Annotated in this window: 30 protein-coding genes and 4 pseudogenes; 23 read left to right on the forward strand and 11 right to left on the reverse strand. The window is 53.5% G+C overall.

All coding sequences use genetic code 11. The features are described from left to right. Positions 1-337, forward strand: a 337-nt coding sequence (locus tag G485_RS29080) for a transposase (RefSeq protein ID WP_205620148.1), incomplete at its 5' end; no start/stop codon positions are given. A gap of 153 nt (positions 338-490) precedes the next feature. On the opposite strand, the pseudogene G485_RS29930 reads toward G485_RS29080, so the two are convergent. The 3 genes and pseudogenes from G485_RS29930 to G485_RS0112745 all read right to left on the reverse strand — a co-directional run. Then, a pseudogene (locus G485_RS29930) lies at positions 491-577 on the reverse strand (transposase); the annotation flags it as partial. Positions 578-639: 62 nt separating this feature from the next. Next, positions 640-1,155: pseudogene (locus tag G485_RS31630) on the reverse strand (transposase family protein); the annotation flags it as partial. Positions 1,156-1,157: 2 nt separating this feature from the next. Next, positions 1,158-1,586 carry a cell wall hydrolase gene (locus G485_RS0112745; RefSeq protein WP_027092882.1) on the reverse strand — a complete coding sequence of 143 codons (429 nt, stop codon included), beginning with the start codon at positions 1,584-1,586 and terminating at the stop codon, positions 1,158-1,160. Between the two features lie 369 nt (positions 1,587-1,955). On the opposite strand from G485_RS0112745, the gene G485_RS0112750 reads away from it, so the two are divergent. The 5 genes and pseudogenes from G485_RS0112750 (at position 1,956) to G485_RS28410 (ending at position 8,668) form a co-directional block, all read left to right on the forward strand. Beyond that, positions 1,956-3,113: an L-dopachrome tautomerase-related protein gene (locus G485_RS0112750; protein WP_156922321.1), complete on the forward strand. Its 1,158-nt coding sequence runs from the start codon at positions 1,956-1,958 to the stop codon at positions 3,111-3,113. Positions 3,114-3,503: 390 nt separating this feature from the next. Next, entirely contained in the window at positions 3,504-4,031 is a 528-nt protein-coding gene (locus G485_RS0112755) for a type 1 glutamine amidotransferase domain-containing protein (protein ID WP_027092884.1), read from the forward strand. Between the two features lie 295 nt (positions 4,032-4,326). Then, positions 4,327-4,623 (forward strand): annotated as a pseudogene (locus tag G485_RS31635) (NAD(P)-dependent oxidoreductase); the annotation flags it as partial. Positions 4,624-4,961: 338 nt separating this feature from the next. Continuing rightward, positions 4,962-7,130, forward strand: a complete 2,169-nt coding sequence (locus tag G485_RS26315) for an alkaline phosphatase PhoX (RefSeq protein WP_084423286.1) — start codon at positions 4,962-4,964, stop codon at positions 7,128-7,130. 104 nt (positions 7,131-7,234) lie between these two features. After that, positions 7,235-8,668, forward strand: coding sequence for a multicopper oxidase family protein (locus tag G485_RS28410; RefSeq protein WP_051318241.1), 1,434 nt, complete (start codon positions 7,235-7,237; stop codon positions 8,666-8,668). A gap of 411 nt (positions 8,669-9,079) precedes the next feature. On the opposite strand, the gene G485_RS0112775 is transcribed toward G485_RS28410, so the two are convergent. From G485_RS0112775 to G485_RS0112790, 4 genes are all read right to left on the reverse strand, one after another. Then, entirely contained in the window at positions 9,080-10,441 is a 1,362-nt protein-coding gene (locus tag G485_RS0112775; protein ID WP_027092886.1) for a GntT/GntP/DsdX family permease, read from the reverse strand. Between the two features lie 51 nt (positions 10,442-10,492). Then, on the reverse strand, positions 10,493-11,254 hold the full coding sequence (locus G485_RS0112780) for an SDR family oxidoreductase (RefSeq protein ID WP_027092887.1): 762 nt from the start codon (positions 11,252-11,254) through the stop codon (positions 10,493-10,495). A 29-nt stretch (positions 11,255-11,283) separates the two neighbouring features. Beyond that, positions 11,284-12,309, reverse strand: a complete 1,026-nt coding sequence (locus G485_RS0112785) for a zinc-dependent alcohol dehydrogenase (RefSeq protein ID WP_240489139.1) — start codon at positions 12,307-12,309, stop codon at positions 11,284-11,286. 117 nt (positions 12,310-12,426) lie between these two features. Further along, a complete protein-coding gene (locus G485_RS0112790) occupies positions 12,427-13,104 on the reverse strand; it encodes a GntR family transcriptional regulator (RefSeq protein WP_027092889.1) in 678 nt (225 codons plus the stop codon). 738 nt (positions 13,105-13,842) lie between these two features. Here G485_RS0112790 and adh point away from each other — a divergent pair. Then, the gene (gene adh / locus G485_RS26325) at positions 13,843-15,324 is read left to right on the forward strand and encodes an aldehyde dehydrogenase (RefSeq protein WP_051318242.1); all 1,482 of its coding nucleotides are present in this window, start codon (positions 13,843-13,845) and stop codon (positions 15,322-15,324) included. A gap of 16 nt (positions 15,325-15,340) precedes the next feature. On the opposite strand, the gene istB is transcribed toward adh, so the two are convergent. Both istB and istA read right to left on the reverse strand, forming a co-directional pair. Then, entirely contained in the window at positions 15,341-16,093 is a 753-nt protein-coding gene (istB, locus tag G485_RS0112805; RefSeq protein ID WP_027092891.1) for an IS21-like element helper ATPase IstB, read from the reverse strand. A gap of 2 nt (positions 16,094-16,095) precedes the next feature. Beyond that, positions 16,096-17,649 (reverse strand): IS21 family transposase, encoded by a 1,554-nt coding sequence (gene istA, locus G485_RS0112810; protein ID WP_035156031.1) that lies wholly within the window; start codon positions 17,647-17,649, stop codon positions 16,096-16,098. Between the two features lie 111 nt (positions 17,650-17,760). Between istA and G485_RS31495 the strand changes: the two are divergent. Next, positions 17,761-17,844: pseudogene (locus G485_RS31495) on the forward strand (aldehyde dehydrogenase family protein); the annotation flags it as partial. 12 nt (positions 17,845-17,856) lie between these two features. Then, a complete protein-coding gene (locus G485_RS0112815; protein WP_027092893.1) occupies positions 17,857-18,240 on the forward strand; it encodes a DUF779 domain-containing protein in 384 nt (127 codons plus the stop codon). 416 nt (positions 18,241-18,656) lie between these two features. Here G485_RS0112815 and G485_RS31500 read toward each other — a convergent pair whose 3' ends face one another. Then, positions 18,657-19,157, reverse strand: coding sequence for a DUF2085 domain-containing protein (locus tag G485_RS31500; RefSeq protein ID WP_084423287.1), 501 nt, complete (start codon positions 19,155-19,157; stop codon positions 18,657-18,659). A 461-nt stretch (positions 19,158-19,618) separates the two neighbouring features. Further along, positions 19,619-20,434 (reverse strand): AraC family transcriptional regulator, encoded by an 816-nt coding sequence (locus G485_RS0112820; protein WP_027092894.1) that lies wholly within the window; start codon positions 20,432-20,434, stop codon positions 19,619-19,621. 118 nt (positions 20,435-20,552) lie between these two features. Between G485_RS0112820 and G485_RS0112825 the strand changes: the two genes are divergently transcribed. The 14 genes from G485_RS0112825 (at position 20,553) to G485_RS0112890 (ending at position 42,281) form a co-directional block, all read left to right on the forward strand. Then, a complete protein-coding gene (locus tag G485_RS0112825; RefSeq protein ID WP_027092895.1) occupies positions 20,553-22,799 on the forward strand; it encodes an FAD-dependent oxidoreductase in 2,247 nt (748 codons plus the stop codon). Positions 22,800-23,056: 257 nt separating this feature from the next. Continuing rightward, a complete protein-coding gene (locus G485_RS0112830; RefSeq protein WP_084423288.1) occupies positions 23,057-24,025 on the forward strand; it encodes an ABC transporter permease in 969 nt (322 codons plus the stop codon). Between the two features lie 31 nt (positions 24,026-24,056). Next, the gene (locus tag G485_RS0112835; protein WP_240489140.1) at positions 24,057-24,899 is read left to right on the forward strand and encodes a carbohydrate ABC transporter permease; all 843 of its coding nucleotides are present in this window, start codon (positions 24,057-24,059) and stop codon (positions 24,897-24,899) included. A gap of 71 nt (positions 24,900-24,970) precedes the next feature. Further along, positions 24,971-26,584, forward strand: a complete 1,614-nt coding sequence (locus G485_RS0112840) for an extracellular solute-binding protein (RefSeq protein ID WP_027092898.1) — start codon at positions 24,971-24,973, stop codon at positions 26,582-26,584. Positions 26,585-26,614: 30 nt separating this feature from the next. Beyond that, positions 26,615-28,966: a helix-turn-helix domain-containing protein gene (locus G485_RS0112845; RefSeq protein ID WP_027092899.1), complete on the forward strand. Its 2,352-nt coding sequence runs from the start codon at positions 26,615-26,617 to the stop codon at positions 28,964-28,966. A 29-nt stretch (positions 28,967-28,995) separates the two neighbouring features. Continuing rightward, complete coding sequence (locus G485_RS26330) at positions 28,996-31,953, forward strand: sugar-binding protein (protein ID WP_051318243.1); 2,958 nt, start codon at positions 28,996-28,998, stop codon at positions 31,951-31,953. Positions 31,954-32,151: 198 nt separating this feature from the next. Next, complete coding sequence (locus G485_RS0112855) at positions 32,152-33,840, forward strand: hypothetical protein (RefSeq protein WP_027092900.1); 1,689 nt, start codon at positions 32,152-32,154, stop codon at positions 33,838-33,840. Between the two features lie 16 nt (positions 33,841-33,856). After that, positions 33,857-34,957 carry a glycoside hydrolase family 88/105 protein gene (locus G485_RS0112860; RefSeq protein ID WP_084423289.1) on the forward strand — a complete coding sequence of 367 codons (1,101 nt, stop codon included), beginning with the start codon at positions 33,857-33,859 and terminating at the stop codon, positions 34,955-34,957. Between the two features lie 135 nt (positions 34,958-35,092). Then, entirely contained in the window at positions 35,093-35,314 is a 222-nt protein-coding gene (locus G485_RS0112865; RefSeq protein WP_027092902.1) for a hypothetical protein, read from the forward strand. Positions 35,315-35,518: 204 nt separating this feature from the next. Continuing rightward, positions 35,519-37,273: a sensor histidine kinase gene (locus G485_RS0112870; protein WP_027092903.1), complete on the forward strand. Its 1,755-nt coding sequence runs from the start codon at positions 35,519-35,521 to the stop codon at positions 37,271-37,273. Between the two features lie 2 nt (positions 37,274-37,275). Beyond that, positions 37,276-38,892 carry a response regulator gene (locus G485_RS0112875; RefSeq protein ID WP_027092904.1) on the forward strand — a complete coding sequence of 539 codons (1,617 nt, stop codon included), beginning with the start codon at positions 37,276-37,278 and terminating at the stop codon, positions 38,890-38,892. 107 nt (positions 38,893-38,999) lie between these two features. After that, positions 39,000-40,436: an ABC transporter substrate-binding protein gene (locus tag G485_RS0112880; protein WP_027092905.1), complete on the forward strand. Its 1,437-nt coding sequence runs from the start codon at positions 39,000-39,002 to the stop codon at positions 40,434-40,436. 113 nt (positions 40,437-40,549) lie between these two features. After that, positions 40,550-41,383, forward strand: coding sequence for a carbohydrate ABC transporter permease (locus G485_RS0112885; protein WP_084423292.1), 834 nt, complete (start codon positions 40,550-40,552; stop codon positions 41,381-41,383). Positions 41,384-41,498: 115 nt separating this feature from the next. Then, positions 41,499-42,281, forward strand: a complete 783-nt coding sequence (locus G485_RS0112890) for a carbohydrate ABC transporter permease (protein ID WP_051318245.1) — start codon at positions 41,499-41,501, stop codon at positions 42,279-42,281. The last annotated feature ends 173 nt before the right edge of the window (positions 42,282-42,454 follow it).

Genomic DNA, 42,454 nt, shown 5'->3' on the forward strand with positions numbered 1-42,454 from the left:
AGCCAGACAAATTCAGTTGAATGGTTCCTATCGTCATTTGCAAAAGTTGCGCGCTCGTTGTGAGCATGTGTTTGCCGAAAGCAAAGTCGTACATGGCTTGGATCGAGCTCGGAGCCGTGGGTTGGACTGCATGCAGGAACAGGCGATACTTACGGCAACGGTTCAGAATCTGAAAAAACTATGCCGGTTTAAGAAAAAACGACCTCAAACCGGTATTTCGGCATGCGAAAAACCGAAATCCGTGATAACGGAGGTAGTGTCAGGCCTGCTAGTTCCAGCGCTCGCTGGGTTGTTCTTCTCATTTTGCACGCCGGTTAGACGGCAAGAACTGACTTAATTCACCGGACTTCTAAACCAACGAATTTTGTGGTAAACTGCATTACTGACAGCTCCTTTTGCTTTGTAGCTCTGAAATGGTGGGTTTCCTACTTTCCATTTTAACCTACGATTCGAAGCAAATACGGAGCTGTCTTACGTTCATCATAACTTACTTCCCGAGCGTTCCCGAGTACTGACGGGCAACGCCAACTGACCCGCTTCCCTTTTTCGGAATGCCCGTGTCATCGAAGATGAGATAGCCTAGCTCATGTCCAATACGCTGCAGAAACAACTCCAGTCGCTTGGAATTGACCGATTGTTTTGATTGTGATTTTGAATCAGTTTCGTCAACGCCCGATTGGCCTCTTCCAGCGTACGCACACATAACCGCAGTTCAAAGACCAGCCGTTCTTGCAAGGTGCCCCACAGTCGTTCAATGCGTCCTTTGGCTTGGGGAGTCAAGGCTTTGATGTGAGTGATCCCGAGTTCGGCCATCGCTTTGCCGAAATGCGACAACGGCTTTGGTTCTCCAACCCATTCCTGCTCCAATGTCCAGGTTTCTTTGGGCGAACGGAAGATGGTGTGGCGGTCGCTGTAAAGACCGAGGGGCAGCCGTATTGCTCAATAGTCTGCTGCATGACAGAGAAATGCCTTCCCGTTTTTCCGTCGGGTAAAAGACGGTGCCACCGACGGTCCCGGTGGCGTCATCGAGCGCGCCATGCAGCGTGAGTTCAAGGCGTAAGGGCTGGCGTCGATCTGCCACAGGATTCCCGCTTGCGGCTTGCGACAGCGGGTTTGATGAATGTTGCTCCGCCGCCGCTGTTGGGCTTGCTTCAAGATTAAAATGTATTATAAACGTTTTCGCAAGTTTCCGGTGTTGGTTGATAAAAGCAATGAAGCTTATATCGTCCTGCGAGAGGCTGATCGTACCACGTCGGAGGACAGTCGCCTTCCGGCCGAAAATACCACAAACTGAATTTTGCGGGCCAGTGCCTTTCTCCGTTAATGCACCTGCGTGCCAGGCGTTTTTCCTGTTCCCTCGCACTTTGATAAAAATAACCATGTAAAACGGCTTCAAAAGCATGCGGCTGAAATATCATTTGTGGAATGGTGCGTATTCCTATAAAATCAAGACAATTCGCTCTTACCCGGTTAATGCCCACATTGCCGACGAGCAGCATACCATACTCTCCTTCACCCTCCGCCTCGGCCCGAAGCAGCCTGGCCAAAAGTGCAACATCGCTTTCTCTGGCTTTCACAACAGCCATCATCTTCACCTCTTCCATGTGTTATAACCATAAAGTATGGTGAATAGGAACATTGGGTGCCTGCCCATGGATGTCAATCTTTATCCACAGTTTATGCAACGATCTTCAAGCTGAATAATCCAAATATACAATGGGAATCTTACCTAATTGATAACACCTGTGGGACAAAACCAGGGTGCAATAAATTACAGGGGGTTCGAATACATCGTGAGATTTCGTGCCAAAACGCCATTTCTGATGCTGTTTGCGATGCTTTGCGCGTACATCGGCAATCCATACGCCGCGACCGCTCATCCCGTCAATCAGCAGGCTTCAGGTGCACTTCAATGGGAAAATCAGGGAACCTTCGTTCAAAAAAAGGAACAATCCATGCCTACCCAAATAGGTCGATATCAAATGGTGTACCATTGGAACCGTTTGGACTGGAATTTTCCGGACGCAAAGATGAAGCAGCAATTTGAGGCCAATCAATATTGGAAAAAGGCTATGCCTGCCGGGGTCAAGGTCGATCAACAAGGCAACTATTACGTTTCGGTTCCCCGTTGGGCCCAGGGCATTCCCGCCACCATGAATCGGATTGTCATCAGAAACGGAAAACCGCTGTTGGAAGCTTTTCCAAGCTGGGAATGGAACCAGGCGGGAAACCCTAAATTTCTCCAATCCGTCCTGGGATATGAAATCGACGAACGGAACCGGATGTGGCTGCTGGACCAGGGAAAAATCGCTTACTCTCCCTCTCCGGAAGGCTCGCAGAAGCTGGTAATATGGGATTTGAACACCAATAAATTGATCGACTCGATTCCCATTCCGAACGAGATCGCATCCTATCGAACTTCCTTTTTAAATGACCTGGTTGTGGACAATAAACACGGTTTTGTCTATATCACCGATTCCGGAAATGGCGAGGGTTGGACAGGCCGCGTGGTCGGCGGAATCATTGTCTACAATATGAAGACGAAAACCTTCAGACGCGTGCTCGACCGTCATGACAGCACGCAGGATTTTCCCGGGTTTGTTTTCTCCATTATGGGAAAACCGGTGTTTAAGGACAGGCCTCTCAAAATAGGCGCCGATGGCATTGCCTTGTCCGCAGACCGCTCAACCTTGTACTACTGCCCGGTGACCGGCCGTAATTTATATGCGATCGATACGGCGCTGCTAAGAAATTTTAATACGCCGTTGGAAAAGATTAATGGCGCCGTTCAGGCGATCGGCAGCAAGGGGACAAACACCGACGGGATGCACGCGGACAATAAAGGAAATGTTTTCTACACCATGTTGGAAGGGCAGGGAGTCGGCATCTATAGTCCTGTGAGCAATCAATTCCGCCGTTTCGTGGCGGACGACCGGATGTTGTGGGTAGACGGGGTGGCATTCGATCAAAAGGGGTACATTATTTTTAACAACAATCGGCTTCACGAGATGTTTGCACCCGAGGACGAAATCAATTGGGACTATCCGTACAACATGGTCATTTGGAAAGCCTTTGTCGGGAAAGACGTCAAATCGTATCTTTACGCGAATTAGGCCCCGAAAAAGAGGGTGAACCCTTAACTTCATTAAGGAGAAATTTTCTTGACCACTTATCACCGCGGTTATGCTGCAGACGGATACGCCCGGGTGAAAGGTGTCGGGGCATTTATTACAACCTTCGGTGTCGGCGAAACGCGGTCATTCTGGCGGACTTGAAGACGCTCCGATGGCAAAGCATCGGCTACGCGACTCCAGCCGCATTCGCTTCTGTTGCGGCGGCGATGCTTTTACTGCGGACGAGGCGATCAACCGGGCACTGACACAGAATTCGAATAAACTGTGCATAACTTGAAATGATGGTAAGCGATCCGGAATCCTCTTGTTTGCGGGAACCTCAATAAGGGCAACATAACGATATCCATTCAAACAAGGAGTGAAACAGCTATGAAGAAAGTTGCTTTTCTGCTGGCCAACGACTTTGAAGATTCGGAAATGCAAAAACCTTACGATGCAATCAAAGCGGCCGGCCACCAAACGGTCATTATCGGGCTGAAAAAAGGTGAAAAACTGACAGGCAAGAACAAGCAGGCAACGTATACGACCGATGCTTCCATTGACGAAGTGAAGGCGGACCAGTTTGACGCGGTCGTCATTCCGGGCGGATCGTCACCGGAAAATCTGCGTCTCAACAAGCAGATCTTAAAGTTCGTCAAAGACATGGACAGTCAGGGCAAACTGATTTCGGCGATTTGTCACGGGCCTCAGATCCTGATCAGCGCGGGTCTTGCCAAAGGCAAGACCCTGACGTGTTACCCCCCGCTGAAGGATGATCTGATCAATGCGGGCGCCAACTACGTCGATCAGGAAGTGGTCGTCGACCGCAACTACGTTTCGTCGCGGATGCCGGCCGACGAACCGGCGTTCATCCGCGAAACGTTGAACAAACTGCTTACGCCCGTCCCTCAGTCTTGACGCTAACCGCCAAGTATTTGCAAAAGCCCCGGATTGCCGGGGCTTTTGCATGAAAAAAGATTTTCGGATTCGATCCGAAAAGGAAAACCGCGCAAACGCCGCGTTTATCATGCGCCAAAGGCGGAAGATTGTGGTCGAAGCACTGCGGACTTCCTTCAGGCAAAGAGACTTTCGTTGATTTCCTAAAGCGCGGGAGAGCTCGGCGGCGCTTGTTTACTATCCAAACAACCAGTCGGTGTTTACGACCTTGGGCTGTCTTTATGAGAGTGTTCTCCTGGCCCCATGGAATAGACCTACGGTCGCCGAGGTGTTAGCCGCCAACGAACTGGCAATTCTCAGCCTTACAAACTACGACGCGATGAACGCCATTCTCCAATCGGCTTCGGGGAGCTTGAACGGCAAGGTTCTCGTCAACCTTAGTTCGGATACCCCGGAGAAAGTCCATGAGGCCGCGAAGTGGCCGACCGACCGCGGAGCGCGTCTTCTTACCGGAGGGGGGCAGGTTCCTCCTTCCGGTATCGGCAGACCCGAGTCTTCCACCTATGATACGGGTTTGCCGGACATCGTCTTGGACTCTTCAGGCGAGGCACTGACCAAGGCCGTGTCGGCGACAGCTTCACGAGCCTGATTGAGGTCTTCAGAAGCCGATAAATACGAACAAGACTGGAAGGCAAGCGGCCTGCCGGTCTTGTTCCATCGCCGGAATCCGCTGGCAGAACTTCGGGTTCACATAAGCGGATTTCGCTTCCCATTTATGCCCCTTCCCCTCGAATGCACTTCAAGACCGTATTTTCACATCCAATTTATTCCTATCCCCCGTTTAACTCCGATTTTACAAGAATATGAATACAGCGTTAACGTTCGAAAAACAAACCAGTACTATGATGAATTTGTCTTTATTACCGTTCATTAGAAGGGGTAGGGATTTGGATGACACGCAAACGGATCAAAACTTGGGCAGCTCCGGTGCTCGGACTGGCGCTCGCGCTTCCCGCAGCAATGCCGGCACAGGCGGCCCCCGCTCATGCCACTGTAAAATCGATCGAATTCGTCGGCATGTCTGCTCCGGTGAACGCCCAGCAGATGGCGCAAGTCTACACCGGCGCTTCTGTCAAGGTCACGTACAGCGACAACACCGTCAAGACTTTTCCGCTCACGTACAAGCAGCTGTTCAAATCGACCGACTCGGTCGGCGGCACGATCGCCGGCGTATCCGTCGACGCCAAGGGCAACCCGATCATGGACACGAGCGTTCCGAACAGCCCCGTGCCGTTCGTCTCCGATTCGCCGGACTCCAACAGCCTGTTCCAGGTGCCGGGCATGAGCCCGACGTCGCTGGGCGGCAATCCGTTGTCGCTCGTTACGCATTACGAATATATTACCTCTAACAACGCAGGCAAGTCCGCCTACGGACTCGTGCCGGCGAGCATGAGTCTGACGAAGATCGACCAGAACAAGACCACGGGCGAACTGACTCCCGTAGAACTCCAGAAGATCGACTTCTCCGGGGTGGACGGACTGTGGATTCCTTGCAACGGCTCGCTGACTCCGTGGAACACGCACCTCGGCAGCGAAGAATACGAAGCGGACGCTAGGGCTTATGAAGCAGATCCGACGCAAACGTACGTAGGTCCGTTCGTTCAAAGCTATTATCAAGATACGACGAAGAAAGGCAACCCCTACGATTACAACTACATCGTTGAAGTATCGGTGGACAAGAACAACAAGGCCAGCGTAGCGAAGCATTACAGCCTGGGCCGCTTCTCCCACGAGCTGGCGAAGGTCGCTCCGGACGCCAAGACCGTCTACTTCGGCGACGATGGCGGCAATACGATGCTGTTCATGTATGTAGCCGACAAGGCGCAGGATCTGTCGTCCGGTACGCTGTATGCGGCGAAGTGGATTCAGACGAGTGCGGAGAACGGCGGTTCGGCGAACCTGCAGTGGATCAAGCTCGGCCACGCTACGGACAGCGAAGTGCGCAGCGAGATCGACAAAGGCTTGAAGTTCAGCGACATCTTCGAGAAGTCGGAGAAGCCGGCCGAAGGCTTCACGGCAATCAAGACGTATCCCAGCGGCAACGTCGAATATTTGAAGCTGAAGCCCGGCATGGAGAAGGCGGCCGCATTCCTGGAGTCCCGCCGCTACGCCGCGATGCTCGGCGCGACTTCGGAGTTCAACAAGATGGAAGGCGTTACGGTGAACGCCAAGGACAAGAAAGCGTACATCGCGATGTCCTACGTCGAGAAAGCGATGCTCAAGGACGACAAGGGCACCGATCCGGTCGACGACATTCAGGTGAACAAAATTTCCGCCGGCGTGACGTACGAACTGGCGCTTGTCGGCGGCCAGAAGGATAAGGCCGGAGAAGCGATCGCGAGCGACTATGTGCCGCAGACGATGAAGGGACTTGTGTGGGGCGAAGACCTGTCCACGCCGGACGCCAAAGGCAATAAGGCTGCGGACGACAAGGTTGCGAACCCGGACAACCTAAGTTACTCCGAGCAGTTGCGCACCCTGTTCATCGGCGAGGACAGCGGTCTTCACGCCAACAACTACGTGTGGGCATACAACATCGACACGCATAAGCTCTCCCGGATTCTGAGCACGCCGTCCGGCGCGGAAGCGACGGGCCTGCAGGTGGTCGACGATCTCAACGGCTTCAGCTACGTCATGAGCAACTTGCAGCATCCGGGCGACGAGATGATCGTTCCGGACCCACTCAAGACCGAAGTGCTGAACAACATTAACTTGAACTTTAACAACCGCAAATCGGGTGTCGTCGGCTACATCTCCGGCATTCCGAGCCAAGAGCAGCTTGCGGCCGACGCTCCGGTAACCGTCGGCGGACAGATGTCCGCCGACGCATCGGTGATCTCGCTGCGTACGACGGCGGAAGCCAGCGGAGCTAAAGTCGATTGGCACGGGAAAAACAAAGAAGTGGTCGTCACCCGGGGCTCGCACACGCTCACCCTGCGCGTCGGCGAGCAGACCGCCACGATCGACGGAACCGGCGTCAGCCTTCCGGTCGCCACTCGCTTCGAGAAGGGCAAAGTGATGTTCTCGGCCAGCGTCTGGAATCAATTCGTGCAACTGTAAGACCGTAGGGATCCCGAAGCGGGTCCCCTTTAGAAACCCATTGAACGCAGCCGAGAGGCCGCCCGGTTCGCCGGGCGGTCTCTCTTCAAGGAGAGGATTGAAGGATGAACGGCAAGAGTCGGAGGAAATGGAAGGTGGCGCTGTTCGGCGCGCTGCTCGCCTCTGCGACGGCAGAATTGGTACACGCACAGGCGATGACGATGGATGCTTCCGGCGATGCCGGCGAGGCGGGTGAAGACGCGGGACTGCAGGTAACGGTGGACGGCCGGCTGCTGCCGAACCCGGGGATCGAGAGCAGCGATCTGAGCGAGCTGCGCGTCCAGGTCCGCGATGTCGCCGAAGCATTGAACCTGCCGGTCAAGTGGGACGCCCGGCATCACGCGGTCATCGTCGGGGACGGCCTCTACCCGTCCATGGACAGCATGTACGACGATGCCATGGGAACCGCCGTCGTCTGGAACGGGAAGCTGCTGCCCGCCGATGTGGATCCGATGACGATGAACCGGGCCGTGACAGTCGTCGCGAACTCCCTGGCGAAGGCAGTCGATCTGTCGTACCGCTTCGACGCCGGCCTTCACCGCATCGAGTTCCTGACCGCCGAAGCGAAAGAGCAGTTCGCGGCGGAGCGCACGCAAGTGGAGAATGTGCTGAACGGCAAGGGCATGACGCCGACGATCGCGGCAGACGGGACGAAGGAATTCACGCTGACCGCCGAGTTGCACAATTGGGCGCCGGTGGAGGGCGTGATGACCACCGCCTGGACGTTCAACGGCCAAGTTCCGGGGCCTACGATCCGGGTGAAGGAAGGCGATCGTGTGCGCATCCACTTCGTTAACAAGCTGCCGGAGCCGGCGACCATCCATTGGCACGGCATCTTGGTTCCGAACGTGATGGACGGGGTTCCGGGACTTACGCAGCAAGCGGTTCAGCCCGGCGGTACGTTCGACTACGAATTTACAGCCAGCCACGCGGGGACGTTCATGTATCATTCGCATTATGACGATATGACGCAGGTGGGCAACGGCATGTACGGCGCCTTTATCATCGATCCCGCGGCGCCTCTCGTCCCGGCGTCGGATTCGGGCGACCTAACGGCCCAGACCGCCTACGATCACGACTACACGATGCTGCTCTCGGGCTTCCATGTGAACACGACGGCGGAGGAAGAGGAAGATTACTTCACGATGAACGGGGTCAGCTACCCGGATACGCCGCCGATGAACGTCAAGAAGGGCGAGACAGTCCGGATTCGGCTCATCAACATCGATACGATGGAAGTGCATACGATGCATCTGCACGGCATGGACTTCCAGTCGATCGCGCGCAACGGCAGTCCGCTTCGGTCGGTGGAGACGATGAACACCGTGCTCATCGGGCCCGGGGAGACGGCGGATATCGCCTTGCGGGCGGATGCCGTCGGCCAGTGGATGTTCCATTGCCATATTCTCGACCACACGATGAACGGCGGCGATATGAACATGGGCGGCCCGATGGGCGAGATGGGCGGTCTCATTACGATTCTGAATGTGACGGAGTAAGGCGGTCTCGCAAGCGTAGGGATGGGCATCCGCAAAGGTGCCCTTTTTATTGGGGACGGTCTTCGCGAAAATTAAACATCCAGCCCCGCTAAAGGGCCGGATGTCCAATTCAGGCTGATTCTTCCTCGTGTCCCGCTTTGTCTCTGATCTACTTCTCGAGGCTTGCTTCGCGGCGCTCGTTCTTCTCTTCGATCCGTTCCCGTTCCGTGCTGCCAGGTCGCCCGGTTCTACACCCGCCTGCCGGAGGACCGCTTCCCCCGCATGATCCGTCGCTCCTTACATCGCGAGTCCGGATTGGGATCGGGGGTTCCAATTCGGATTGAAAGTGCTGATCGACGGATTCACAGCCAGGCTGCAATGGGGAAAATGAGAACGGCAGCCCGTGGGGTTCCTCGGGCTGCCGGAATGCGGTTACAAGACGAAGCTTAAGCCAAGCGTGAGGACGAAGGCCGAGAGGGACAGGATGGTCTCCAGCACCGTCCATGACCTCAGGGTCTGAGGGACGGACATGTTCAGGAACTCCTTCACCAGCCAGAAGCCCGCATCGTTCACGTGAGACAGGATAAGCGAGCCCGCGCCTGTCGCCAGGACGACCAGCTCAACGTTGGCTCCCGGCGTCTGGGCGAGCACCGGGGTGACAATGCCTGCGGCCGTCGTCATCGCAACGCTGGACGAGCCGGTGGCAACGCGAATGAGAGCGGCGACCAGGAATGCGAACACGACGAGATTCAAGTTGGCGTTCGTGGCGATCGAAGCGATGGCCTTGCCGACGCCGCTGTCGATCAGTACGCCTTTGAAGGCGCCTCCGCCGCCGATAATGAGGATGATTGAGGCGGTCGGTGCAAGGCATTCCATCGTGAAGCGGGAGACCGCCTCTTTGCTGAAACCCCTTGCAAAACCGAGCGAGAAGAAAGCGAAGACGGCTGCGATGAGCAAGGCGATAATTTCGTTGCCGATAAATTTGCAGAACAAAGTGAAGCCGTTCGTCCCTTCCGGGTTGACGATGCTTGCGGCAGAGCCGATGAGCATGAGTATGACAGGCATCAGAATCGTCAGGATGGTGATGCCGAATCCGGGAAGCTTCTTGACGTCCTTGGTGGCGAATTGCTCGACCAGATCGGCGGGCGGCTCTACCTGAATGCGCTTACTAATGAACTTGGCGAAAACGGGCCCTGCGAGAATGGCGCTTGGAATCCCGACCAGCAAGGAGTACAGAATCGTCTTCCCGATATCCGCATGATACGCTTCGATGGCGATCATCGGCGCCGGATGGGGAGGGATCAGACCGTGCGCGACCGACAGTCCGGTGACAAGCGGGATGCCGATGGCGAGCATCGGTTTATTCGTTTTCCGAACGAGCGTGTACAGGATCGGAATGAGCAGGATGACGCCGACTTCGAAGAAGACCGGAATCCCGATAATGATGGCGACGAACAGGATCGAGAAGGCAATGCGCTTCTCGCCGAATTTGTCAATGATCGTGTTGGCGATCTGCTCGGCTCCTCCCGATTCGGCCATCATCTTGCCGAGCATCGTGCCGAGTCCGATGACGATGGCGATCGTTCCGAGCGTGCCGCCGAAGCCGTTCTGAACGGACTTGACGACGTCGTTGGGCTTCATTCCGACAATCAAGCCCAGGAAGACGGACGTCAGCAGCAGGACGACGAACGGATTCCACTTGAATTTGGCGATAAAAACGATGAGCAGCACGATGGCGACGAGCGCCCAGATTAACAGTGTGACATTGTGGCTAAGCCCGAATAGGGTTGTCATTGCTACACCCACCCTTTATTTTTGGTTGTTTAAATTTGCCCTTTGAACCGCTTAGCGGCCGAGCCAGCCGCCGTCCACCGCCAGCAAGTGACCGTGAATATAGTTCGACGCGTCCGAAGCCAGGAAGACGACGGTGCCTTTGAAGTCTTCCGGGTTGCCCCAGCGGCCGGCCGGAATCCGGTCGAGGATCTGCTTGCTGCGGACCGGGTCTTCCATCAAGGCCGTGTTCATATCCGTGGCGATGTAGCCCGGTACGATGGCGTTCACGTTCACACGATGCCGGGCCCACTCGTTGGATAACGCTTTCGTCAGCTGCGCTACGCCACCCTTGGCCGCGGCATAGGCGGGAACCGTGATCCCCCCTTGGTAGGAGAGCAGCGAAGCGGTATTGATGATCTTGCCCCGGCCCCTCGGTACCATGAAGCGCCCCGCTTGCTGGCACAGGACCCATACGGTTTTCAAATTCACTTGAATGACTTCGTCCCAGTCGTCTTCGGGAAAATCGACGGAAGGGGAGCGGCGCTGAATGCCCGCGTTGTTCACCAGAATGTCGATGGCCCCGAACCGGGAGACGACGGTCGGAACCGCGGCCTTGACCTGCTCCATGTCGTTCATGTCGCAAGGAATGACGGCGCACTTTCTCCCTAGCTTTTCGATCTGCTTCTTGACCTCCGTCTGCGCGGCCGAGCGCTGGAGAAGGGCGACATCCGCCCCGGCTTCGGCCAGCGCCAGCGCCATTTCGCGGCCGATCCCGCGAGTGGCGCCCGATATGGCGGCGATTTTGCCTTCCAGGCTAAAAGATTGTAAAACCATGAATCGTCTACCTCCTGTTGGATTAAGAATTAAGGATGGAACAAAACCTTCAGCGACGCTTCCGGATTGTGCATCAATTCGAAACCTTCGGCGATCTTCTCCAGCGGAAGCTCATGCGAGATCAGGCTGGAGACATCCAGGCTGCCGCTCTCCATCATCCGGATCGCTTTGGCGAAGTCGCCCGAGGAGTAGCATCGGGTCGTCGTCAGCGAAATTTCGCGGAAATGCATGGCTGCCAAGTCGACGGCGGGCGCTTGCTTGTAGACGCTGACCACGACGATTTGCCCTTGAATTTTGATCGTCTCGATCATCTGCTTCGCCGTGATCTGGTTGCCTGCGACTTCGAATACCACGTCCGCACCGACGCCGCCGGTAAGCCGAAGCACTTCTTCGGTGACGTTCACGGTCTTGGCGTCCAGCACGGTGAAGCCGAACTGCGCCGCTTTCCCCAACCGATAAGGGCTGATGTCCGAGATGATGATCCGCCCGGCACCCGCTTGCTTCGCCACCATGCCGATGAGCAACCCGATCGGACCGGCACCTAGAATGACGACATCGTCCCCGACTTTCAGATTGGAACGGCGAACGGTGTGAACGGCTACGGCGACCGGCTCCGTCAAGGCGGCGTGAGCGTCCGACAAGGCGTCCGGAACGCGGTGCAGCCGGTGCAGCGGAACGGCGACGTATTCGGCGAAGCCTCCGTGCTTGTCGATTCCGATCAGCTTCAACGTCCGGCATACGTGATATTCGCCGGCGCGGCAGGCCTCGCATTCGCCGCAGCTCAACGTCGGCTCGACGACGACCCGGTCGCCGGCCGAGAAGGATTCCGAGCGGTCGTTAATCTCCTCGATCACCCCGCTGAATTCGTGGCCCATGGCCAGAGGCGCTTTGGCTCGCGGATGTTTGCCCGCGTAGATCATCATGTCTGTGCCGCATATGCCGGCGAACGACACTTTAATGAGCGCTTCTCCCGGCTGCGGGGCCGGTTTGTCAATTCGGTCCATCTTCACCTGTTCGGCTTCGAGATATAAGCCTGCACGCATCATAGTTGTCATACCCTTTTCCCCCTAATAAGTGTTGTTTGATGGATTCATGTTGACTTGTCGACAACATAGATGAAAAAAAGACGCCTTCCGCTTCGCCTTCAGCGGGCCCGCTCATAGGGGCAGCGCTTATTGCGGTTTAAGGCTGGATTGGACGGTTTGGCGGGTATCGTCGAAATGCTCCCGAATGACCTTCTCGATATAGTCCCGGTCTTTGCTCTCCAGAGCGGCGATCAATAAACGGTGCTTCTCGATCAGCTGCGGAACTTCATGCTTGCGATGGGCGAAGCGCTGTTCCGTAGCGACCAGCAGCGCCGTCAGGACGAGGCTGCGGATGCTGTTCCACAGATGGAGAATCCGGGTATGGTCCGCTTCCGCAATGATCGTCTCGTGAAAGACCAGGTCTTGATAAGCGAATTCGACGGCGTCGTTGTGCTTATCGGCCATCGCCATCTTGTCGACGATTTTATGAAGCGTCTCCGTCAGACGGGCATTGTCCGACTCGGCCAGACATTGCAAAGTGTAATTCTCGATCAGAAAGCGGATGTCGTACAGCTCCTTGAAGTCCTTGGCCGTGAGGCCCAGCACGAAGGCTCCCTTCCGGTCCAACCGAATGAGGCCCTCCTGCGACAACGCTTTCATTCCGTCCCTGACGGGCGCCCTGCTTGTACCGAATTCCGCCGCCAGTTGATTCTCGGACAGGGTCGATCCGGGTTTGATCTGGCCGCGGATAATGCGAAGTCTGATCTCGGAAGCGATCTTCTCCCCGAGAGAGTCGTCCCGCAACCACGAGGAGGGAAAATCCATTAAACTCAAATCCTTCCTGTGTTGTCGACATGTCAGCAAATTATGGGTTTACTATAACTCATCTTTCCCTATTTGTAAACGGTTTTATGAATGGAAATCTGGCCGCATCGATCTTACGTGAACGTCATGTAGTGAACCCCGTTGTCAAGACACTTTTTTCGAAAAGTTAAGCTACAGTACCTCCCTCTATTTTGGAATTTTTGCAGCTTGAAGTTGACCGGCGGTATCGACGTCGTTTCAATCATCCGAAGCGCATGCTTCATTCGCTTGGGGCCCTTGCCTAGGATGACGAACATATCGCGCACAATGGCAGATCCTTGTGGCTCGTCGAACGCTTCGATTTCTTCTACGAACGCGTTGTCTTTGAGCCTCGATATGAAGTGGATGCCCCGTTCGCAGAAGTCGTCGTACTTGCCGTATCGAATTAGGGATCCTGTTTACTGAAAAGGTTGACACCAAAGCAACTTTACAACAAGCCTTGGAAGAATATCAATAAACTCGAGCTTCGGCAGTAAAGGTTGTCATCGACGAATTGGCTTCGGCAGCAAATTTAGTCAGGAATCGGATGCTGTAAATATCGTACCCGCAGTCATAAGGGGCCGCCTCAGAAGCCGAATGATGGCTTTTTGAGACGGCTCCTTCTGTCCATGTTCCTGGCATGAAAGCCGGTCCGGGGCCATATTTATGGAACTGACAAAGACTACTGGCACTATTTTAAGAAACGAAGGAGGCATTCTCATGGTGTACGCGTCACCAGGTCAACCGGGATCGAAAGTCGTATTTAAACACCGGTATGAGAACTATATTGGAGGAAGGTGGGTTCCGCCGATTGACGGGGAATATTTCGAAAACGCTTCCCCGGTGAACAACAGGGTGTTCTGCGAAATTCCCCGTTCCAATGCGAAAGACATCGAGTTTGCGCTTGATGCCGCGCATGAAGCCAAAGATGCCTGGGGCCGCACGTCTCCGGCCGAGCGCGCCAATATTTTGAACAAGATCGCCGACCGCATTGAAGCCAATCTGGAATTGCTGGCCGTCGCCGAGACGTGGGAGAACGGCAAGCCGATCCGCGAGACGCTGAACGCCGATCTGCCGCTCGCGATTGACCATTTCCGCTATTTCGCCGGGGCGGTGCGGGCGCAAGAAGGATCGCTCAGCATTATAGACGAGGATACGGTTGCGTACCATTTCCATGAGCCGCTCGGCGTTGTGGGACAAATTATCCCGTGGAATTTTCCGCTCTTGATGGCTACCTGGAAGCTGGCGCCGGCGCTCGCCGCCGGAAACTGCGTCGTTTTGAAGCCGGCGGAGCAGACGCCGTCCACCATTCTGGTGTTAATGGAGCTGATCGAAGACTTGCTGCCGCCCGGCGTGGTCAACATCGTGAACGGATTCGGGCTCGAGGCCGGCAAGCCGCTCGCTTCCAACAGCCGGATCGCGAAGATTGCCTTTACCGGCGAGACGACCACGGGCCGCTTGATCATGCAGTATGCTTCGCAAAATTTGATCCCGGTGACCCTGGAACTGGGCGGCAAATCGCCGAACCTGTTCTTTGAAGATGTGCTTCGCGAAGATGACGCTTTCCTGGACAAAGCGATTGAGGGCTTCGTGTTGTTCGCGCTGAACCAGGGCGAAGTGTGTACGTGTCCGTCCCGGGCGCTCATCCAGGAATCGATTTACGATGAGTTCATCGAACGTGCGCTGAAACGCGTTGCCGCTATTAAACAAGGCAATCCGCTTGACCCGTCGACGATGATCGGCGCGCAAGTGTCGACCGAACAGATGGAAAAAATCCTTAGCTACATCGACATCGGCAAGCAGGAAGGCGCGCAAGTGCTGGCTGGCGGAGCCAAAGCCGAACTGGGCGGCGATCTCTCCGAAGGGTATTACATTCAACCGACGGTACTTCTCGGCAACAACAAAATGCGCGTCTTTCAGGAAGAAATTTTTGGTCCGGTCGTAGCTGTCACCACGTTCAAGACACAGGAAGAAGCGCTGGCCATTGCGAACGATACGCTCTATGGTCTTGGAGCCGGCGTGTGGACGCGCGATACGAATACAGCTTATCGTGTAGGTCGGCAAATCCAGGCCGGACGCGTCTGGACGAACTGTTATCACGCCTATCCTGCGCATGCTGCGTTTGGCGGCTACAAAATGTCCGGCGTCGGACGCGAAAATCATAAATGTAACCGTCAAGCCCTTTTGAACAATTATTGCTAAGTAATATTGAACAGTTTTAGCTTGCGAAAATAGTCTGCCGGTACTTCAGACGATAGCTGTCGCCACTTAATTGGATGACCTCGCTCTTATGCAAGATCCGATCCAGGATCGCAGTGGTGATCGCCTGATCTCCCAACAGTTCACCCCAATCCTCCGGCCCTTTGTTTGAGGTGAGGATGATTGAAGTTTGACCGTACAGCTTATTCACAAACTGAAAAAACAAATTTGCTTCATTCCGGTCCATGGCCATGAACATCAAGTCATCCAATATGACCAGATCAGAGTTATGAATACGCCGGAGCTTATGCTGGGACGATCGGGAAATCTCTTGTGTCTTCAGTAAGTGAATTAAGCCATCCATCGGCACGAAGCTCACTTTGCAGCCGTTATGTAATGCCTCTACGCCCAATCCGATGGCGATGTGCGTTTTCCCTACCCCGGGAGGCCCGAGCAAGATGAGATTGTAATTCTGCTCAAGCCATAGAAGTTCCCGTAGTTGCTGAAATTGGCGTTTGCTTATGGATGGTTGTTCTTCCAAACGAAACTCATCCAGCGTCTTCACTTCAGGGAAGGACGCCCATTTATAACGTCTGGCGAGTTGCTTTTCTTCTCGTCGGACTAATTCATAACGGAGCAGCCGTTGCAAAAACTCACTGCATGTCCATTGGTGTTCTTCAGCCTCCATTAAGCTTTCATCAATGATCTGGGCCGCTTCCGTGAGGTTGAGTGTTTTTAAGCTTTGTTTCAGGTGTGTTATGGTCTCGTTCATGTTTAGCCTCCTCTCAAAATGCGCCGGTAGATCTCCACATCACGAATTTGAGGCTTGGCTTTCCATTTGGCCGGATCCACTCCGCTCAGCTGTGTAACATGGCTTCGATCCGATGACGTTTTTTCGCAAGAATTTGAGAAGTGGTTCACGGCATCAGCAAAATCCACGGCTCTGTATAATCGGTTGGCCACACAGTAACGGAGAGCCTGATCCACGGATTCTTGAAATGCCTGATCCAGCGTTTTTTGAATGAGTTGGAGCTGATCACGGGTATACCGCGGATGCAGCCGGCGAATCTCTTCCAGATAAGATGAAGCCAGATCAGGATCAGGAAACTGTCTCCTCACACTTTCAAAGTAAGCAGCAATGCCCTTCTGGCGATCTCGCCGGTGATTCGTGTTCTGGATGAGCTGGCCCCGCCTCTGTGAGCGTTCATGTTCAGCGATGATTTCACCGGTATCCACATCGTGGATTTGAAGCGTGGACTCATTGACCCGGATCCCAACTTCTTTCGAGGTGCCATCATACGTCCCGAGGGGAACGGAATACCGACTCCCTTCATACCAAATGGTGTTGTCCTTCCGCACAGTCCTTGTTATACTCGTACTAGGAGTTTGCATTTTTTCTGGGACCGGGCGAAGATGTTGCTTCTCAAGGGCGAACACTTCGGCTGGTATTTTTTTGGTCGTATGATGGATCAGCGCATTCCCTGTCCGGTCTAACCAAGCCAAGCAGTCCTCATTCAACTTATCCACGCTGATGAAGATCCGATGGCGTGCAAAATTTCGTTTGACGTATTTCACGACATTTTCGATGCGACCTTTGCTCTCGGGGTCTTGTTTTCGGCACATGTGGACATGAAAGCCTCGATGACGCACATAGACCGCAAATTCGTGGGTCAGGATTAGATTCCCGTAATTTTCACTGACGAGCAGCAGATGATCCTGATCATAAACGATTTCTTTCGTCATTCCGCCATAATATGCAAAAGCTAATTCATGAGCATCGATCACATCCTTCGTTACAAATGGCCGATCTTGCCAATGAACGAATTTCTGCCTGGAATGGGAGAGAACGAACGTCATGAACCAGCACTTGACTAGATTCCCTTGAAGGTTCTTCATTTTCGTCTCCCCGAAGTCCACCTGCATTTGTTCACCCATTGGAGGATCGGGAATGGCTTCATACTGCCTTTGCTGTACCCTCTTTGGGATCCCGTACATCTTCCGCATCATCCGGACATAGCTTCTCACGGTACTTTCCCCAACTTCAATGTCTGGATGGTGCTCTTTTAGCCAATCCCATATTTGAGCGGCAGAGAGGTCGGGGTACTCCCTCAACCACTGAATGATTCGCTGCTCATAGGGGTCTAATTTCTTTTTCCTGGTCTCCATACCTTCCATGAATTGTTTGAATTCATCTGGATTCATGCTCAAGTACTTATACACCGTGTTCCTCGAAACATTTAGTTTTCTAGCAATTTGTGAGATCCTTAATCCTTTCTCTTTCATCTGATGAATGGAGAAAAACATATGCCACCTTTCTAAGCGCTTCATACTCTTCCTCACCCATGATGATTATTCTAAGATGAATGATAGTTAGGGGAGGAAGGAGCGTAAAGTGTTCATTATTATCTAGCGATTTCTGATGTCTATATTCTAGCGGTTACACATAAAATGATGCTGGCCCATTATCAGCAAACGAAAAACTTGCTGGTCAGCTACAGTCAGAACGCGCTTGGCTTCTTCTAAGGTGCGGGGAGCATGAGCACGCGAGAGAAGGATCCTGCCGTGCCCAGGGTGGTGGCGACCGACGCCGCGCTGGAGCTCATCCTCACAGTGCGAGCGAAGCATGGCCCGGTCATGTTCCATCAATCCGGGGGCTGTTGCGACGGCAGTTCGCCGATGTGTTATCCGCTCGGCGAATTTCTGGTGGGAGACAGCGACGTACTGATGGGTGAGATTGGCGGTGCGCCGTTTTATATGAGCAAGGCGCAATACGAGTACTGGAAATATACCCAGCTTATTATTGATGTTGTGCCCGGCAGAGGCGGAATGTTCTCGCTCGAGGGGCCCGAGGGTAAACGGTTTCTGACCCGTTCGCGAGTGTTCACGCAGGAGGAGATGCAAGCGCTCGGACTGATGTAGCAGCCCAACGCCCGGCATTCGGGGAATGAGCTGCAATATCTGAGCGGGCAGCAGCCAACGGAGATCGAATAGATTTATTTTCGCCTCCACTATGAACAAAGCCAGCCGAATGAGGCTGGCTTTGTTGCATGAAAGGAGGGGTCGAACCCTGTTCCAAGGAGGTCAGAGGGTTCGATTGCGCGCAGGTTGCGGAGCAGATCGAGCACGCAATCCCCGATTTTACCGCTGTCGCAACAAGAATACGTCATGCAGGCTTTAGAATTCATACGCAGCTGCCAAAGCCGGGAATTGTGACCATTGATGCATGACATGATCGTTAACCCGGATCTTATTGCCGGACAATTGAATCCGCGTAATCCCATGAATTAAGGACAGCAAAGCCGTCCTCAACGGAACGGCTTTGTGGAATGCGGTCATTAGTTTGTCTGTCTTTGGGCTTGATATTCGTCAATAAAGGTCTCATAAGGAAGCAAATAATCATCGATGGAGCCCTTCTTAGCAAGTAGGGAGAGCAATGTTCCTGCTATAAACACAATGCATTGATACATACTATAAAGAAGGAAGTGAGAATCCCAAATATAAATATGCTTGAAGACGATCGCAAGCCAAACTCCGAATAGTCCTCCAGTAAGCAACCGGATTAACGTTGTCGATTCACGCCATCGCAAGGTTTGTGTGAGCCAATCCAGTGTAGCTGGTAATGGGAGAAGACATGCAAGCCAAAAAGGCTCTTTAAATGGAAAATAGATGCTTATGAATAAATAAACAAACATCATGCTGTATTGACCTGTACAGCGTGTGCATAAAACTATCTTTTTTTTAAAGATAGTTATTTGAAGAGTTCGATTCAATTGGCAATATGGATGATGCGAGAATATGATAAACCAAATGCTCGGAACGAGTTGCTTATCTGCCATATTCGTTTAGTACTGCAAAGGTCGAGGGGCAGACAGGCGAGTAGTACCGCAAATGGGGCATCTTTTTGATTTGAACGGATAATAAAGCAAGTAGAAGAGACCACACAAGAAAATGAAAACAAGCCAGTTGAATTTTTTAGTTGGTTCCACGTTACGGTTGCATAGCTCACAGTACCTGATATCAGCCATAACTTAATTCCCCTTCTAGTAAAGTTTATAAAATACATTCGAAATATAACTCCAAAATCCTCCTATAAACGACACGTTCTCATTATTTTTTTAGGTAATTCATACTGGGTAGATAGCCAAATGAACTAGTCCACTTTTTATTATTGATAGGGACAATAATCTATGAAATTGCATACATATAGGAGTTTTTTACCAAGACATGTCGAATCGTTTCATCGTTTCACAGACACTTAAACGGACTATCTATCCGCTGGCGAATCCATCCCGAAGGATCAAACCCGATGTGTCTTACGATAGCGGGAAGGGCTGACGTGATACGTCTCGGAGAAAACTCTGCTCAGGTAAAAGCCGTTGTCAAATCCGCACTGGCTTGCGATCTCCTCCAAGGTCTGGTCGGTGCCCGTCAGCAAGCTAAGGGCTTTTCTCAATCTGATGGATTTCAGATAGTCCGAAGGCTTGATTTGAAAAGCCTGCCGAAATCGGCGGGTGAATTGAACCGGACTCAGCCCGCAATCGGAGGCGATCTGCCGTAGGGAAAGCTTGGTGAAGGCCAAGTCGTAAATGCGTCTGGCGGCTTCGTTCATCATTCGATCATCGCCAATCAGCAGAGTAGCGTCATCCGTCAGCCGGCTGCGTTCGCTGCACAATTGAAACCACAAATCCTGCAGCAGATGGGAGCGCCATGCGAAGCTGTGCGGCGAGACATTCTCGGCCGCTCTGCGCATACAGGCATACGTATTGGACAGACGTTTGACGTCGTTGAAGACCAATGCCCCCCAGGGAATATCGGTTTCGGGCGATCCGTCGTGATCCGGCCCCGTGTGTATAAAGGCAAACTGAACAAAGTGAAACGAGAGGGGGGACAGGGTTTCGCGAATAAAAGGGGTTCCCGGCGGACACAGGATCAGCTGACCGAATTGGCCGATGCCTTCTTGTTCACCGATCCGATAGTGAAAGCTTCCTTCTTCCACGCCGAAGGCCACCCATTGATCGTAAAGATCTTCGGCCAGAAGAAATTGCTCCTTGCGCGTCCAGACATGATGATGAATCAATTGCGGACGATAGTGCCACAGCACCTCTTCCTCCATGGCCACGCCTCTCCCTCTGAATGAAATAAAATATATGTATTATGATAATTCGCTGCATGTAAAAAGAAAAGAAGAAGGTATACGATGAAATTATCTGCATATAAAAGGTGGGAGAGGCATGAAGTACGAAGAGGTGCTGACGGATATCACCGTCATCGGCGGAGGTCTTGCCGGCGTTTGCGCGGCGGTCGCCGCCGCGAGGCAGGGGCGCACGGTCGCTCTGATCAACAATCGGCCCGTCCTCGGGGGCAATTCCAGCAGCGAGGTTCGGGTATGGGTGTGCGGCGCAACCGGCCATGGCGTTAATCGCTATGCCAGAGAGACCGGGATTATGGGGGAAATGTTCCTGGAGAATCAGTACCGCAATAAAGAAGGCAATCCTTATTTGTGGGACCTGATCGTGCTTGAGACGGTGAAGGCCGAACCGAACATCCGGCTGTTCCTCAATACCGATGTTCATGAAGTAGAGGCCTATGGAGATGAGGAGGAGCGGAAGATCCGTTCGGTGACCGGATGGATGATGGGGTCCGAGCGGAAGATCCGCTTCGAGAGCACGATGTTTATCGACTGCACAGGCGACGGGTTGATCGGCTTTCTGGCCGGGGCCAAGTACAGGCTGGGCCGTGAGGCCCGGCATGAATTCGGGGAAGCGTGGGCCCCCGAAGAAGCGGACAACATCACGCTGGGAAGCACGATCCTGTTCTATACCAAGGACGCCGGGCACCCCGTCCGATATGTTCCCCCGAGCTTCGCCAAAGATATTACGCAGACGTCCATTCCCGTGAAGCGGGTGATCCGCAGCGGGGATTCCGGGTGCCATTACTGGTGGATCGAATGGGGCGGGGAATTGGACACGGTCCATGAGAATGAACGGATTCGGGATGAGCTCTGGTCGGTCATTTACGGCATATGGGATTTCATCAAAAATTCGGGACGGTTCGACGCCGACAACATGACGCTGGAATGGGTGGGGGCGCTGCCGGGCAAGCGGGAATATCGCCGGTTCATCGGAGATTATGTGTTGAACCAGAACGACCTCGTCGCTCAGAAGCCGTTTCACGATCGAATCGCCTTCGGCGGCTGGTCCATCGATCTGCATCCGCCGCAAGGGATGTACGCAACGGAGAGCGGATCCAAGCATTATCATATGGACGGCATTTACCATATCCCGTTCCGCTCCCTGTATTCCGTCAATGTGAGCAATCTGTTGTTCGCGGGACGCGATATCAGTGCGACCCATGTCGCCTTCGGCACTACACGGGTGATGGCGACGTGCGCCGTCATGGGGGAAGCGGCCGGGACCGGTGCGGCATTGGCCGTTGACAAAGCGGTAACTCCCCGGGTCATTGCGGCCGAATATATGGAGGAGCTCCAGCAGCTCCTGCTGAAGCAGGATGCGTCCATCATCGGCATAGCTAACGCGGATTCCGCGGATCTGGCCAGACAAGCTCACGTTACGGCTTCGAGCGCGATGAGGGTTTTATCCGTAGAGCAATCCGATCGGGTCTATCGCTTGGAGCGCGATGCCGGACTGCTGTTCCCCGTCGATCCGAAGCTGGAGCGGTTGGAGCTCTTGGTGGACGCGGATGAAGCGACGACGCTGCAGGTTGAACTGTGGGATACGGGGAGAAAAGAAAATTACGTTCCGGCGAATCGGCTTGCGGCGGTCACGCAGCGCGTGCCGCAAGGAAGCCGCCAATGGATAAGCTTGCCGCTGCCATGGGCCCCGGCGGAAGCACAGAATGCATTCGTGATTGTTCGCGCCAATTCGCACGTATCGCTTCACCTCTCCGCCCGGCCGGTCACCGGCGTGCTTTCGTTTCAATATGCGCCGCCGGCCGCAGGCAATCGGGATTTTTCCTCGCTTAAAGAGGACCAGCCGGTCATCGCCTGGAGCATGAAAGGACTTGAACGGCAAACGTTCTGTTTTCGGATTTCGCCCGAAACGGAAGCGTTCTCTCCCGATAAAGCGGTTGACGGGTACGCAAGGCCGTATGGCGGGCCGCATCTATGGGTATCGGAACCGTTAAGGCCGGACGGCGAGGAATGGATTCAATTGGCGTGGGAGGCCGAGCCGTTCATACGGGAAGTTCATATCACGTTCAATGACGACGTGAATGAGGATCTCATCAATCTGCACCATCATTTCACCCCGTTCGAGGTGATTCCGGAGCTGGTGAAGCAATACCGATTGGAAGCTCATGTAGGCGGCGAATGGCAAGTGCTTGTGCATCATCGGAACAATCGCAGACGCAAACAGATTCACCGGTTGGACCGGCCGGTTGCGGCCGACCGTCTGCGATTGGTGGTGGAGGAAACGAATGGAAGCCGTTGCGTGGAAGTGATTGAACTGCGCGTTTATTAATATCGACGGATGGATTCACTTGAGAGGGGTATGCCTAGCATACCCCTCTCGCCTGTTGTACGCCCAAAAGGAGGCGGAAAACAAAAAAATCATCCGATCACAAAAAAAGCGTGGCGCCTTTTCCGAACAAGGGAGTGGCCTCGCAAAAAGTGCGGATTTGCTTGCGGAACCGCATCTGCTATTTTCGATTCACCGGCACATTAGCGGCATGATCATGCAGCGCAGAATGGGCACAGAACACGGAAAGGAGAACGTTCATGGAATCTTCAGCCGGGCATCGCGCCAGCATTCCGATCGGAGCGGCAGGGCTGGACGCCCAGAAGCCGCTGTGGCGCAGGCGTTGGAGCAGGGATAAATATTTGTACCTGATGCTGGTTCCCGTCGCGATTTATTTCATCTTGTTCAAGTACGCGCCGCTGTTCGGCGAAGTGATGGCCTTCAAAAATTATCGGTTGTCCGAGGGGATTTGGGGAAGTCCCTGGGTCGGATTGGAGCAATTCCGGAAGCTGTTCACCAGTCCCGATTTCGTTCAAATTCTCAGAAATACGCTCCTGTTGAACCTGTACAATCTGTTGTTTGCGTTTCCCGTTCCGATCGTTCTGGCGCTGATGCTGAACGAGCTTCGTTCGGAAGTATACAAGCGAGTTTTGCAAAATCTCTTGTATATTCCGCACTTTATGTCTTGGATCGTGCTTGGCAGCATCGTTATCGCGGTTCTGTCTCCCAGCACGGGCATCGTGAATGCGGTCCTGAAATTTTTCGGAGTGGAGCCTATCTATTTTATGGCCAGTACGTTCTGGTGGCCGATCTCCTTTGTCGGATCGAGCATCTGGCGGGATGCGGGATTCGGAACGATTCTGTACTTGGCCGCGATGGCGTCCGTGAATCCGCAGTTGTACGAAGCCGCAGCGATCGACGGAGCGAGCAGATGGCGGCAAATCTGGCATGTGACGCTCCCAGGCATTCGCAGCACGATCGCCATTTTGCTTGTTCTGCAGATGGGCCATATGATGGATGTCGGTTTCGAACAAGTGTATACGCTGCAAAATTCGGCTGTCGGCAGCGTGTCCGAAGTTATCAGCACGTATGTCTATAAACGGGGGATCGTCGGGCTGCAATACAGCTACACGACAGCGCTCGGCTTGTTTCAATCGGTCGTATCCCTGATCTTGGTCGTGGCGGTCAACCGATTCATACGGGCGATGGGGGAACGGGGGTTATGGTGAGATGATGCAGGCATCCGGATGGTTCCGTTGGTTGAACACTTTTTTGTTGGGATGTTTCGCGTGCGCCGCGTTGTTTCCGTTCATTAACATCTTGGCGGTGTCCTTCAGCAGCAGCCGCGCCATCAATGCGGGGGAAGTGTCGCTATGGCCGATCGAATTCAATCTGGACGCCTACCGCAATTTGATTGCGGACGGGCAACTGCTGGTGGCAATGAGAAATTCGCTGGTAATCACCTTGGTCGGCACGGCCTTCAACATGCTGTTTACCGTGCTGGCCGCGTATCCGTTGTCGAAGCGGCGGCTTCAAGGAAGAAATGTCATGCTGATGGGTATTTTGTTTACGATGCTGTTCGGCGGCGGGCTCATTCCGAACTTTCTGCTGATCAGTTCGCTCGGTCTGGTCAATTCGTACTGGGGGCTTTGGCTGCCGGCGCTTATCAGCGCTTACAACATGTTTGTCATGAAATCGTTCTTCGAGGGGCTGCCGGAAGAGCTGGAGGAATCCGCAGCCATCGACGGCGCCAAGGATTGGATGATCCTGTGGAGAATCATTCTGCCGATCTCCATGCCCGTCATTGCGGCTTTGACCCTCTTCTACGCCGTGGGATGGTGGAACAATTATTTTAATGTTCTGATCTACATCAAAAGCACCGACAAGCTGTCCCTTACGGTCAAGCTGTACCAAATGCTGCAGAACGTAAGCTCGGAGCTGCTCCGGACGACGAATGGGGAAGGCGCCTTGCAAACGACGATCACACCGGAAGGGATTCGTGCCGCATCGATCGTGATCGCAGTTTTGCCGATTCTGTGCGTGTATCCGTTCTTGCAGAAGCATTTTGTCAAAGGAGTCCTGATGGGCTCGGTGAAGGGTTGATGTCATAAGAGCCTCGCGGCCTTGTGATAGATTGCCAGATGATTTAAGGTAAAAAAATGAGGAGGAGTCAAATGAACAGGAATTTCAAAAAATGGACAGCTGCGCTTGTGCCTTTGAGTCTGTCCGCAGCCCTATTGTTCTCCGGGTGCTCAAAAGGAAGCACGTCGGCTAACGGCGGCGCGGCTACGGACAGCGGAAGCCCTGCAGCGACGGCAGCCGGCAGCCAGGACAAGTACGACAGCTTGCCCAAAGATGTAAGCATTTCCATGTTCGACCGGGGGCAAGTGTCGAGCGATGAGGGAACGTACGAGGATAACCGTTGGGTGAAGTGGATTCGCGAGCAGTCCGGCATCAATCTAACCGTTGTGCCCGTGCCGCGCAACCAGGCGCAGGATAAGCTGAACGTGCTGATCGCATCCAATCAGGCTCCCGACTTGATCTGGGAATACGACCGCAATTACATCGGAAACCTGGTGTCGCAGGGCGTTATTCAGCCGTTGGACGACTACATCGATAAATACAGCACGACTTACAAAAAATACCTGCAGGAAAACCCGGATTTGAAGCCGTATATTACATTCGACGGCAAGATCTATGCAATGACGACACGCCGGACCATCAGCAGCATCGCCAATCATGGCATCTGGATCCGGCAGGACTGGCTCGACAAGCTGAAGCTGAAGACGCCGACGACCATCGAGGAATTAATCGCGGTCGCCCAGGCGTTCAAGGACGGGGATCCGGACGGCAACGGGAAAGCGGATACCGTGCCCATTGTCGGCTATACGACGAACGATGTGTATGCCGCGCTGTTCGGCACCGACTATTACGATTGGTATCTGCAAGACGGCCAAATGAAATTCGGCCCCACGCTGGACAACTTCGGCGATGCGCTGGCTGCCGAGAAAACGATCTATGAGCAGGGATTGGCCGACAAAGAATATTTTACGGACAACGACAATTCCCGCGCAAAGCAGCTTTGGACCACGGGCAAGGCCGGCATCCTGCTCGGCCAATGGGGAAATATGACGACCAGCCTGAACCGGGATTTGCTGACGAACGATCCGAATGCGAAGCCCGTACCGCTTGAGCCGGTAGCGACGAAATACGGGAAGTTCGGCCTGTATCAGGAAACTCCCGCTTACATTTATGTAACCTTCAACAAAGATATGAAGAATCCGAAAGCCGCCATGGAATATTTGGACTGGTTGATGGATAAAGGCTGGTTTACGCTGACCAACGGCCAGGAGGGTGTTCATTATAAACTGGTGAACGGCGTGCCGCAGCAACTGGATGCGGATAAATTCGCGAAAGAAGTGAAATACGCGAACGAATACGCGGTGCTCAAACCGGCGGAGGAAAAACCGGAAGACCTGATTGTCAAAGCGGCGCAGGATCCGCTGTCCCAGCAGTTGGCAAAGCTGGAGGCCGATTCGCTTCAAATCGCTTTGAAAAACAAATTCCGGCGCGATATTCCGTATCAGCCGAACATTACCGAGATTAACGAACTGAAGTCGTCGTTCCTGAAGACCGTTCTTGATATCCGTGCGAAGACCGTTACCCGCAAGGATTATACGGCGGAAGAAGCTCTCGCGGATATCCGCAAAGAATGGAAGCGCTTAGGCGGCGACCAAGCCGAACAATTGGCGCAGGAATGGTACGAGAAGAATAAGGCGAATTTCTAACGAAACGGACAACGAGCGGGGGAACAGAGCATGGGCATCTTGCGGAATCAATCGACAAAAAAAACCGTGATCGTGCTGTTATTGCTCCTGTTCCTCGTCGTTTCCATGATCTCCTTTTTATCGTATCGAGTGGCGACCAACCGGCTGAAATACGAGTCGACGAGCACCCATATGGCGCTGCTCAGTCAGATCGACAACAAGATGGAGCTCGTTCTTCAGGAGATCAACAAAGAGTCGATCGATATTCTCGGGAACGAGGATGTCAAGAGGTTTTTCGATGATAATTTGAACGACCAGGAGAGCCTCGACAATACCTACCGGCTCAACAATTACTTCGCCCGCTTCGTCAACGCCGGCGAATACGTGTATTCCGTCGATTTGTATTCGTACGTCCGGAAGCGGCTCTTCTCGGGAAGCCCGTTGAACGACGGGCATATCACGGAGGATGATGATTGGATCCGTCCGTTCGAGAAGTTTGACGGTTATTCGAGTTGGCTGCCGACACGGAAGCTGTTGCTCAACGAATCGAATTTTCCGATCTACCGGAACGTTGTGACCCTCGTCCGCTCCTATCCGCTTATTCATTCGCCGGGTTACCGGCGCGGGGCGGTGGCGATCAACATCAAGGAAGATGCGCTTTATCGTTTGCTGACGGATGCCAATAATCGAAGCCTGGGCAGTCTCTATCTCCTGGATCCGAACGGACATGTCGTATCGAGCGCGGATAAAAAGTTGGTCGGACAGGATATGCATCAATCGGACATTATGGCGAAGGTTCTGCAAGGCGAGCGTGAAGGGCATTTTCAAGCGACGTTCGAGCATGTGCCGAGTTCGGTGTTTTATGTGACATCGGCTTATACCGGCTGGAAAATCGTCAATATCGTGCCCGACGTCCAATTGGACCAGCCGCTCATCACGGTCAGGAACGCCTTGATGGTCATTGCCGTGATTCTGTTTGCAGTAGCCGGCCTCATGACCGTATTGGTCGGCCGGTGGACGTTCAAACCGCTGAATCGGTTGATCGCCAACCTGTCCAAGAAGATGAAAGCCCATCCTCTGTATGCCTTATCCGACTGGGATACGGGCAACGAGTTTACCAATTTCGAGAACATGGTGCAGCATATTTTGTCGGACAGCGAAAGGCTGCAGATGCAGATCAAGGTAAGCAAACCGATCATGAAATGGCGGCTTCTGATGGAGCTCTTAACCGATTATCACGCAAATAACCGGTCTGTCTCGCAGTATATGGAGATGGTCGGCGTGCAGCTGTATCGGAACCGTTTTATCGTCATGAGCGTGGAGTTCGACCGAAAATCGGAAATCGCGTCAAGCCGGGATTTGCATCTTTACGCTTACGCCTTATGCAACGTCGCGGAAGAACTGATCAATGCGGAAAGCAAAGGTGCGGCCATCGAATGGGAGGACGGCCAATGCGCCATTATTCTCAGTTTCGAAGACGATGATTCCGGAGAGCATTCGCTGTACGCCATGGCCGTAGCCGATATGCTGAAAAATTACATTCAGGGGCATTTCAAAAAGACGGTGACGATCGGAATCGGCCCGGAGGTTTATCGGATGGAGGACATTCATCTGTCCCACAAGCAATCGATGGAAGCGCTGAAGTATAAGCTGGTCATGGGACCCAACGCGATTATTACCGCCGACGATATTCCCGATTACAGCGCGGAAGAGTTTCATCGTTTGTTCGCGTTTACCGACAACATGATCGACTCCATCAAAGTTCTCGATGAAGAGAAGCTGCGCCAGCAGGTGCGGGAATGGTTCGATTCGCTGGCCTCCTCCAATGTGCGGCCCGATATCATCAAGCAGCTTGTCGTGCAGCTGCTTATGAAAGCGGCTGTTGTGGCAAGCGACATCGGGGTGCCGCGAGAGGACCTGGCCCCCGCGCAGAAAGTCAATGAAACGCTGGAGCAATATGAAAGCCTGGAGCAGATCGCGGATTTTGTCACCGGTATCTTGGCCGATTTTATCGATCGAATCCGAACTCGGCGACACAATCGGGAGAAAAACGAAGCGATCGAAAAAATCCTGCGCTATATCCAGAAAAATTACATGAGCCATGAAATGTCCCTGAGTTATCTATCATCCCAATTTCATATCAGCGTCTCCCACCTGAGCAAAATGTTTAAAGACTACACCGGCGGCAACTTTATCGATTACCTGATGGAGATCCGGATCGGCAAAGCCAAAGAGATGCTTGCCCGCGGCAACGGGAAAATCCGCGACATTGCCGAATCGGTAGGATACAACAACGTCAACAGCTTCACCCGCATCTTTAAAAAGATAACCGGCCTGACCCCGAGCGAATATCGGGAGCGGGAATGGGACAAAGAGGAAGAGAGAGAGGACCGCGCACTGTAAATCCTTAGACGGATAAGGGAGGAAAAATAATGTTCTCCAATAAACCGGTCGTACGTCTGATGGTCTGGCTGCTCGTCCTGCTGCTGTCGCTTCCTTCTTTTTCAGGGGTGGTGAAAGCGGATACAAGCGAAGGGCTTGTCGATGATCTGGATAATTTCAATTCCATCTACAGTCATACCGCAAATCTCGTACTGGACTCGTCCAACGCTCAGAATATGGGGGGCGATCTGAAGCGAATCACCCGCAACAGCACGGACACGGGATCATTGGTCTATAAAACGGATTATGACATCACCTCGTTCACCGTTCCCGCTTATTTCTGGACCGGCACTCCGGTGATCGATGTCCGGTTTTACGGATCCGCGGACGGCGTCGATTATACGCCGGTGACGCCGAAGATTTATACGTCGGGCCCGTCGGTGGCAAGCTGGCAGATGTATGTCTATGAGGCCTTCGGTCTGCCGGCGGGAACGCGGTATTTGAAAATACAGCTGTTAGGCGATGTGAAGTATTGGACCCCGCAAATATCCAAGGTCATCCTCAATCTCAACACGGCGTCTGTGGAACCCAACCCTCCGTCGGAAACGGTCATTGACGGATCGCAAACGCTTGTCTTGTCCACCGCTACGCCGGGAGCAGCCATCTATTACAAGAGAAATACGGATACCGCGTATCAATTGTACCAAGCGCCAATCATCCTTACTACGGGTGTGGCGATCGACACGTACGCGCAGAAAGAAGGTCTTTCTCCCAGCTTTGTCCAAACGCTCTACTACCCTTCCAAGTCCGATTGGCAGATCGACCGGTACGGTCAGGTCATCAAAGCGGATTTTCCCGAGAAAGTGACGGATGACGCGCAGCTGACGCAAGATGCGGCGGATGATCAGAGCTACTATGACAGCTTGCAGGTTCCAAGCGATCGTGACGCATACGGGGGCCTGAAGGACAGCGCTCAGCCGTACGGATTGACCGCTACCGGCTTCTTTAGCATACAGCAAACCAACAACGGCCGGACGGTCATGGTTACGCCGGACGGAAATGTCTTCTACAGTCTCGGCGTGAACGGGATTACGACCAATGAGACTTATGTCCAAACCAGCGGAAGGAAGAATCAGTTCGAATGGATTCCGCCGCAGAGCGGGGAGTTTGCCTCGGCTTTCCGCGCGAGCAGTACGGATTTCTCTTACTATATTGCGAACCGTATCCGGAAATTCGGCGCCCCGTACGATGACGGGCAGTTTGTCAAGCAAGGCATGGATCGGATTCAAAAGTGGGGCTTCAATACGGTCGGGTCCTGGTCCGGCAACTACGCCGCCGAATACGGCATGCCGCATGTGAACATGCTGCCGACCTCGAGCATGGATTGGGCCCAGGTGGACGGCATGCATTACTTCGATATTTTCGCGGACGGAGCCGAGCAGAAGATCGACGAAGCGTTCGCCGCGAAATTGCCGGCCAATCGTGACGATCCCACGCTTATCGGTTATTTTATAGACAACGAAATTCAATACCAGAACATATTGACGGTCATTCCGCAAGCGAAAGCGAGCAAGGTCGCGTCCAAGCGCAAGCTGGTCGATCTGCTGAGCGAATGGTATAACGGAGACATCTCCGCGTTCAACAGCGCTTGGGGAACGTCGTTCGCGAGCTTCGACGAGATGTATGAGGCCGCATTGCCCGTGAAAACGCAGCAGGCGCAAGACGATCTTTACTCGTTCGTCAGCGTGTATGCGGATACGCTGTACGGCACGATCGCAACGATTTTCCGCAAATACGATCCGAATCATCTGCTGCTGGGCGACCGCTGGTTGAAAAATACGGTTCAGAACGCCAGAATTCGCGATATTCTCTCGGAGGCCGCGGGCAAATACCTCGATGTCATCAGCTATAACTATTATTCGAAAAATCTGAGCGTCAGCCAGCTGCAGGCTATTCACGACAAATCCGGCGGAAAGCCGATTATGATTACCGAGTTCAACTACGGCACGGCGGAGCAGGGACTGAATTCCGGCGTAATCCCGGTGGAGACGCAGGACGAGCGGCAGCTTCGCTACCGGAATTACGTGGAACTGGCCGCTTCGCTCGGATACGTGGTCGGCACGCATTGGTTCAATTACGTCGATCAGCCGGCCGCCGGACGCTGGTGGGAAGGAACGACCGGAGAACGGTACAACACCGGGCTGATCAATGTGGCCGACCGTCCTTATAAGCAGTTCCTGCAAGGCGTAAAACAGAGCAACGACGAGATATACGACGTCCTTCTCGGCAATCGCGAGCCCTTCCAATACGACTTCGGAGAAGTCGAGCGTCCGGCCAACCGCACTATCGATATCGCCTATACGTCCAGTCCGATGCTGATCGACGGCATTCGCGACGAAGGATACGATTCTTCGCATCAAGTGCGGCTAAAATATGGAGACCTGGTGGTCGGAACCGGCGGTTCCGACATGCAAGCCGGCTATGATTTCGCTTGGGATCAGTCGAATCTGTACGTGTTCGCCGATGTGACGGATCCTACGCCCATGAAAAATCCGTTTCGCGACAGCAATGTGTGGAAGGGAGACGGGGTCGAGCTGTTCGTCGGGCCGGATCAGCTTGATGTCCGCCAGGGTCTGCTCGTCTCCGACCGGCAGTTGATCCTAAGCGCGGGAGCGGATGACGGGTCCTATTATTGGCGGTGGTTCAATACTTCCCAGCAATCTCCCATTTCTATGGTTGTTCGCAAGCATGACGACGGCGGCGGCTATTCACTGGAAGCAAGCATTCCGTGGGAAGCCTTGAGCCTGACGCCTGAGGAAGGGAAAAGCCTGCTGTTCGACTTCGGCTTCGACGACAGCGAGGACGGCGTAAGGCGGATCCGGCAGTGGCTGTGGAACGGGATGGACGGCAATGCCAGCAATCGCGGATACTGGGGGACGGCGACGCTGACGGGCGGTCCGGATAGGTTCATTCCGCCACAAGACCCCCTCGCCCGCGCCTTGGAATAACTTCCCGCCCCGGCTCGATTTCGAGCCGGGATTTTTATGGTGGCTTCGCCGCAAAAATGGTGTGCGATCGCAAAAGATAAAGGCTGCTAGAGAATAAAAAAGGCGCAAGGGAACAAAAAGAAGCGGTTTTAACCTGCATCGGGCGGTGATAGTTTATCTGTATCTTAACGTAAAATGCATCGAAGGGAGACTGCGGATTTGAACCGGATGAGCGATTCGGACATGCTGCTGCAAGCCGTACAGGCTATGGACGGCATGTATAACCGTGAGATTCGCATGCTGGCAACGCCTTTCAAGAGTCCGGGATACCATACGACGCTCCGACAGGTCGAGACCGTGCACCCCACCCGCGAAACCGTCCAATATGCGCTGGCACTGCTCGATACGGAGCTTCCGGAGTACGAGCGAAGAGCGTTCGACATCCTGGAGACGATCGTTTCCTTGCAGGACACGAATCCGGATCAAGCTACGTTCGGCATCTGGCCGTGGTTCTACGAGGAGCCGCTGTCGCGGATGTCGCCGCCGGATTGGAATTGGGCGGATTTCATCGGGAAGAATCTGGTCCTGGCTGCGCTTAGGCACGGCCGCCGGTTCCCGGAAGCGCTGCGGCAGTCGGTCCGACAATCGGTATTCTGCGCTTGCGACGCCATTATGAAGCGGAATGTCGGGCCTCATTATACGAATATTGCCGTCATGGGGGCGTTCGTCACGCTCCTCGCAGGCGAACTGTACGGACGGCGCGATTACGAGCGATACGGCCTGAACAGGCTGAACGGCATTGTCGAATTCACGAGAAAATTGGGTTCGTTCCAGGAATACAACAGTCCGACTTATACGATTGTCGCCGTATTGGAGCTGTCCAAATTAAAGACCGAAACCAGGAACGAACAAGCCAAGGCATGGTGCGACGAACTGCTCGATAGGGCATGGAAAATGATCGCGGATCATTTCCATGCGGGAACGAAGCAGTGGGTCGGTCCGCACAGCCGCAGCTACAGCACGATGCTGTCCGATCGAACCAAAGCCTTTTTGCAGGTGGCCACCGACGGGCAATTGCTTTATTTTCCGTGGGATCGGCTGCCGTATGAGGGAGAATGGTTCAAAAGCGGCGTCCGATGCCCGTCTTCCTACCTCCGCTGCTTTACCGGACGGATGGAAAAGTCGCTCACCCAGTGTTATTTCCGTGATGAATCAGGCGAAGAGAAGAAATGGGCGACCACGTTCATGACCTCCGATTACGCGCTGGGCACCTTCAGCAGAGAAATCATGTGGAATCAAGCGACTTGTCTGCTGGCTTATGTCCGCAACGGCGGCGGGACGACCTATATGCGCCTTCGCGCGCTGCATGACGGCTATGATTTCTGTTCGGCTGTTTTTACCGCTGCGCAGTACAGGGAGCAGGTTCTGTTCGGCGTTTCTTTTCTGACGAACGGGGGAGATACGCATCCCGCGCTGGATCGAATCGACGGAACGGTGGAAGCGTCCGATATCCGCTTGCGGCTTGAAATCGGGGGCAATCTGAACAACGTGAACGCCGTATCGGCCGGGGACCGGGCCGCATTTGCGCTGGACGGGCTGAACGTACAGGTCGCCACTTTGTTCGCCGCATTTGACGACGGGACGGATAGAGAGCGATGGGAATGGGAGATCGGGAGGAAGGATGAGGTTTGTTTTGCCGATCTGGTCATTTATTCCGGCGACAAGAAAACGATCGATTTCCGTTCCATGCGCGAAGCCGTCTTCCTGTTCTCGATGGCATTGGGAGAGAAGGCCTCGCGGTTCGAGGCGGTGGTCGAGCACGATTCGGAGCGGGTCAGGGCAACGGGGGATTTGGGGGAAAGGCCGCCATTGACCCTGATCTTGCCGAGAAAGCCGCAGACTTTATAAGAGAAGGAGAAACCGCATGGCGAACGACCTGATGGAACGCAGCCGATTGGCTGAAACGGCCGATCGTGTGTATCGGCGAATGACGGATATGCCTACCAAGGATTGGGGGATGAATCTGGAGGAATGGGATTGGGTGCCCGGAGTCGGGTTAATCTCGATCCTCGCGTATACCGAGCTGGGGGAGAAGTCCTCCGCGATTGATGATTTGCGCGGATGGATCGATCGCAACAAACATAAGGCCGGAGAGTCGAAAACGATCAATGCCATGGCGCCGTATGCCGTCTTTCCGGAGCTTTATCGTCGCACCGGCGATGCGTGGTACCTGGAGACCGCGAGAAGGATCGGCGATTGGATGGTGAAGGAGGCGCCGCGCACGCGCGAAATGGCGTTCGAGCACACGGTTACGGAAGATGTGCTGTTTCCGGAGCAGGTATGGGCGGATACGGTGTTCATGGCCGTGCTCTTTCTAGCGAGGCTTGCGAGGCTTACGGGTGACAGGAGATACGCCGAGGAAGCGGCGTTTCAACTGCGCATCCATCTGCAATTGCTGCAGGATCCGGATACCGGACTGCTGTTCCATGGCTGGAACTGCGGCAGCGGGGATCATATGTCGTCCGCCTATTGGACGCGGGCCAACGCATGGGTCGTACTGGCCGCACCATGGATCGCCGGAGAAATTGCCGGGATGATGGAAATTCCCGGCGACATCGTTCATCGTTATCAACGGCTGGCGGAAGCATTGCGCGGGTATCAGGGAGAGAACGGCCTGTGGCCGACGGTTGCGGATCATCCTCATTTTTATCCGGAGACATCGGGCAGCGCCGGAATTGCGGCCGGGTGGTTCGCCGGCAACGCAATCGGCTGGCTGGACGATTCCTATCTCGATGCCGCGCAAAAAACGCTGAACGGCGTGCTGGCGCAGGTCGCGCCCGACGGAACGGTAACCGGCGTGTCCGGCGGTACGCCCGTCATGCCGAGCATTGCGGCTTACAACGAGATTCCGTGCTATCCGACACTATACGGGCAAGGTTTGACGCTGATTCTGCTGTCGTATGCTTGGGCTCGTGCCGGCCAGTCGGAGAGAGGGGAGACGGGAGTCAAAAACAAGATGCAATGAGATACAATTGGCCAGCGGAAGATAGCTTCTTTAACAATTAAAGTCGACCACATAAGGTCGGCTTATTTTTATGGAGCTTTATCCCGATTCATTCCTAGCACCCAAAGAACGAGTGGTACAGACTGCAAGAAGTGGTTGCGGTTCGTCTCCCGTGATCTGCGCATCATCGCCGAACTCGCCGAGACGACGGGCGGCCTGACGCAACTGCCGCGTCGCATGTACAAGGAGCTGCTGGTCATTCAAGAGCTCTATCGCCAGCAGCAAGCGATGTACGACAAGCGAACGCATAGCGTACCCGATCGGATTGTCAGTAAAGAAAGATCGTTTTTAAAGAAATGGAAAATTAGGAAACTATAATATTCCAATTGCGAAGACACCAAGCAAGGTGTCTTTTTTGCTGTACCTATACGCTTATTTGCTGTGGTTAATCTTTAGCCATTTAAACCGATTAGCGGATAAAGGAGGATGACGAGAAACGTCGAATTGTTCTGCAGGATGAAGCGGATTGCCGTTTCGAGGTCAGTTGTTGCAACGGATGAAGGATGAAGGCGAGGCGCATGCATGCTAAAGTTCACCTACCGGCCTACGTTTCGGATGCGAATCCGCATCGCTTTGATCGTGCTGATCACGGTGGCCATCTCCATTACGGGAGCGGGATCGTATTGGATCGCCGCCGATATCGTGGAGAGAAACGCGGTGTCGTCCAATCAGATCAGCATTCATAAGTCGAAGCAGATGCTGGACAACAATTTGAGGCAAATCACGGTATCCGTCATGACCCTGATGATCAGCGACGCCTTCAAAAATTTGATGAAAGATGTCTCCATGCACGACGATTCAAGATATGCCGCGCACTTGTCGTCGCTGCAGCCCTTGTTCGCGCAGATCAAGCTTAGCGAGCCGATGACGCAAGCGATTCTCGTCTCTACGCCGATCGGGGAATTTTACAACACCGGGTATGTTCGGAATGCATCCGTGCCGTTTATCGGTTCGGACATTCATCGAAGATTGAAATCCGAGAAGGGTTTGCTGTGGACCATCGGACATCAGGACCCGTTCTTCGCCAATCATGAACGGGTGATCTCGCTTGCGATGGAACCGATCACGGATTTTCTGGTGAAGGATGTCTACATCTTGGTCAATATTAGCGAGGAGAGCATGAAGGAATCGTTAAATACGAATTTGACCGAGGACGGGGAAGAACTGTTGCTGCTGACGGCGGACGGTCAAGAAGTGCTTCGTTCGGATGGCGGGATATGGGGAGCGCTCCGGAACGAAGACGGATTCTGGTCGCAGTTGAACGGGGAGGAAGCCCACTTTCAATATACGCTCGACGAGGACGACTATATCGTAAATACCGCTAAGCTCGAGAATCGATTCGGCTGGTTCGTAACGAGCATCCAGAAGAAATCGGAGCTGTTCAAACAGATGGATCGCATTCAATGGATCGTGATTGGAGTAGCGGCGGTGTGTATCTTTATCGCGTCGATCCTCTCTAAGATGCTCATGGTTTTTCTCATGAAACCGATTAACAAATTAACGACGCTCATGCATAAAGTTGAGGCTAACGATTTGTCCGTCCGGTTTGAAAGCGAGCATGCGGATGAGTTCAGCCGTGTGGGCATCAGGTTCAATATGATGCTGGAAGAGATCAATAATCTCATCGCAACGATTAAAGAAGCCGAGCGAGAGAAACGAACGGCGGAGGTCAAAGCGCTGCAAGCTCATATTTCCCCTCATTTTCTATACAACACGTTAAATACGATTTACTTCAAATGCGAATTGGGGCACAACGAGGATGTCGGCGAGATGGTGTTGGCGCTGTCCCGAATGTTCCAATTGGGTTTGAACGACGGGAATGCCATTACGACGCTGGAGAAAGAAATCTCCCATGTGAAGCAATATATGACGATTCAGCAGCGCTGTTACGTCGGAAAGTTTGAATATGAGATCGAGGTGGCGGACGAATCGTTATACCGGCAACCGGTCTTGAAGGTCTTGCTGCAGCCGCTTGTGGAGAACTCTATCTTGCATGGCTTCAAGAACATTCGCCAAGGAGGCCTCATCCGCATCAGCATCTCCCAATCGGAGCAGGACATGCATCTAACCGTAACGGATAACGGCCAGGGGATGGATGCGCAACGGGTCATGGACACCGTCGTCCGTTATCCGCCGGGCGGCAGGAGCAGCTATGCGCTTTACAACATTCACGACAGATTACGGCTTTACTACGGCGATCAAGCCGAGATGACGATCACGAGCGAACCGAATGTCCGAACGACGGTCTCGCTGCGTATTCCGTTACAGGGGGCGTAGAGATGGAACAATTGACGACACTTTGCGTGATTGATGACATCGCCAGCGTGGTTGAAGGGATCGCGGCCATGACCCAGTGGCACGATCATGGCATTCGGGTGGTAGGAACCGCGTTGGATGGCGAGGAAGGTCTGAGCATGATCCGGCAGCTGCGGCCCGACATCGTGCTGACCGATATTCGCATGCCGAACATGGATGGAATCGAGATGCTTACCCAGTTGAAGCAAGAAGGTCTGACGCCCAAAGTCATCTTCTTCAGCGGATATACGGACTTTAACTATGCACAGCAAGCCGTACGACTGGGGGCGTTCGATTACTTGACGAAGCCGCATTCGATTAAGCAGATCGTGGAAATTGTGGTGAAAGCGAAGGAGAGGGTGCTCGCCGAGCGGCAGGAAGAGGCGGCGCTATCGGAGATCAGACGGAAGGTTCGGGAGAGCATGCCGATTCTGCGGCAGGAGTTTTTGAACCTGCTGCTGCATCACCCTACGGACCTCGCCAATGTTCAGAGAAGATGGGAATTTCTGCAGATCGATTTGCCGCAAAATGATTTGGCGGTGCTGGTGATCGAAATTGACCAATTCGCCAAGCAAAGTCACTCGCTGCAGATGGAAGAGGTGGAGCTGGTACGCTTCTCGCTCCAGAATATCGTGGAGGAGACGGTGGCGGCCCGCACGCAAGGTGTTGTATTCCGCGAAACGATGAGCCGGTTCGTCGCGGTCTGCCATGCTCCTGCGGCTGTTGATGTGGGAGGGCTGGCGGAGGCGATCTGTAATCATGTCGCCCAATATACGAAGTTCACCGTGTCGATCGGACAAGGAAGAACGGCGAATGATGTGACCAAACTGCCCAACGCGTACCAAGAGGCGAGCAAAGCCTTGTCTTATCAATTCTATACCGGCGGCAATACCGTGTTAAGCTATGAGGATGTGGCCGGCAGGGGCGGATTATTGCCGCGTTATTCCAAGGGGCTCGAGCAGGAGCTCGGGATGTCTCTGCTTTCCGGGAACAGCGCGAGAGCCGTTCAAGCGTTGGAAGCCATTTTCGAAGAGCTGTCATCTTGCGTTCCCTTGCCCGAGCCGGCCTATTTGATCAGTGTTTATAACGAAATCACGTCTTTCATCCTGCGCATTCTGCTGGAGAACGTGCCCTATGAGGAATTGCGGAATTTGGAAAATGCCTCTCTGTTTACGGGATGGGGGGCGACCGTTTCTTTAAACGCACTGCAGCAGCAGATGTTGGACATCTGCAAGCAAGGCTGCAAGCTGATCGAGAATCGCCGCCAATCGGAAACAGAGCGCGCGATCAATGAGGCCGTCCGATACATCCGCAGCGCCCTGCACACGGATCTGACGCTTCAGGATTGCGCGCGGCATGTCCATCTGAGCCCCAACTATTTCGCGAATTTGTTCAAGAAGGTGATGGGAGTTACCTTTGTCCAATTTCTGACGCAAGAGCGATTGGAGGCGGCGAAACGAATGCTGCTCGAAGGCAGGCAGGTGCAGGAAATATCCGGGGATGTCGGCTATGAGGATCGCCGGTATTTTAGCCAATTGTTTAAGAAGTACACCGGCATGACGCCATCCGAATTTAAATCGCAGTATGCGAAAGAACGGTAAATAATCCCCCTGTTGATTAGGATTGTCACTCTCTCCCCGGTTCATCTTTTCCCTACAATAACCTTGTAGCCGCTACAAATGCGTACATTCAATAGGGAGGATTGCAAATGAAGAGATCGATGGCGGTGTTATGGCTGTCTGCGCTTCTGATCTTCGTACTTTCAGCATGCTCTTCGGACAAGTCCAACGAGCAGAAAAATGAAAGCGGTTCCTCGCCCGTTTCGTCAGAAAAACAAAAGGAGAATGGCCAGGACAAGTCGGCAGCGTCATCAGGCAAAAAGACGAAGCTGACATACTGGACGTTCGACCGCCATGACGTGGAGTTCATTCAGGAGACCGTAGATCGGTATAACGCAACCAATCAGGACAATATTCAGGTAGAAGTGAAATCGATGGCGGAGAACTACGCCCAATCGGTCGATATCGCGTTCGCGAGCGAACAGTCTCCGGACATTCTTCGCCCGAACCAGGATACGATGATTCCTTTTATGAAGAAAAACTATTTGGAGCCGCTGGACCCTTATCTAACGGATGAGATGAAGCAGAAATTCGGACCGACATTCCAAGACCAAGTCAATCGGTTTGACGGCAAGATCTACAGTTTGCCTAATTTCGGTTATACGCTGAGGCTTGTATACAATCAGGAATTGTTCGAAAAAGCGGGCATCGAAAAACCGCCGACATCGCTGGCCGAGCTTGTTGCGGACGCCAAGAAAATAACGGATGTGGGCAAAGCCAACGGACAATACGGATTCGCCTTGAATTTCAAGAGCCCGAAGAGCGCGCTGGACCGTTCCGCCCGGGAAATCTTGCAATTAAGCGGTTACGACGGCTTCGGTTTTGACGAACGTATGGGAAAATTTGACTTCACCCCCTATAAAGCGGTCATTGAGGCGTTCAAACAAATGAAAGACGACGGAAGCATGCTTCCCGGTGTGGAATCGCTGGATATCGATCCGCTGCGCGCGCAATTCGCCGAAGGGAAAATCGGGATGTATCTGTCTTACTCCGCTGAGCCCGGCGTCTACAGCAGCCAATTCCCGGCGAAGATCAAATGGGCGGCAGCGCTCGCGCCAACGATTACGGGTGAAATTAAAGGCGCATCGGGATTTGCGAACTCCGGTCAATGGCTGGCCATATCCAGCCAATCAAAGCACAAAGACGAAGCCTGGAAATTTCTGAGCTATATGTACAGTGACGAGACGCTTCAAGCGTACCATGAGAAAGGATTGGGGTTGTCGGCTGTTCCGGCTATCGCCGCCAAAGCGAAAAGCCCGGAATTGAACGGCGTAGAAGGATTCCTGATCTCTAAATACGACGCCCTCTGGCCGCTTCCGCCTGCCGTCACAGTCGAAGGATTGAATTATGGCGACGCCTTCTTGAAATACATTTTGAGCGGGGGCAACCTGGATGAGATTGTGAACGATCTGAACAATCGGTACAACAGCGCGCTGGAGAAGGCGATTGCGTCCGGCGAAGTCAAGGTAACGCCGGATCCGGACTTTGATCCGATGAAATTGCAGGGTACGATGCTGGCGAAGTAATACGGAGAAGGGGCTGTTCAACGGCCCCGTCTTTTTTAAGCGGGGTGAGGATATTGGGCAAGCGGAAATTTCTCGAACCTTATGCGTTCGCATTTCCCAGTTTTATTCTGACGATGGTCCTCGGAATTTATCCGATCCTCTGGGCCATCCATTACATGTTCTATGATTATAAAGGATACGGCGAGAAGCTGTTTGTCGGCTTGGCGAATTTCGGGCGATTGTGGCGCGACGATCTATTCTGGAATGCAGTCGGGAATACGCTGATCTACGCCGGCGGGAAAATCGCGATTACGATCCCGCTTTCCCTCGTGCTTGCCGTCATCTTGAATCGAAAGATTCCAGGACGCAACCTGCTTCGCGCCATTTACTTCATGCCGACTGTCATCAGCACAGCGGTGATCTCCGTCGTATTTTTTATCATTTTCAATTCGTATAATGGCTTGTTGAATCAGTTCCTGCAGAAGTTCGGCCTCCTCTCTGGCAGCGTGGAATGGCTAGGGCCAAAGTACGCCATGTTGACGGTCATTATCGTGGCGATCTGGGGAGCCATCGGAAATTATATGTTGTTATTCCTGGCGGGCTTGCAAAGCATTCCGGAGGATTTGTACGAGAGCGCCTCGATCGACGGAGCGAATGCGGCGCAAAAATTCTGGTACGTGACGGTGCCGCTGCTCGGTCCGGTTATGCAAATGATTATTCTGCTTGCCATTACGGTCTCGCTCAAAGGCTATGAAAGCATCATGGTATTGACGGAAGGCGGTCCGATCGGCAAGACGGATGTTATGTTTCTCTATGTCTATAAGCTGTTGTTCCCGGTATCGACAGGGTCGGTATTCATTCAGGAGATCGGCTATGGCAGTGCTGTAGGCTTTGCGACGGCGATCATCGTGGGGCTCATTACGTGCTTCTATTTTGTGATATCCAGGAGAATGAACAAGATTTACTAGGCGGTGAAAACGGATGCAAAGCTCGGTTGCTTTACGAGAAGATCAAAGGCTTGCTTTCAAACGCAAATTCTATCGTTCGCTGGCCGGCTTCGTTCTTTGGTGTTTCCTGCTGGCCATGGCGGTGTTTACGCTGTTCCCGGTTGTGATGACGGTTCTCGGCTCGTTCAAGAGCAATATGGAACTGGCTTCCGGAGCGACATTGCTGCCTCGTCAGTGGCATTTTACGAACTATGCGGAGGCTTGGAAACAAGCGAATTTCTCCGTGTATACATGGAACAGCTTGTTTGTCAGCGCCGCTTCGACTGTAGGGACCTTGCTGGTCGCTTCCATGGCAGGGTACGCGGTGGATAGAAGAAGCTTCGCGGGAAAGCGGCTGTTGGTGTTCATCCAGGCTTCGACCATGTTCATATCCATCGGCGCTGTCGTCTTGCGTCCGCAATTCGAGCTGATGGTGAAGCTGAACCTGCATACATCGCTGTGGGGTGTCGTGCTGATCTTGATAAGCGCGCATGCCTCCACATTTTTTATCCTGCTGGGCTTCTTCAAAGCCATTCCGCGCGATCTCGATGAAGCGGCCACGATCGACGGCTGCAGCTTCGCGGGCATCTATTGGCGAATCGTACTCCCGCTCTTAACGCCGGGACTCGGCGTCGGCGCTTTGTTTGCCTTCCGGGCGGCTTGGAATGAATATATTTTACCGCTTGTGTTTACGATGAACAATCCGGCACAGCAAACGCTGACCGTCGGGTTGGCCAACCTGCGTTACACGAACAGCGCGGCCATGCAAACGCAACTGATGATGGCCGGTGCCTGTCTGTCGATGCTCCCGCTTCTCATCGTGTATTTGTTCGCCAACAAGACGTTTATGCAGGTTACAGCGGGCTCGGTTAAGGGGTGAGGCGCATCGAATGCGGCGTCGGCTCAGGCGAGGACTGTTGCGATCATCTGGAAGGACACCTATACGGTGTCTTTTTTGACATTATAGAATTTATAAATTTTGGGGTGGGAGCATGTCTTCCGCCTGATTTCTGTTTTTGGTAAGGTTAGGATATGGAGACGAACATTTTGAAA

The sequence above is a fragment of the Cohnella thermotolerans DSM 17683 genome (assembly GCF_000429825.1).
GTDB classification, from domain to species: Bacteria; Bacillota; Bacilli; order Paenibacillales; family Paenibacillaceae; genus Cohnella; species Cohnella thermotolerans.

What these genes read in the sequence shown, in the direction of transcription:
- G485_RS0112745 (WP_027092882.1), bottom strand. Translation starts at nt 1,586, where the DNA reads ATGGCTGTTGTGAAAGCCAGAGAAAGCGATGTTGCACTTTTGGCCAGG.
- G485_RS0112750 (WP_156922321.1), top strand. Translation starts at nt 1,956, where the DNA reads ATGCCTACCCAAATAGGTCGATATCAAATGGTGTACCATTGGAACCGT.
- G485_RS0112755 (WP_027092884.1), top strand. Translation starts at nt 3,504, where the DNA reads ATGAAGAAAGTTGCTTTTCTGCTGGCCAACGACTTTGAAGATTCGGAA.
- G485_RS26315 (WP_084423286.1), top strand. Translation starts at nt 4,962, where the DNA reads ATGACACGCAAACGGATCAAAACTTGGGCAGCTCCGGTGCTCGGACTG.
- G485_RS28410 (WP_051318241.1), top strand. Translation starts at nt 7,235, where the DNA reads ATGAACGGCAAGAGTCGGAGGAAATGGAAGGTGGCGCTGTTCGGCGCG.
- G485_RS0112775 (WP_027092886.1), bottom strand. Translation starts at nt 10,441, where the DNA reads ATGACAACCCTATTCGGGCTTAGCCACAATGTCACACTGTTAATCTGG.
- G485_RS0112780 (WP_027092887.1), bottom strand. Translation starts at nt 11,254, where the DNA reads ATGGTTTTACAATCTTTTAGCCTGGAAGGCAAAATCGCCGCCATATCG.
- G485_RS0112785 (WP_240489139.1), bottom strand. Translation starts at nt 12,309, where the DNA reads ATGACAACTATGATGCGTGCAGGCTTATATCTCGAAGCCGAACAGGTG.
- G485_RS0112790 (WP_027092889.1), bottom strand. Translation starts at nt 13,104, where the DNA reads ATGGATTTTCCCTCCTCGTGGTTGCGGGACGACTCTCTCGGGGAGAAG.
- adh (WP_051318242.1), top strand. Translation starts at nt 13,843, where the DNA reads ATGGTGTACGCGTCACCAGGTCAACCGGGATCGAAAGTCGTATTTAAA.
- istB (WP_027092891.1), bottom strand. Translation starts at nt 16,093, where the DNA reads ATGAACGAGACCATAACACACCTGAAACAAAGCTTAAAAACACTCAAC.
- istA (WP_035156031.1), bottom strand. Translation starts at nt 17,649, where the DNA reads ATGAAGCGCTTAGAAAGGTGGCATATGTTTTTCTCCATTCATCAGATG.
- G485_RS0112815 (WP_027092893.1), top strand. Translation starts at nt 17,857, where the DNA reads ATGAGCACGCGAGAGAAGGATCCTGCCGTGCCCAGGGTGGTGGCGACC.
- G485_RS31500 (WP_084423287.1), bottom strand. Translation starts at nt 19,157, where the DNA reads ATGGCAGATAAGCAACTCGTTCCGAGCATTTGGTTTATCATATTCTCG.
- G485_RS0112820 (WP_027092894.1), bottom strand. Translation starts at nt 20,434, where the DNA reads ATGGAGGAAGAGGTGCTGTGGCACTATCGTCCGCAATTGATTCATCAT.
- G485_RS0112825 (WP_027092895.1), top strand. Translation starts at nt 20,553, where the DNA reads ATGAAGTACGAAGAGGTGCTGACGGATATCACCGTCATCGGCGGAGGT.
- G485_RS0112830 (WP_084423288.1), top strand. Translation starts at nt 23,057, where the DNA reads ATGGAATCTTCAGCCGGGCATCGCGCCAGCATTCCGATCGGAGCGGCA.
- G485_RS0112840 (WP_027092898.1), top strand. Translation starts at nt 24,971, where the DNA reads ATGAACAGGAATTTCAAAAAATGGACAGCTGCGCTTGTGCCTTTGAGT.
- G485_RS0112845 (WP_027092899.1), top strand. Translation starts at nt 26,615, where the DNA reads ATGGGCATCTTGCGGAATCAATCGACAAAAAAAACCGTGATCGTGCTG.
- G485_RS26330 (WP_051318243.1), top strand. Translation starts at nt 28,996, where the DNA reads ATGTTCTCCAATAAACCGGTCGTACGTCTGATGGTCTGGCTGCTCGTC.
- G485_RS0112860 (WP_084423289.1), top strand. Translation starts at nt 33,857, where the DNA reads ATGGCGAACGACCTGATGGAACGCAGCCGATTGGCTGAAACGGCCGAT.
- G485_RS0112870 (WP_027092903.1), top strand. Translation starts at nt 35,519, where the DNA reads ATGCTAAAGTTCACCTACCGGCCTACGTTTCGGATGCGAATCCGCATC.
- G485_RS0112875 (WP_027092904.1), top strand. Translation starts at nt 37,276, where the DNA reads ATGGAACAATTGACGACACTTTGCGTGATTGATGACATCGCCAGCGTG.
- G485_RS0112880 (WP_027092905.1), top strand. Translation starts at nt 39,000, where the DNA reads ATGAAGAGATCGATGGCGGTGTTATGGCTGTCTGCGCTTCTGATCTTC.
- G485_RS0112885 (WP_084423292.1), top strand. Translation starts at nt 40,550, where the DNA reads ATGGTCCTCGGAATTTATCCGATCCTCTGGGCCATCCATTACATGTTC.
- G485_RS0112890 (WP_051318245.1), top strand. Translation starts at nt 41,499, where the DNA reads ATGGCGGTGTTTACGCTGTTCCCGGTTGTGATGACGGTTCTCGGCTCG.